The organism is Thioalkalivibrio sp. ALE14 (assembly GCF_000376845.1).
In the GTDB taxonomy this organism is placed as follows: domain Bacteria; phylum Pseudomonadota; class Gammaproteobacteria; order Ectothiorhodospirales; family Ectothiorhodospiraceae; genus Thioalkalivibrio.
On sequence record NZ_AQXY01000023.1, the window covers coordinates 55389 to 112921 of the forward strand.

A 57533-nucleotide genomic window follows, 5' to 3' on the forward strand; every position below is an offset into this window, starting at 1 on the left:
ATGCCGATGCTGACGGTGACGTAGACATCCTGGCCGGCGATGGAGAAGGGTTCGTGCAGCACGGCCTGCAGGCGTTCGGCGACGCGCAGGGCATCCACCGGTTCGTTCAGGCCCTCCAGCAGGATGGTGAATTCGTCGCCTCCCAGGCGCGCCAGGGTGTCGTCCGGACGGTTAGCCTCGTCGCCCTTGGGGCGCGAGACGGTGTCGTTCTGGCGCAGCGCGCTCAGCAGGCGCTGCCCGACGCGCACCAGCAGTTCGTCACCGGCGGGGTGCCCCAGGCTGTCGTTGACGACCTTGAAGCGGTCGATATCCACGAACAGCACCGCGAACAGGTTGAAGGGTTCGCGCGTGGCGCGGGCGATCGCATGTGCCAGTCTGTCGTGGAACAGGCGCCGGTTGGGGAGCCCGGTCAGCTGGTCGTGCGAGGCGTTGTGGAGCAGGCGCTCCTCGTGCCGGTTGCGCTCGATCACGCGGCCCAGCTGGACCCCGATCTGCCACATCAGCCATAGCAGATCGGGATCGGTGGTGGTGGGCTCGGTGGCGAAAAACTCGAGGACGCAGGCGACTTCCTGGCCGACCATGACCGGGAAGGCGAACCCGGAGCGCAGACCACTGGCGGCGGCCTGCGGGGCGCGAGGGAAGTTGCCGTCCGCGGCCAGGTCCTCGATCCAGGCCGGTTCGCCATTATCCAGGACGCGGCCGGGCAGGCCATGGCCATTGGCGAAGATGGTGTTTTCGGTGCAGTCACGGAACGTGGTGACCGGCTCCGCGCAGGCCAGGTGCCAGATGCCGGTGGGGGTCAGTTCGCTGTGGCCCGTCTTCTCGTCATGCCGGGCCAGGTAGGCATGCCCCACGGGCCAGTCGAGATAGCGCCCGATCGCGGCGAGGGCTGCGCGCAGCACGTGGGCGATGGAGTCCGACTGGTTTGCGGTCGACGCAATGGTGTTGAGCAGCTCGATCTGCTGCTGCTTGGCGTAGAGGTCCTGCAGGCGCGTCTCGGCGAGGGTTTCGGCGTGACGCCGAGCCGTGCGTTCCTGTTCGACCAGGGTCTGCAGGCGGTCCCGTTCGCTGTCTGCCGAGAAATCGCGCGCGCGTCGGTTCACGCGCACCCCCGGCCATTACTGCGAGATTCGCGCTTGTGGGTGTCCTGCATGGGCCACTCCCGGCCGTGACGTTTTCGATGCGTTCCCTGCCAGCCGGCATGCGCGGTGGCGTCCTGTGCGAAAGACGCGGGCGCGGGCCCGGCCATTCCGTGGCCATTGTAGGGCCATGCTGGAGGGTATGCATCAGTCCTCGGGGTGGGTCACCCAGGGTTCGCCCATCGCCTCTTCCCAGTCCGCCTGGGTGGGGTGGTTGCGGTCGTAGCGTTTCCAGGCCTCGAAAATCTCGTCCGGCCAGTGCGACTGTAGCCAGGCGATGATCGCCTCGACGTCGTCCTCCGACAAGGTGTCCTCGAAGCTGGGCATGGCACCGCCGCGCGCCTCGGCGCCAAAACGGATCATGTCCTTCAGCTGCCAGTACGGGTGGTGCCAGGTATGGGCGCTGCCATCCAGCGGGGGCGGTGGCAGGGTGCCGTCCGGGTTGCGCTGGCGCCAGTTCTCGGCACCCTCGCGCTGGGCCCCGTGGCAGGCGATGCAGTGCTCCTGGTAGAGCCGCTCCCCGCGCTGCAGGATCTCCGGGTCGGTGGTGCGTTCGAGGTGGTCGGGGCCCCCGCCGAACCCGTCGCAGCCGGCCAGTGCGACGGTGGACAGAACCAGCATCGCGCCGGCGAACCCGGCGCGCATCGGATGCTGGTCCGGCATCAGTCCTGAACGTCCCGCTCGCCGGTAGCGTTGGTCGGCTCGTCGTCCCCGCGGAAGGCATCGCGTACCGAGCCCCAGGCCTTGCGCGAACCGTCGCGGATGCCACCCCAGGCATCCTTTGCCCCGTCGCGGATGCCACCCCAGGCACCAGAGGAGCGTTCGCGCATTTCGGCGGACCATTCGGCCAGGCGGTCACGCTCCTCGACCAGGCCGTCATAGGCCCGTTCGCGGCGCTCGCGGGTCGCCTCGCTCAGGTCGTCCCAGCCCTCGCGGATGTTGTCGCCCAACCGGCTCAGTTCGCGGTCCATCGCGTCCAGGGTCTCGCGGGTGCGCGAGCGAGTGGCTTCACCGGCTTCCTCACCTTCCTCCTGGAGCTCCTCGCGGGTCTCGGCCCATGACTCGCGCAGTTCCTCCATCTCGCTGGCGGTGGCATCGTCCTCCATCGCCGCGTCATGTTTTTCCCCGGCAGCCGGGTCGTCCTCCGTGTGGGCCTCGTGGTCGGCGGCGTACAGGGGGCTTGCGGCCAGCATCACACCGCACAGCCCGGTGAGCAGGATGGGGCGCAGTTTGAGCACGTTCATGACGGGGTCCTCCAGGGTCGCCGCGGGGCGGCCGACCGATGATGTATATCTGTCATGGTAGGACGTTTTGTCCTCCGGTATGTTTCCCGGGAGACGATATTTTGCGAGGAAGACCACGCGATGTGCTGGAAAAGGCCGATTGCAGGGAGCGTACTGGCGTTGCTTCTGGCGGGCTGCGCCTCGTCTGGCCCGGTGCCGGAGACCGAAGGCACGTCCGCGGGGCTGCCCGAAGGATGGGAACCCGCGCCGACGGCCTTCGAGGCTCAGGCGGTGCCATCCCTCGAGGCCATGGTGCTGCCGGGTGCCGCGGTGATGGAGTGGCTGGCGGCGAGTGGGTGGCACTCCGGGCTGGCGGTCGACTACGCGGGGCTGGAGATTGACCAGCCACGCCCGGAACGTGCGGAGATCCGCCTGACCGGCCTGCGCGACGATGCCGTCGAGGCCTACGAATTCCGCCTGCAACTGGAGGAAGTGGAGGCGGGCTGGGTGGTCCGCGCGGTTGAGCGTCGCGCCATCTGCCGCCGTGGCCTAGGCGACGGAGGCCTCTGTCTGTAACGCATCCCGGTGCCCGTGGCGCTCTTCGTGCCCAAAAAGCGATTCACAGGAAGATGGGAAGGCGGGAAGAAATTCTGAATGAGCAATGCGTTGGTGGTCCCTGGGCTACCCATTCCACCTTCTAGTCTTCGCGTCTTCCTGTAGATCGTCCTTGACCTTGACCGGTCCCTTCTCCGGGCTCTCTGTGTCCTCCGTGGTGAACCCGGACTTGCGGCGGGTTCAGCGGCGGCGGGCGAGGGTCAGGCCGTCGCCGATGGGGACCAGCGAGAGGTCGATGCGCGCGTCGTGGTGCAGGGCTTCGTTGAAGGCGCGGATGGCGCGGGTGTCGTCGCGCTCGTCGTGCGGGTCGGCGACGGTGCCGTGCCACAGGGTGTTGTCGACCAGGATCAGCCCGCCCGGGCGCACCAGGCGCAGGCAGTGCTCGAAGTAGTCGGGGTAGCCGGTCTTGTCGGCGTCGATGAAGGCCAGGTCGAAGCGGCCGGTCTCGCCGTCGGCCTCCAGTGCCTGCAGCTTGTTGCGGGCCTCGCCCAGCTCGAGCCGGATGCGTCCGGCAACGCCCGCGCGTTCCCAGTAGCGCCGGGCGGTGGCCGTCCACTCCGCGCTGTTGTCCAGGGTGACAACCTCGCCGTCCTCCGGCAGGGCGAGGGCAATGGCCAGCGCGCTGTAGCCGGTGAAGGTGCCGATCTCCAGGTAGCGCTTTGCGCCCATCAGGCGTGCCAGTAGCCCCATGAACTGCCCCTGTTCCGGGGCGATCTGCATATTCGCCTCGGGCAGGCTGGCCGTTTCGGCGCGCAGCTGCGCCAGTACGTCGGGTTCGCGCAGCGAGTGCTCCAGCAGGTAGTGGTACAGCGGTTCGTCGAGTCCGATGGAACGGTTGGACATTCAGGCGCTCCGGGCGTGTGGGTTGGGGATCAGGCGCTCCAGCCGCCGGCGCGTGACCGGCGTGGCCAGCACGACCAGAGCGATCAGGGCGGTCCATTCGAGCCAGGCGGGCAGGAGTTCGCCGGCACTGCCCATCTGGGTGGCGACGTCGACCCCGGTGCGGGCCAGTCCGGCGTCCAGGGCGAGGCCCAGTGCGATCGTGGTGACGCCGATGCCGGCCAGATACAGCACCAGCGCCGGGGTACCGAGTTCGCGGCGGAAAACGCCCAGCGTCGCCAGGCTGGTGATCGGTGCGGCCAGCAGGAAGACCAGTACGGTGCCGGGCGAGACCCCGGCCGCGATGAGGCCCACGGCGATGGGGGTTGCGGCGGTCGCGCAGAGGTACATCGGGATGCCGATGACGGCCATCACGAGCATGGCCGGCAGGCCCGAACCCCAGGCGGCCAGCGTGGCCGGCGGGACCAGGGCGAGCAGTACGCCGGCAACCAGCAGCCCGAGTACCAGCCACAGGCGGATGTCGTCGAGGACGTCGTGAAAGGCGTAGTGCAGTCCGGCGCGCAGGCGCACGGGGAGGCGCTCCGGTGCGATGGGCTTGGTGTCTTCATCGTCGGTCCCGCAACACCCGCCGCAGTTGTCCGGTTCGGCTTCCGACGGCACCTCGGTGGCCATGGCCTGCGTGCGCCCTACCAGCAGGCCGGTGGTGATGGCCGTGACGATGGCGCCGAGGGCGCGGGCCACGGCCATCAGGGGGCCCAGCAGGGCATAGCTGATGGCGAGCGAGTCCACGCCCACGCCGGGTGTGCCGATCAGGAAGGCGGTGGTGGGTCCACGGCCTGCGCCGCCGCGATGCAGGGCCAGTGCGGTGGGGATGGCCCCGCAGGAACAAAGCGGCAACGGAGCTCCGACCACGGCGGCGCGCGCAGTGGCGGCCAGTCCGGCACCGCCGAGCCAGCGTTGCAGGGCGGCTTCGGGGATCAGGGCCTTGACCGCGCCGGCCGCCAGCAGGCCCAGCAGCAGCCAGGGCGCCGCGGTGAGCGCGACGCCCAGGGTTTCGCGGAGGATATCGACGATCATCCAGCGATCTTCCGCCGCGTCCTGCCGGGCTGCAAGAAGGCCGTTCGCCGTGTGGCGGAACGACCGGGTTCAGCCGCGCTGACGCGCGATGCGCAGGACGTCGGGCAGGCGGCGCAGGCCGCGCATGATCTGCGCCAGATGCTGGCGGTCGCGCACGGTCAGCAGGAAGGTCATCGCGGTGGAATGGCCGTCCTGCTCGTTGAAGGAGATGTGTTCGATGTTGGAGCCGTGATCCGCGATGACCGCGGCCATGTCGGCCAGCGCGCCGCGGCGGTTGGCGGTGCGGGTGCGCACGGCGGCGGTGAACTGGAGCTGGGGCTCGTGCGACCACTCCAGGGCGATGGTGCGGTCGCCGCGGTCGCGGCTTTCGTGCAGCACGTTGCGGCAGTTCTCGCGGTGGACCACCAGGCCGCGCCCGGCGCTTAGCTGGCCGATGATCGGGTCGCCCGGGATTGGATGGCAGCAGCGGGCGTAGTTCAGCACCAGCCCTTCGGTGCCCTTGACCGCCAGGGTGGTGGGTTCCTCGTTCGCGTCGGGGGCCTCCTTGCCCACCATCTGCCGGGCAACCAGCGAGGCCATGCGGTTGCCCAGGCCGATGTCGATCAGCAGCGCGTCCAGGTCCGCGAGTTGCATCGCGTCCAGCATCTGGTCCAGACGCGCCGGCGAGATCCGGGGCAGGCTGGTGTCCAGTGACTCCAGGGCCTTCTCCAGCAGGCGCTCGCCGAGGGTGCGCGCCTCTTCGGACTGCATGGACTTGAGGCAGTGACGGATCCCGGTGCGGGCCTTGCCGGTGACCACGAAGGACAGCCAGGCCGGGTTGGGGCGGGCGCCGGGCGAGGTGACGATCTCCACCGTCTGGCCGCTTTGCAGGCGAACCGACAGCGGCGCCAGCTGGCGGTCGATCTTGGCCGCCACGCAGCGATTGCCGACGTCGGAGTGCACCGCGTAGGCAAAGTCGATCGGGGTGGCGTCGCGCGGCAGGACCAGGATGTCGCCCTCGGGGGTGAAGGTGTAGACCTCGTCGGGGAACAGGTCGACCTTCACGTTCTCCAGAAACTCGATGGAATTGCCCACACTGTTCTGGATTTCGAGCACGTCCTTCAGCCACTCGCGGGCGCGGCTCTGGGCCGTGCGGCTGGATTCGCTGCCGGCCTTGTACTGCCAGTGCGCGGCGATGCCGCTCTCGGCCACGCGGTCCATCTCGGTGGAGCGGATCTGGATCTCGATGGGGATGCCCTGCGGGCCGAACAGGATGGTGTGCAACGACTGGTAGCCGTTGGACTTGGGGATCGCGATGTAGTCCTTGAAACGCCCCGGCACCGGCTTGTAGAGGTTGTGCACCACGCCCAGGGAGCGGTAGCAGGTGTCGACGTCGTCGACGATGATGCGGATGGCGAAGACGTCGAACACATCCTCGAAGGAGTGGTGCTTGTCGCGCATCTTGCGGTAGATGCTGTACAGGCTCTTTTCGCGCCCGGAGATGCGCCCGACGATGCCGGCGGCCTCCATGCGCGAGCAGATCGCCTGCTCGATGTTGCGCATCGGCTCGCGGCGATTGCCGCCGGCGCGGTGGACCGCGCGTTCCAGCACCGCGGCGCGCCAGGGATGCTTGGCGGAAAACCCGAGTGCTTCCAGCTCGCGGCGCATGGCGTTCATGCCCAGGCGCTGCGCGATCGGGGCGTAGATCTCCAGGGTTTCCTTGGCGATGCGACGGCGCTTGTCCGGGCGCATCACGCCGAGGGTGCGCATGTTGTGCAGGCGGTCGGCCAGCTTGATCAGGATCACCCGGATATCGCGGGTGATCGCCAGCATCATTTTGCGGAAGTTCTCCGCCTGGGCCTCGGCCTTGGACTGGAACTGCAGGTGGGTCAGCTTGGACACGCCGTCCACCAGCTCCGCGACTTCCTCGCCGAACTCGGCGTGGATGCGGTCCTTGCTGGTCGCGGTGTCCTCCATCACGTCATGCAGGATGGCGGCGCTGATCGCCTGGTGGTCCATCCGCATCTCGGCCATGGTGCGGGCCACGGCGAGCGGGTGATAGATGTAGGGTTCGCCGGTCTTGCGGGTCTGGCCTTCGTGGGATTCCGCGCCCAGGAGATAGGCGCGATAAACCTCCTCGACCTCTTCCGGCTCGAGATAGGCCTCGAGCTCGGAACACAAATCGCTGATCAGGAATCGGGTCGAATCACCCGTTGCCGCCGAAACGGCCCCGGGCGCGGCTGGCTGCCCAGCGGCCATTGAACGAGATCTCCTAGCGTTCGTCGGCTTCCAGCTGTTCCAGATGGCGGATGGTGCTGAAGTCCAGCATCTGGTTCTGGGGCCGTTCGTCGTGTTCGTCGAATACCTCGGTACCGACCACGCCGGCGGCAATCTCGCGCAGGGCGATCACCGTGGGCTTGTCGTTGTCCTCGGGGACGCGTGCTTCCTTGCCGTGGGCGATGTGGCGGGCCCGGCGGGCGGCCATCAGCACCAGCTGAAAGCGGTTTTCGACATTTTCGAGGCAGTCCTCGACGGTGACGCGTGCCATCGGATACTCCGGTCAGTAAATTCTTGAAAAAAGTGTAGCGGACTACACTACCGCATGTTACGCCGACCCCGGCGCCTCCGCCAACAGATTCCCGATGGTGGGTGCGGATCGGGTCTCCTGTTCCACGGTGCGCAGGCGATTGGCGCGGAAGATACAGGCCAGATCGCGCACGGCCTCGTCGAAATCGGCGTTGACCACGGTGTAGTCATATTCGCGGAAATGCGTGCAGTCGGATTCGGCGTCGCGCAGGCGGCGCTGGATCACGTCTTCCTCGTCCTGGCCGCGCCCACGCAGGCGGCGCTCCAGCTCGTCGCGCGAGGGCGGCAGGATAAAGATGGAATGCGCATCCGGCACAGCGGCACGCACCTGGCGCGCGCCCTGCCAGTCGATCTCCAGGATCACGTCCATGCCGGCGTCCAGGCGTTCGTCGACGCTGGCGCGCGCGGTGCCGTAGAAGTTGTCGAAGACCTTGGCGTGTTCCAGCAGCTGACCGTCCTCGATCATCCCGAGAAAGGTCTCGGCCGTGACGAAGTGGTAGTGCTGCCCGTCAACCTCGCTGGCGCGCGGCTTGCGCGTGGTGTGCGAGACCGAGACCTCCACGGCTTCCACTGATTCCAGCAGGGCCGCGACCAGGCTGGTCTTGCCGGCGCCGGACGGGGCGGAAACGATGTAGAGGGTGCCGCGAGCGGCCGGGGCATTGGCGGTCATGGACGTGTCCGCGGGACCTGAATGTGATCGGGACCTGGGCGTGTCCGGGGCGGGCCGTTTGCAGCGGGCCACAGGCCGGATATCCAGGGTCAAGAAGAAGGTTGGTCGGAGTGAAAGGATTCGAACCTTCGACCCCTGCCTCCCGAAGGCAGTGCTCTACCAAGCTGAGCTACACTCCGAACCGAGCCCGCTATTATGCCGAGCCTCTCCGGACGTGTCCATGCCCCCGGAGGATGAAAATTGGGTCGGGCGCGGTCGTCAGTGGTTGCGCCCGACGGCGAAGCGGGCCAGGTCGATCAGGGCCTGACGGTGCGGGGAGTCGGGCAGGGTGGAGATCGCCTCGATCGCGGCGTCGGTTTCGGCCTCGGCGCGCGAACGGGTGTAGGCCAGGCCGTCCGTCGCGTGCACGACCTGCAGTACCGCGTCGACCTGGTCGCGGCCGCCATCCTCGATCGCGCGGCGCACAATGGCCTCCTGGTCGGGTGTGCCGACGCGCAGCGCATGAATCAGCGGAAGCGTGGGTTTGCCCTCGGCGAGGTCGTCACCCATGCGCTTGCCGGTCACCGCGTCATCGGAGGAATAGTCGAGTACGTCGTCGACGAGCTGGAAGGCCGTGCCCAGATGCATGCCGTAATGCGCCAGGGCCTGCTCCTCGGTCTCCGGGCGCTCGCCCAGGATGGCGCCCAGCTGGCAGGCGGCCTCGAACAGCTTGGCGGTCTTCGACTGGATCACGTGCATGTAGCGCTGCTCGTCGACCCCGGCGTCGTGGCAGTTCATCAGCTGCATGACCTCGCCCTCCGCGATCACGTTGGTCGCGTGGGAGAGGATCTCCATGACGCGCATCGAGCCGACCTCGACCATCATCTCGAACGCCCGCGAGTAGAGGAAGTCGCCGACCAGGACCGCGGCCTCGTTGCCGAAGATGTGGTTGGCGGTCTCGTTGCCGCGGCGCAGCTCGGAGGCGTCCACCACGTCGTCGTGCAGCAGGGTTGCGGTGTGGATGAATTCCACGACTGCTGCCAGCGTGACCGGGTCCCGGCCCTGCACCTGGCAGGCGCGTGCCGACAGCGTGGCCAGCAGGGGACGCAGGCGCTTGCCGCCCGAATGGATAATGTAGTGTCCGAGCTGGTTGATGAGCACGACCGGCGAGCTCAGACGCTCGCGGATGCACTGGTCGACGGCCTGCATGTCGTCGGCCGCCAGTTCTCGGATCGCATCAATGGACATGGGGGTCGGCAAGCACGCTTGTGAGGTGGTCGGGAGGGGCGAAGGAATGCTAGGGAAACGCCGGGGAATGTACAAGTTCGCGCGCGGGATCGCGAAAACGCCGAGCGGGCGCGGTGCGGTCCTTTCGCGTCCACGCCGGCATTGACCCGGACGGGAAGCGCTGCTAGCATTTCCGCCCTTTCGCGAGACCAGTCCCCGTCGGCTGGTCCACACAAGGTATCGCAACGGAGTCCCAGGGAAATGTACGCGATCATCGCAACAGGTGGTAAACAGTACCGCGTCGCCGAAGGCGACGTGATTCGCATCGAAAAGCTCGAGGCCGAGGCCGGTTCCGAGGTCGAATTCGACCAGGTGCTGATGGTCGGTGCGGGTGACGATGTCCGCGTCGGGGCCCCGCTGGTGGACGGTGGCAAGGTCACCGCCAAGGTCGAGGACCATGGCCGCGCCAAGAAGGTCCACATCATGAAATTCCGGCGGCGCAAGCATTCCCAGAAGCAGATGGGGCACCGCCAGCACTACACCACCGTGCGCATCACCGGCATCGCCGGCTGATCGGCGCAGGCATTCAGGAGAGCTGAACCATGGCACATAAGAAGGCAGGCGGGAGTACCCGCAACGGGCGCGATTCCGAGAGCAAACGCCTGGGCGTGAAGCGCTTCGGCGGTCAGGTCGTGCGCGCCGGCAATATCCTCGTTCGTCAGCGCGGGACGCAGTATCATCCCGGCGAGGGCGTGGGTTGCGGCAAGGATCATACGCTGTTCGCCAAGGTCGACGGCCAGGTCGTCTTCAAGGTGGGCGGTCCGCACAATCGTCGTTTCGTGAGCATCCAGCCGCAGCAGTAAGCCGGCCGGACAGCGAAGCGTTCGCGAAAAGCCCCGTTCGACGGGGCTTTTTTTGTTCTGTACTGCGGGAAGCAAGCAATGAAGTTCATCGACGAGGCCACTATTACCGTGAAGGCCGGCGACGGCGGCAACGGCTGTGTCAGCTTCCGCCGCGAGAAATACATCCCCTTTGGCGGCCCGGACGGGGGCGATGGCGGGGATGGTGGCTCCGTGTGGCTGGTGGGCGACGAGGGCCTGAATACCCTGGCCGACTTCCGTTACCAGCGCCGCTTCGATGCCCAGCGTGGCGAGAACGGCATGGGGCGCCAGCGCACCGGGGCCTCGGGCGAGGACCTGGAGATCCCGGTCCCGGTCGGCACCCAGGTGCGCGATGCCGAGACCGACGAGATCCTCGGGGACGTGACCCACGAGGGCCAGCGGCTGCTGGTCGCGCAAGGGGGCTTCCACGGGCTCGGCAACACGCGCTACAAGTCCTCCACCAACCAGGCGCCGCGCCAGAGCAAGCCGGGCACGCCGGGCGAGCTGCGCAAGCTGTCGCTGGAGCTGATGGTGCTGGCCGATGTCGGGCTGCTGGGCCTGCCGAACGCGGGCAAGTCCACGCTGCTGGCGCGGGCCTCGGCGGCGCGCCCCAAGATTGCGGACTACCCGTTCACCACCCTGATCCCGCAGCTGGGGGTGGTGCGCATTGGCGTGAACCAGAGCTTCGTGATCGCCGATATCCCGGGCCTGATCGAGGGCGCGGCCGAGGGCGCGGGTCTGGGCACACGCTTCCTCAAGCACCTGGCCCGCACCCGGTTGCTGCTCCACGTGGTGGACGTGGCGCCGCCGGACCCGGAGGCCGACCCGCTGGTGGACCTGCGCACCGCGATCACCGAACTGGAGCACCACAGCGACCAGCTGGCCGCGCTGCCGCGCTGGATCGTGTTGAACAAGAAGGAGCTTCTGGACCCCGAGGAGCTCGCGGCCCTGGTCGAGCGCGTGCGCGCGGATCAGGGCGAGGCGCATCCGGTGTTCACGATCTCCGCGGCGACTGGCGAGGGGGTGGATGCCCTGCTGCAGGCGGTGATGCGGCACATCGAGGAGACCGCGCAGGCGGCGGCCGAGGCCGGCCGGCGTGACGCGATCGCCAACCCGGAGGACCCCGCGTGACCGCGGGGGACATGCGTGCGCTCCCGGCGATCCGCCGGGTGGTGGTCAAGATCGGGAGTGCCCTGATCACCGCGGATGGGGCCGGGCTCGACCGCCCGGCGTTGGAGTCCTGGGCGCACCAGATCGCGGCGCTGCGCCGCCGTGGACTGGAGGTGATCCTGGTCTCCAGTGGCGCGGTGGCCGAGGGCATGCGGCGGCTGGGCATGACCGAACGGCCGCACCAGTTGCATCACGTGCAGGCGGCCGCGGCGGTCGGCCAGATGGGGCTGGTGCAGGCCTATGAGCGCGAGTTCGCCAGCCACGACCTGCACGCGGCGCAGGTCCTGCTGACCCATGATGATCTGGCCGATCGCTCGCGCTACCTGAACGCCCGCAGCACCATCCAGGCATTGCTGGAGATGGGCACGATCCCCGTGGTCAACGAAAACGACACGGTGGCCTACGAGGAGATCCGGCTGGGTGACAACGACACCCTGGCGGCTCTGGTCGCGAACCTCGTGGTGGCTGATTTGCTGCTGATCCTGACCGACCAGGACGGCCTGTTCGACCGCGATCCGCGCAAGCATGCGGATGCGAAACTGATCCACGAGGGCCGGGCCTCGGATGCCGAGCTGCACCGTTACGTGGCGGCCGATTTCGGGCGCCTGGGGCGCGGCGGCATGGCCACCAAGCTGCTGGCGGCCGAGCGCGCGGCCCGCTCCGGCACGCATACCGTGATCGCCTCCGGCCGCGAAGCGCAGGTGATGGGCCGGGTGCTGAAGGGCGAGCCGCTGGGGACCTGGCTGAAGCCGGACCGCGAACCCCTGGCGGCGCGCAAGCGCTGGCTGGCGGACCAGCTGCATTCGCGTGGGCGGCTGGAACTGGATGCCGGCGCCGCCCGCGTGCTGCGCGAGTCCGGCAGCAGCCTGCTGCCGGTGGGCGTGGTCGGTGTCGAGGGGGATTTCCGCCGTGGCGAGGTCGTCACCTGCGTGGATCCGGATGGGGTTGCGGTGGCGCGCGGGCTCACCAATTACGGGGCCAGCGAGATCCAGCGTATCCGCGGCCAGCGCGCCGACCGCATCGAGGCCGAGCTGGGCTACCTGCTGGAGCCGGAACTGATCCACCGCGACAACCTCGTCCTGCTCTCCTGACCGCCACCGGGTGCCGCTGTCCTGCGTCGGCGTGTGGAGCCACAGTTGTAGGAGCGTGCTTGCACGCGAAGCCCCTGCCAGAGTCGGACGCGGGCAGGGGCTTCGCGTGCAAGCACGCTCCTACGGCGTTTGGGGGGTGAACAGGTATCCGGGTTCCCGGCGGTGGGGCAGGCATGTTGGTGGGGGTGTGCGTGACGCAGAAGGTCCCGGCTCTCCGCTTGGCTGTGGCCGGGATGGCCCTGTAGCGGCCGATCCCGCGCTTCAGTCGTCGGTGTGGGTGCCGGTGACGTCCAGGTCCAGGCGCCCGCGTGCCAGGCGGGCGCGCAGGGACTCGCCGGGTGCGGTCTGGTCCGCGCGACGCAGGACCTCGCCCGCCGGGGTCTGCAGGATCGCGTAGCCGCGTTCCAGGACTGCCTCCGGGTCCAGCGAGCGGAGCTGGCGGGCGGTGGCATCCAGGTGGCGCTGGCGGGTGGCGAGCGCCTGCCGGGTGGCGCCCTCAAGTTGCCGCTGGAGTCGCGCCAGGGTCTCGCGCCGCTGGGCGATGTCGTGGTCCGGGCGGACCCGCGCCAGGCGCTGGTGCAGGTGATCGAGGCGCATGCGGGCGGAAGCGAGGCGGTTGCCGGGCGAGGCCGCGGCCAGGCGTAGCTGGGCGCGCTGCAGTCGCGCCCGGGCGCGCTCCTCGATGCGTGACCAGGCGCGGTTCAGGCGCTCGCGCTGTTCGTCCAGGCGTTGGGCATTGCGTTCCAGTAGCTGGCTTGGGTGGCGGCGCTCAAGGCGGGTGTGCAGGGCGGTCAGGGTCTGCTGGTGGCGCGCGATGCGCTGGCCCAGCAGGCCGGTCAGGCGCTCGCGGGCCCGCGCCAGCTGGTGGCGCAGGGTGGCGGCATCCGGGCTGACGGCCTCCGCTGCCGCGGTGGGCGTGGAGGCGCGCAGGTCGGCGACGAAGTCGGCGATGGTGGTGTCGGTCTCGTGTCCCACACCGCTGACCACCGGGATCGGGCAGGCGGCGATGGCGCGTGCGACGCTTTCCTCGTTGAACGCCTGCAGGTCCTCCAGTGAGCCGCCGCCGCGGGCGAGGATGAGCACGTCGACTTGGCCCTCGGCCGCGGCCTGTTCGAGCGCGGCGATGATCTGGCCGGCGGCCTGGGCGCCCTGTACCGCGGTGGGATAGAGCGTGAGCGGAAGCAGCAACGGGAAGCGCCGGGCCAGAGTGCGTTCGATGTCGTGACGCACGTCGCCCTGGGTGGAGGTGATGACGCCGAGGCGATGGGTCCAGGAGGGCAGTGGCTGTTTGCGCTCGGTATCGAACAGGCCCTCGGCGGCGAGCTTTTCCTTGAGCCGCTGGAAGGCGGCCAGCAGTCGGCCTTCCCCCGCCGGTTGCAGGGCCTCGACGATGATCTGGAACTGGCCGCGGGCGCCGTAGATACCCGCGCGTCCGCGGATCTGCACGGCATCCCCGTCGGCGAAGCGCGCCGCCTGGCGGGCCTTGCCGCGAAACAGCACGCAGTTCACCGAGGCGTTCTCGTCCTTCAGCGAGAAGTACTGGTGGCCCGAGGCGTATTGGCGCAGGTTGGAGACCTCGCCTTCCACACGCACCAGGCCGAGCCCGTCGCGCAGCAGCCCGTCGGCACACTGGTTGAGTTCGGTAACGGAAAAGACCGGGGCGTCGCTCATACGGGCCTCGCTTAAAGGCGACTGAAGACGCGCTGGAAGACATCCGTGCCGCGCCCGACCGGGTCGATGCGGAGGCGCGCTTCTTCCTCGGCCATGGCGTGGAACAGGCCGTTCATGGTGTGCTCGAGGACATGCTCGGCAAGATCCAGCCGGACGTTGGCCAGGAACGGGATGTCACGCATGCGCGACTCCAGTTCGCGGTACGTGTTCAGGGCCCCGACGGCGTCCAGGCTCTCCTCGACCTCGGGGCGCATGGCCGTGGTCAGACGCGGACGCATGTGGGTCTCGAGGTGGCGGGTGGCGGCGTCCTCGTCGCCCAGCAGGATGCCGCGGGCATCGTCCAGATCGAGCGCGAAAATGGCCCGTATGAAGGGCTCCCGGGCCTGCCAGACAGCATCTTCGGCGGCGCGGTTCATGCGTTCCTCGAGCGCGTCCAGCGGCGCCGCCATGCCCAGGCGTCCCAGCGAGCGCCGGGTGGTCGCCAGGACCTCGGGCAGGGGGATGCGGACGTCCGGATTGCCGTAGAAGCCATTGCGCCGGCTGAGGGTCTCGGAGGCGGCGTGGGTCGCGATGACCAGTGCCTCATGGACCGCCTCGATCAGTTCCGCGGTCGAGAGCCCGGAGAATTCCGGCGGGCGCGTGATCAGGGAGCGGAACATCTCCTGGCCGAAGCGCCACCAGTCGGCCCGTGCGCTCGACGCCGTAGCCAGGCCGAGGCCGGGGACCAGCAACAGGGCGAGCGCGGTGCGTCGGGTGATGCGGGCCGGGGGCGCGCGGTCGGGCATGGGGTTTCGCCTGGCGAAGGGTTCCGGATGAACCGGCATCCTATCAGGGTGCTCCCGCAGCGTCTGCGCTGCGGCCATCGGAGGGGTGGGTGTGCTTGTCGCGGGAGGGTGCGAATTCTATACTGAAGGGCTATTTATCTACCCCCGGGATTTCCTCCCCCTGCGTCCCGGCGGGTCTGTCCTGGAGTGGTGCATGCGGATACTCGGTGAAGCCCTTACCTTTGATGACGTGCTGCTGATCCCGGGGCATTCGAATGTCGTTCCGCGTGATGTCGATCTGAGCACCCGGATCACCCGGGAGATTACGCTCTCCGCCCCTGTGGTATCGGCCGCGATGGATACGGTTACCGAGGCCAACCTGGCGATCGCCATGGCCCAGGAGGGCGGGCTCGGCATCGTGCACAAGAACATGTCGGCGGAGGCCCAGGCGGCCGAGGTCCGCCAGGTCAAGAAGTACGAGAGCGGCGTGATCAGCGAGCCGATCACCATCGGCCCGGATGCCAGCATCGGCGATGTGGTCGCGCTGACCGAGGCCCATCACATCTCCGGCGTGCCGATTGTCTCCGGCAATGACTTGATGGGCATCGTGACGTCCCGCGACCTGCGCTTCGAGACGCGCATGAATGCCCCGGTCTCGGAGATCATGACCCCGCGCGACCGGCTGGTGACCGTGCCCGAGGGGGCCGATCGCGAACTGGTGCTGGAGCTGCTGCACAAGCATCGCATCGAGAAGGTGCTGGTGGTCAACGACGACTTCCAGCTGCGCGGGATGATCACGGTCAAGGACATCCAGAAGTCCACCGAGCACCCGGATGCCTCCAAGGACGAGCGCGGCCGCCTGCGCGTGGGCGCGGCGGTCGGCGTGGGCGAGGGCACCGACGAGCGTGTGGCCGCGCTGGTCGAGGCCGGCGTGGACGTGCTGGTGGTGGATACCGCCCACGGCCATTCCCAGGGCGTGCTCGATCGTGTCGCCTGGGTGAAGAAGCACTACCCGGACGTGCAGGTGATCGGCGGCAATATCGCCACCGCCGACGCCGCGAAGGCGCTGGTGGATGCCGGGGCCGATGGCGTCAAGGTGGGCATCGGGCCGGGCTCGATCTGCACCACCCGCATCGTGGCCGGCGTGGGCGTGCCGCAGATCACGGCGATCTCCGATGTGTCCGAGGCGCTGAAGGGCACGGGTGTGCCGATGATCGCCGATGGCGGCGTGCGCTTCTCCGGGGACCTGGCCAAGGCGATCGCCGCCGGTGCCGACTGCGTGATGCTGGGCTCCATGTTCGCCGGGACCGAAGAGGCCCCGGGCGAGGTCGAGCTCTATCAGGGCCGTTCCTACAAGATCTACCGCGGCATGGGTTCTTTGGGTGCGATGCAGCAGGGCTCGTCGGACCGCTACTTCCAGGATCCGAACAGCTCGGCCGACAAGTTCGTGCCCGAGGGCATCGAGGGTCGAGTGCCGTACAAAGGCTCGATCGTCGCCATCATCTACCAGCTGATGGGCGGGCTGCGCTCGTCCATGGGCTATGTCGGCGCGCACTCCATCGAGGAGATGCGGACCAAGCCGCATTTCGTCCGCGTGACCGCGGCCGGCATGCGCGAGAGCCACGTGCACGACGTGGCGATCACCAAGGAAGCCCCGAACTACCGAATGGACTGACCGGCCCGACACGGCCCGGTCCCGATACCCCACCGGCCGTCCGGCCGGTATAGCGGATGACCTCATGACCCAGGATCTTCACGCCCACCGCATTCTGGTGCTGGACTTCGGCTCCCAGTACACCCAGCTGATCGCCCGCCGCGTGCGCGAGGCCGGGGTCTACTCCGAGGTGCATCCCTGGGACATGCCGGCGGCGGATATTCGCGCGTTCAACCCGACCGGGGTGATCCTCTCCGGCGGTCCGGAGTCAGTGAATATCGACCACCCGCCGCGGGCCGAGGATGCGGTCTTCGAACTGGGCGTGCCGGTGCTCGGTATCTGCTACGGCATGCAGACCATGGCCGCGCAGCTGGGCGGTCGGGTCGAGCCCTCCGAGCGCCGCGAGTTCGGCTATGCCCAGGTTCGCGCCCGCGGCCACACGCCGCTTCTGCGCGACATCGAGGACCACACGACGCCCGAGGGCTACGGCCTGCTGGACGTGTGGATGTCGCATGGCGACCACGTGACCGAACTGCCGGAGGGCTTTCGCCTGATGGCCTCCACCGACTCCGCGCCGATCGCCGGCATGGCCGACCCGGACCGTGGCTTCTACGGGGTGCAGTTCCACCCGGAGGTGACCCACACCACCCAGGGCCAGCGCATCGTCGAGCGCTTCCTGCACGATATCTGCGGCTGCGAAGCCCTGTGGACCGCCGACAACATCATCGAGGACATGGCCGCGCGGGTGCGCGAGCAGGTGGGCGACGATCACGTGGTGCTGGGTCTGTCCGGGGGCGTGGACTCGTCGGTGGTGGGTGCGTTGCTGCACAAGGCAATCGGCGAGCAGCTGACCTGCGTGTTCGTCGACACCGGCCTGCTGCGCGAAGGCGAGGGCGACCAGGTGATGGCGACCTTCGCTCGCCACATGGGCGTGAACGTGATCCGTGTGGATGCCGAGGACCGCTTCATGAGTGCGCTGGCGGGCATCAGCGACCCGGAGGCCAAGCGCAAGGTCATCGGCGGGCTGTTCATCGACGTGTTCGACGAGGAGGCCGCGAAGCTGAACAACGTGCAGTGGCTGGCCCAGGGCACGATCTACCCGGACGTGATCGAGTCGGCCGACTCCAAGACCGGCAAGGCGCATGTGATCAAGTCGCACCACAACGTGGGCGGGCTGCCGGAGAACATGAAGCTGGGTCTGGTGGAGCCGCTGCGCGAGCTGTTCAAGGATGAGGTGCGCAAGATCGGCGTCGAGCTGGGTCTGCCCACCGAGATGGTCTATCGCCACCCGTTCCCCGGGCCGGGCCTGGGCGTGCGCATCCTCGGCGAGGTGAAGAAGGAATACGCTGACCTGCTGCGTCGGGCCGATGCGATCTTCATCGAGGAACTGCGCAAGGCCGACCTGTACGACAAGACCTCGCAGGCGTTTGCGGTCTTCCTGCCGGTCAAGTCGGTGGGGGTCATGGGCGACGGCCGGCGCTACGATTACGTGGTTGCGCTGCGCGCGGTGGAGACCATCGACTTCATGACCGCCCGCTGGGCCCACCTGCCGTATGACTTCCTCGACCACGTCTCGCGCCGGATCATCAACGAGATCCCCGGTATCTCGCGCGTGACCTACGACATCTCCGGCAAGCCTCCCGCCACCATCGAGTGGGAGTAGCGCCCAGCACGACGCCCCAGTTGGGGTAGGGCGGTAGACGTGGCAGTATCGAGCTTTCCTGGAGTCTTGCGCGGATAACCCTGTTGAAAACGCCCCCCTGCCCTGGAGACGAACAGGATCGGTTGCGCGCCCTGCGGGCACGAGGGCTGCTGGATACCCCGGACGAGGAGCGGTTTGATCGACTCACGCGTCTGGCGAGGCGGATGTTCGGGGTGTCGATTGCACTGGTCTCGCTGGTCGACGAGGACCGGCAGTGGTTCAAGTCCCGGCAGGGGCTCGAGGCCCCGGAGACCGGGCGTGACATCTCCTTTTGCGGTCACGCGATTCTCGGGGGCGATATCTTCGAGATTCCCGATGCGCGCGCGGACCCCCGGTTTGCCGACAACCCACTGGTAACCGGGGAGCCGCAGATCCGGTTCTACGCCGGCGCGCCACTGGCCACCTCCGAGGGTTACCGGATCGGGACGCTGTGCCTGATCGACGGCCAGCCGCGGCAGTTGAGCGAGGACGAGCGACGTTCCCTGCGTGACCTCGCCGATGCGGTCCAGGCGGAAATCGATTCCACCGAGCAACGAGCGCTTGGCAATGCGCTGACCGATCTGCGGCAACTTGGCGAGGTGATTACCCGTGCGCAGTCGGCGTTTATTCGCGATGCCGATCAGGACCGTGGGCAGGTCTTCGACGGACTGCTTGCGGATACCCTCGAGCTGACCCTCAGCGAATACGGCTTTATCGGAGAGGTGTTGCACACGCCTGAAGGTTCGCCTTACCTCAAGACCAGTGCCATCACCAATATCGCCTGGGATGACGCGACCCGCGCCTTCTACGCGGCCAACGCACCCCAGGGGCTGGAGTTTCACAACCTGGAGACCCTGTTCGGCGCGGCCCTGACCGGCGCGGGGCCGGTGATTGCCAACGACCCCGCCGGAGACCCGCGCAGCGGGGGGTTGCCCGAAGGACATCCGCCGCTCAAGGCCTTTCTGGGGATACCCATCGAGCACGGGGGCGAGCGGATCGCCGTGCTGGGGATCGCCAACCGTCCGGGTGGCTACGACCCGGAACTGGTGGAGTTTCTCCAGCCGCTGCTCGCTACGCTGGGGCAATTGGTGGATGCGGCTCGCACCCGTCGTCGTTACCGGGCGGGCCAGTTGGAGCGGGCGCGGCTGTCCCGGGTGGCGAGCGAGACGACCAATGGCGTGATCATTACCGACGCCGACGGCCGGGTCGAGTGGGTCAACGACGGCTTTACCCGCTTGAGTGGCTATACCCTGGACGCAATGCTTGGCCGCCAGCCAGGTGAACTGTTGCAGGGTGCCGGGACCGATCCGGAGACGGTAGCCCGGATCGGTGGGGCGCTGGCGCGGGGCGAACCATTCGTTGAAGAGCTGTTGAACTACCGGATCGACGGCCACCCGTACTGGGTGCGTATTCAGTGCACTCCATTGCGCGACGAGCAGGGGATGTTGCAGGGGTTCATCGCGATCGAGTCCGATGTGACCCGGGAACGCGAGGATGCCGAACGGATCCGCGAGAGCGAGCAACAGTTCCGCTCGCTGGTCGACAATATCCCCGGAATCACCTATCGCTGCCTGCCGGATTCGGACTGGACCATGCTCTACATGAGCGACCAGGTGGATCCGCTGTCGGGCTATCCTGCCAGCGACTTCATCGACAATGCCGTGCGCAGTTACGCCAGCGTGATCCACGAGGATGACCAGGCACGAGTCCAGGATGCGGTGGAACAGGCCTTGAGCGCCGGCAACGACTGGTCCGTTGAATACCGCATTTGGCATCGTGACGGCAGTATCCGCTGGGCCCAGGAACGGGGCTCCGCCATTCGTGATCCGGATGGCCGAGTACGCTACCTCGACGGCTTCATCCTCGATGCGACCCGGGAACGGGAACATCGTGAACAGCATCAGCGCCAGCTGGACGCGTTCGCGGCGCTCAACGAGATTGCATCCCTGGTGGCGCTGGACCTCGATGACCAGCTCGAGCGCGCGCTACAAATGGGGGCCAACTTTCTGGGGCTGGAACTGGGCATCGTCAGCCGGATCCGCGGCGACGACTATACGGTGCGTGCGTTCGTCGCGCCGGCTGGCGCCCCCCTCGAGCGTGGTCAGCGCTTTGCGCTCGGGCGTACCTACTGTGCGCTGACCCTTGCGCACAACGACCTGCTGACGATCGAGCACATGTGCGCGTCCGAGCACCAGGGCCACCCGTGTTACGCGGACTTCGGCCTGGAAGCCTACATCGGTGTCGTGCTGGAGGTTGAGGGGCAGCGCTTTGGCACCCTGAATTTTTCGTCGGCGCACCCCAGACCGGCCGCGTTCAGCGAGGGTGAACGCATGTTCGTGCGTCTGTTGGGGCGCTGGGTGGCCGCGAGCCTGGAGCGGGAACAGTCGCACGAGCAGTTGAAGAAGCTGACAACGCAGGTCCCGGGTATGGTGTACCAGTATCGGCAGTGGCCGGACGGGCGCGCTGCCTTCCCGTACAGCAGCCCCGGCATCCGGGGCATCTACGGCATCAGCGCAGAGGCGGCACGCGAGGACGCCAGCGCGGTGTTCCGCAGTCTGCACCCGCAGGACCGGGATCGGGTGGCGCAGTCCATCGAACGGTCGCGGCGGGAACTGAGCAACTGGCATTGCGAGTATCGCACCCTGCGGGATGATGGTCGCGTGGGGTGGGTGCAGGGTCACGCCTCGCCCGAGCCCCTCGACGACGGCAGTACGCTGTGGCACGGATATATTCGGGATATCACGGATGAAAAGGAGGCCGAGCTGGCCGTCGCGGACAGCGAGGCCCGCCTGCGGGGGCTGTTCGAGCTCTCACCGGTGGGGATCGCTCTGAACGATTACGAGACCGGGGCGTTTGTGGATCTCAACGCGGCCCTGTTGCGCCCGACGGGTTATACCCGCGAGGAGTTCGTTGCACTCAGCTACTGGGATGTCACGCCCCGGGAGTACGCAGCGCAGGAAGCGCAGCAACTGGAGAGCATGGAACAGACGGGCCGTTACGGCCCCTACGAGAAGGAATACATCCGCAAGGACGGCACCCGGTATCCGGTACTGCTCAACGGAATGGTCGTGCACGACAAGGCCGGGCGCAAACTGATCTGGTCGATCATCGAGGATATCTCCGAGCGCAAGCGCATCGAGCGCATGAAAAACGAGTTCATCTCCACGGTCAGCCACGAGCTGCGCACGCCGCTCACGTCCATCTCCGGGGCCCTGGGGCTGTTGACGGGCGGGGCGGCAGGGGCGTTGCCGGAGCGGATGCAGGAGATGCTGGAGATTGCCCACAAGAACAGCCAGCGCCTGGGGCTGCTGATCAACGATCTGCTGGACATGGAAAAGCTGGTGGCCGGCAAGATGCGCTTCGAGATGCGAGAGCAGCCGCTGTTTCCGTTGCTGGAGCAGGCTGTGCGCAGCAACCAGAGCTATGCCGACCAGTACGAGGTGCACCTGATGCTGGATGCGGAGGACGACGGGGTCCGGGTCGAAGTGGATGCCGACCGCCTGCAACAGGTGCTGGCCAATTTGCTCTCCAACGCAGCCAAGTTCTCGCCGGAGGGTGAGGAGGTGCGGGTGGCGGTGGAGCATGGCGAGGCGCAGGTGCGCGTCTCGGTGATCGATCACGGCCCCGGGATCCCGGAGGCGTTCCGCGAACGCATCTTCCAGAAGTTTTCCCAGGCCGATGCCTCCGACACCCGCCAGAAGGGCGGTAGCGGCCTGGGACTGTCGATCACCCGGGAGTTGGTGGAACGCATGGGCGGCGAGGTCGGGTTCGACTCCGTGCCGGACACGGGGGCGACTTTCTGGTTCGACCTGGTATGCCACCGTGAGGGGGCCCGCGGATGAGGCAGCAGTGGCCAGACCCGGTGGAGCGCGGGCTTGCGACGTTGGCGCTGGCCCTGCTGGCGGTGGCCGGTAATTACTTCCATCTGCCGCTGCTGTTCGGTCTGGACTTCATCTTCGGATCGATCGCGGTGATGCTCGCGGTGCTGCTGCTGGGGACGCTGCCCGCGGTGATTGTCGCGATCGCCGGGGGGCTCTACACCCTGGTCCTGTGGGGCGTTCCGTATCCGATGGTGGTGTTCGTGATCGAGGCACTGGTAGTGGGCCTCGTTTACCGGCGCTGGCTGTACAACGTGGTGGTGGCCGACCTGCTGTACTGGGTGGTGATCGGGGTTCCGCTGGTATTGCTGTCCTATCGCGGACTGATCGGGATGGACTGGGAACCCACCACCATGATCGCCCTGAAGCAGGCGGTGAATGCGCTGTTCAACACACTGATCGCCAGCCTGCTGGTGATGCTGTGGCGGTTGTCGGGTCGCGGCGCGCAGGCCTCCCGACTGGGCAGGCCGTCGCTCGCGAGTCTGTTGTTCCACGCGATGCTGCCGGTCACCCTGCTGGCGGGCCTGGTCCCGATCCTGCACGAGGGCTATCAGCAGCGCGACGGGCACGAGGCCTTCATGGTCGAACGCCTGCAGGAACGCGCCGAGAATCTGTCCGAGCGGCTCGCAACCGATTACCGCGAGGGTCGGGTCCGCTATGACTACCATCTGGGGCGGGTGCAGACGCGCGAGGACCTGGGACTTGCGATTGTGTCCCCGGAGGGTCGGGTGCTGGCCAGTCGGGGCGAGGTCCGCAGCGTGCTGGAGGCGTCGGACGGCCAGGTGGAGCCCCGGGATCGAGAGCTTTCGATCTGGTTGCCGGGCGGTTCGATGTCGGCCGTGGGTCGCTGGGGACAGGGTTCCTATTTCGTTGACGCGCCGGTGGGTCCAGTGCCGGATGTCGGGCAGGTGTATGCGGAGATGCCGGCGGCGCCGGTGGTCCGGGCCCTGGAGCATCAGCGCGTCGAGTTGTTTGCTCTCCTGACGGTGATCGTGGCCCTGGCCATCGTGGTCTCGGCCGCCTTGAGTTATGCCATCAGCCGTCCATTGCGCAAGCTGGATGCGGTCAGCGCAGGACTGGGTTCGGACATCGCCGCGGGGCGTGCGCCGGTACTGCCGGAAAGCCGGATTTTCGAATACGACGGCCTGGCCGGGACCCTGCGGGAGATGTCGCGGCAACTGGTGGCCAGTTTCCGCCAGCAGGCGCAGGCGCGAAGCGAACTCGAGTCCGAGGTGCAAGCGCGTACCGCAGAGCTTGCGCAGACCGCCGATCAGTTACAGGCGGTTCTGGCGGCGGCGTCGGAATTCGCCATTGTGGTGACCGACCGCGATGGTCTGATCACCCTGTTCAATCCGGGCGCGGAAAAGATGACGGGCTATGCTGCCGACGAAATGGTGGGCCAGCAGTCACCCGCCCTGTTCCATGTGCCCGAGGAGATCGCCGCGCGCGCGGCGCAACTGAGCGCCGCCAGTGAACGGCCGATCGAAGGCTTCCAAGTCTTTACCGAGGTCGCGGATCGCGAGGGAGCAGAAACCCGGGAATGGACCTTTGTGCGCAAGGGCGGCATGCGCATTCCCGTTTCCCTGACGGTGACACCCCAGACCGACAAACAGGGAAATATCAACGGCTACCTGGGTATCGCCGAGGACATCACCGAGCGCAAGGCCGCCGAACAGGCCGTGCGCGAAAGTGAACAGCGCTTCCGCGACATGGCGGAGCAACTGAGTCTTGCTACCGAGGCGGCCGGGCTCGGGATCTGGGATCTCTACCCGGCCACGGGCTGGCTGGAGTGGGATGGAGGCATGTTCCGACTGTATGGCGCCGATCCAGAGGGTTTCGGACACAGTGCGGAGGATTGGCGGAAGGCTGTGCTGCCGGAGGATCTGGATCAGGCCGAGGCCAGCCTGGAACACACCCTTGCCCGCGCCGGAGCGCCGAATGAGTTCGTTTTCCGTATTCGCCGGGGCGACGGCGCCACCCGTCATATCCGCGCGATGGCTCGGGCTGTTACCGATGAGGAAGGGACTGTCGTCCGGGTTATCGGTGTGAACGAGGACATCACCGAGCGCAAACAGGCGGAGCGTGCCCTGGCGGAGGAGGCTCACCGCACCCAGACCATTCTCGATAACATGGTGGATGGCATCATCACCATTGATGCCAGCGGGATCATGCAGTCGTTCAACCCTGCCGCGACGCGCATCTTTGGTTATACGGCTGACGAGGTGCTGGGCCGCAATGTCAGCATGCTCATGCCCAGTCCGCACCGCGAGGCCCATGACCGTTATCTCCGGGTCTATCAGCAAACCGGGGTGGCACGCATCATCGGCATTGGCCGCGAGGTAGAGGGCCAGCGCAAGGACGGTAGTCTGTTCCCCATGGAGCTTGCGCTGTCGGAGGTCACCCAGCATGGCCAGCCCCTTTATGTGGGTATGGTGCGTGACATCACCGAACGCAAGCGGGTGGAGCGCATGAAGAACGAATTTGTCTCCACCGTCAGCCATGAACTGCGTACCCCCCTGACATCGATTTCGGGGTCGCTGGGTATGCTGGCCAGCGGCGCCCTCGGCGAACTGTCGGGAAAAGCAAACGAAATGGTGACGATTGCCCAGCGCAACAGCCAGCGTCTGACGCTGTTGATCAACGATCTTCTCGATATGGAGAAGATCGCGGCGGGCAAGCTGCACTTCGAGATGCGCGTACAGCCGCTCCAGCCGCTGCTCGAGCAGGCGCTCGAGAGTCATCGGGGCCATGGTGCGCAGCACGACGTTAAACTGGTGCTCGATGGTGACGCGTCCGGGGGCGCGGTTCGGGTGGATGACCAGCGCCTGCTGCAGGTGATCGCCAATCTGCTGTCGAACGCGGTGAAGTTCTCGCCCCCGGGCGGCACCGTGCGGGTGTCGGTGCAGTCAGTGAGCGATCCGACCGAAGGCGTCCGGGTCAGTGTGGCGGATGACGGGCCGGGTGTTCCGGACGACTTTCGCGAGCACATCTTCGGGAAATTCGCGCAGGCGGACGGCTCCGACAGCCGAGCGAAAGGCGGGACGGGGCTCGGCCTCGCGATTAGCCGGGAACTGGTAGAGCATATGGGTGGACGTATAGGGTTTGACTCGAGAGAGGGCGCCGGAGCGACGTTCTGGTTCGAGTTGCCCCTGGCCCGCGAAGCGAGTGCCGATCCATCCAGTACAGGACCAGGGTCCGCGGCCGGCAGGTCCGACCGCTGATCCGCAGCGGTCCAGCCCGAGGGAGTCGAAAGTGTCCGAGTTGCAACGCATTCTCTATGTCGAAGACGAGCCGGATATTCAGGCGGTTGCCGAACTGGCCCTGGAGACGGTGGGTGGTTACACCGTGAAGACCTGTGCTTCGGGCGAGGAGGCGGTACGCGATGCCGAGGCATTTGCACCGGACCTGATCCTGCTGGATGTGATGATGCCCGGGATGGATGGTCCCACGACCCTGGAGGCCCTGCGCGGGATTCCGGCGCTGGCCGGGGTGCCGGTGGCCTTCATGACCGCCAAGGTGCAGCCCTCCGAGATCGCACACTACAAGTCGCTGGGGGCGCGTGACGTGATCGCCAAACCGTTCGACCCCATGACGCTTTCCGACGAGGTACGGCGGATCTGGCAGGGGACGGCATGATGGATGCCACCGCCGAGCAGACCTTGAAAGACCGCCTGGCACAACTGCGTGCTCGGTATCTGGAACACCTGCCGGATGAGCTGGCTGCACTGAGTTCTCTGCAGGGCCGGTTGGCTGGGAAGGAGCAGGACCGCGAGGTGCTGGACGAACTGCAACAACGTCTGCACAAGCTGGCCGGCAGCGGGGGCAGTTTCGGCTGTGCGGAGTTGAGTGCCGCCGCGCGCGTGCTGGAACAGCGGATCGGCAGCTGGCTTGGGGCGAAGGCGCTGGCACTGGATCGTGCGAGTCGTCAGTGGCTGGCGGACGAGATCGCAGGACTCTCCCGCACGGTACCCGCCCAATCGCTCGAGCCCCTGGGGCAATCGGGGGTGGGTGTGCTCCCGGAGACTCCACGCACTGCTGGCAGTGTCCAGAAGGTATGGCTGGTCGAAGACGATGCGGAACTGGCCGGCCAGCTCGGGCAGCAGCTCCAGTCTTTCAATTATGCGGTTCGAGTGTTCGACGGCATTGATGCGCTCAAGCGTGCAGTGGAGGGTGAGCAGCCGGATTTGCTGCTGATCGACGTGATGCTGGACGAAGGCCGTGAAAATGCAACCACCAGGCTGGTGGACTGCCCCGAGTTGAAAGCGCTGGGGTGCCCGTTGATCTTTCTCTCCGACAAAGATGACTTTCCGTCGCGTGTGCGCGCGGTTCAGCTGGGCGCGCAGGGGTATTTCCTGAAACCGCTGGATGTACCCCGGCTCGTGAGCCGCATCTCGCAGATCTTCGAGGAGCGCCATGCGCCGGCGCAACGGGTGCTGATCGTGGACGACGACGCCGATCTTGCCGAGCATATGCGGCTGGTGCTGACCGCGGCCGGGATGGAGGCCCGGGTGCTGGATGCGCCGCGCGAGATCATGGATACGATCGCCGCCTTTCGGCCGGAACTGGTGCTGATGGATCTGTATATGCCCGAATACGCGGGCACCGACCTGGCGGGGGTGATCCGCCAGCACGAGGCCTATATCCATCTGCCGATTGTGTATCTGTCCGCGGAAACCGATATCGAGCGCCAGATCGAGGCCATGGGTCGGGGCGCGGACGACTTTCTGACCAAGCCGATTTCCGACCTGCAACTGGTGGCAGCTGCCCGCTCGCGGATCGCGCGCGCACGCCAGCTGGAGGAGCGGATCAGCAAGGACAGTCTGACCGGACTGCTCAAGCACGCCAGCATCAAGGAGGCCGCCAACCGGGAGGTGCTGCGCGCCCGCCGGATCGGGCGACCGCTCACGCTGGCGATGCTCGACATCGACCACTTCAAGAAGGTCAACGATACCTACGGGCATGCCGTGGGGGACGTGGTGATCATGTCGATCGCGACCCTGCTGCGGCAGCGCCTGCGCCAGTCCGACATCATCGGCCGCCATGGCGGGGAGGAATTCGTCGCGGTGCTGCCGGAATGCGACGCGGAGCACGCCTGGCGGGTGTTCGAGGATATCCGCCGGAACTTCGCTTCCCTGGATTTCAACCATCGGGACGAGCGCTTCGGCTGCACCATCTCCATCGGCATGGTGTGTTCGCCCCACTACCCCGACGAGGAGGGCCCTGAACTGCTGGTCGCCGCCGACGAGGCGCTCTACCGGGCCAAGCGGGGTGGCCGCGATCAGGTGCAGCAGGCGTTCCCGGCGCCCGCACCCGACGTCACGGATTGTTGAAGGCGGCGGGCCGGGCTGCCGGTATGTCCCGAGGTCTCTACGACGTGACGAGCAGGTAGGTCGCGGCTCCGATCACGCCGAGCACGATCGCCACCGTGACCAGGCCGACCCCGAGCAGGGCACGGCTTGCGCCAGGGGTGGCATCTCCCGGGTTGGAAGCGGTGGAGCTCGCAGCTACGCCGTGGGCGGTATCGCGGCCTTGGCGCAGCAGGTCCAGCATCGCGTCGATGCGGTCGTTGTCGAAGGCGAACGGGTCGAACTGGCGCTGGCCGAAACGTTGCAGCAGCTGCCGGACGTCCACGGCCGCTGGAACGTATTTCATCGACCATTCCCCGAAGCCGGGGTCGTCCAGTGACTGTGCGCGCAGCACACGGACCTCCTCGTGGCGTTCGTCGCGGCGGATGCGGTCGAGGGTTTCCCGTACCGCATCCGGCTCGCCCTCCAGGCACTGGAAGAAGTGGCCATCCCCGTAATACAGCGCGCCGACGATGCCTTTGCGCGGGTTGTTCTGGCGTGACTGCATCAGGATGCGGCTGACTTCGGGCTCGATGCCCTGGCTGGAGGTGTTCTCGCGGAAGGTGGCGCGCGAGGCGTAGACGAGCTGGAGAATGGCGGGCATGCGGGCGTCCGTTCCGGGGCGATAAGAAGAAGACCGCCCCCGCCCCGCGGGGTTCATTCGATCATCTGGTTGACGTGCTCCAGGCCGATCGCGTCGTCTTCCCAGTTCAGGCGGGTGGTGCCGGGCTTGGCTGCCAGACGGCGGATGGAGGCGACCGAGTTGCGGTCGATATGGGCCAGTCGATGCCGGGTGGCATTGTGGCTCTCGATGTTGGCGGCCTGCAGGATGTCGCTGTAATTGACCGGTTCGCCTTCCTCCGGCTCTCGCTTGAGGTTTTCGTGTTCGGCCACGGCGCGGATGATCTCCGGCTCGAAGTTCCAGTTCTTCAGCATCGCGCGGCCGATTGCCACGTGCGCGGCATCGGCCGCGGCCTGCAGGGCGCGCGGATCCTCGTAGATCTCCTGGGTCTTCTCGGCGCGGCGCAGGATCGGGATCATGCCGATATCGTGAACCAGCCCGGCGAGCAGGGCGGTGTCCGGGTCCAGATGGGGGTGGCGGCGGGCCAGCAGGTAGCTGATGATTGCCACCTCCAGGCTGTGGTTCCACAGCTCTTCCATCCGGATGCGGATGGCCTCGTTCCCGCTCTGGAAGACCTCCTTCATGGACAGCGCGATAATCGTCTGGCGGGCGCGTTCCATGCCCAGGCGGGTGACCGCGGAGCGGATGGTCGCGCAGCGGGTCAGCCCGCGGTAGGCCGGGCTGTTGGCATGGCGCACCAGGCGCGAAGCCAGGGCCGTGTCGCGCGAGATCAGGTTGACCAGATCGGCGATGGAGCTGGATTCGTCCTGGGTGATGAACAGCGCCTGCACCGAGACATCGGGCAGGGTCGGGATCTCGATCTGGTGACGTTCGAGGTCCTCGCGCAGGCGCTCCAGGAATTTTTCGACTTCCGCTCGGGTGGCCAAGGGCAATCCGTGTCCGGCTGGGTAACGACGCGCCGATTATGCCACAGGCGTTGGCGCGGGCGGGGCGCCGCGGGCCGGTTGACGGGCCGCCGGCCCCTGCCGATGATGAAGGGAGCCGACAGGAGGTCGTGATGCGCCGATTCGTGCTGGATACCAGCGTCTTTACCAACCCGCATGTGGCCGGGCAGTTCGGCGAGGACCCCGAGGACATCCTGCGGACCTTTCTCAACCTGGCGCGCCACTGCCCCGCCGAGTTCTACATGCCGCTGTCCGTGTACGAGGAGTTTCGCGGCATGCGCGACCTCGAGGCCCTGGCCGCGGATTTCGAGACCGTGGTGTGGGTGCGCTCGCCACGTCGCTTCGCCCTGACCCTGCCGAGCGATATCCTCTACGAGTTTATCGACGAGGTGCGCACGCGGATCGACCGCGGCCTGCGCATCGCCGAGGAGCACACGCGCCAGGCGGGGGCGGCCGAATCGCTCCGACCGGAGCTGATCACGCAGCTGCGCGAGCGTTTTCGCGAGGCGATGCGCAAGGGCCTGGTGGACTCGCGCGAGGATGTCGATGCCGTGCTGCTAGCGATGGAGCTGGATGCCGAGCTGGCCAGCGCCGATGAGGGCATGCGCAAGCTGGGCAACCGCATGGGGATCAAGCTGGTCACCGCCGACTACCTGCGCCAGGTGATGGAGAACCTCTCCGAATCGGGCATCCCCGGTCAGGGCGGCGCCTGAGGCCGCATGTCGGGGTCTTTCCCGTGTTCGCCTGCAAGCAGGCGAAGGGCTCAGTCGTATTGCCGGTCACCCGCCAGGGCCGAGGCCAGGGTGCCGGTGATGCGATCGAACAGGCGTTCGAACTTCAGCAGCCAGTAGCCGCTTTCTTCCTGGCGCGGTGTATCCGGCAGGAAGCGCACGTGGCGCCCGCCGGTGGCCTGCATGTGGTCGATGAAGCGCTGGGCCCCGGCCCGTTCGCGGAAGCGACAGCGGTAGGTGTGGCTGACGCGGCCCTCGCGCCGGTTCTTGTCCACGGCGGTGGCCAGCCCGGAGAGCAGGGCGTGGCCCAGTTCGTGCTCCACGCCGGCGCGGTCCTCGGGGGGGTGTTCGGCCAGGAAAACCGCTAGGCGCGTCAGGCGGTTGGTGAAGTACTCCGGCGGCAGGTCCAGAAGCTGCTCGGAACACACACGGATGTCGTTGATGCAGGAACCGCCGGTGACGTACTTGGCGCGGTGCTCCCCGTCCGCGGTCTTCAGCACCAGCCCTTCGGCGCCCTCGTGATCGAGCTGCCGGATCAGCTGGCCCAGGGCTTCGGTGTCTTCGGGGGTGAACTGCCCGTGCAGCGGCGCCGGCGGCAACGCGTGGCGTTCCATCAGGGTGAACTTCTCGTCCTGCGGCATGAAGCCGGGCTGGCCCAGCCGCATCAGGTCGAACACGAACAGGCCGACATCCCGTGCAACGCGCGGCGTAGAGCCCTCCAGGTAGGGGGTGTCGGGACCGGCGATCTCGGCGCACAGCACCAAGTCGGGCTCGGCGTCGAAAACCCCGAGGTCCACAAAATCGGGCACACGGTCGGTGCTGAAGGCGCAGACAAAGCCACCCCGACTAAAGGCGTAGACCCGGCCGTCCCGGCGCAGGATGCGCACGTTGAAGCCGTCGATCTTCTCCTCCGCCCAGAACGGCTGCTCGAACTGGCGCGGCAATCCGGCCTCCAGTGACTGGATCCGCCCAATGGCCGGGTAGCCGGGCACCACCGAGCCGTCCGGCAGCACCACGGAGCCGCGCGGGTAGTGGTTCACCGGTTCCAGCAGCCGGGCGTATTCCAGCCCGTCAAAGGTCAGGGCCTCAGCCCGGTGGCTCGCGATCGCGTCCTGCAGCGTGTCCCGGTCGATCATGCGTTCTCCCTTGCCAGGGTCTTCCGCAGCCCCCGGATCTGGTCCTTCAGCGCCTCGGTGTGGTGACGCGCCTTGGCCGCCTGGGTGACCAGGCGCCGCGCCATGCTGATGATCCGCAGCTGGCGTTCCATCTCGGCCATGCTCAGCGAGCCGAAGGTGCCCTCGCGCAGCAGGGCGGCCTTCAGTTCGGCGTAGGCGGTTTCCACCGTGTCCACGGCCTCGGCGGCGGCCAGATCATGGCCATTCTCGCCATCGTCCGCCTCCAGATTGCACAGGTCCAGGGCGCGTATCGCCTGTTCCTGCCAGGCGCGGCGTTGTTCGGTCACGATCGGGCGCTCCTCGCCGCTGGACTGGCGGCGCAGGTCGGCGATCTCGTCGGCCAGTATGGCGACCTCGCGGTGGTAGCGGGCGATGCGCACGGCCTCGGCGATGCCATGGCCGACCTGTTCCGGCATCGGGTGGTTGGCCGTGTGCGCCGCGAACTCCGCGATGGACTGGGTCAGCTGCTCCGCGGCCAGGCGCCGGCGGTCGAGGATGCCGGCTGCCGGCGGCGTAGTCTGCAGGGCCTCGCGCGCCATCGAGTGGCCGATGTCGGCCAGGCGTTCGGTCTCCTGGATCAGCGACTGCAGGGCGAGATCCGGGACCCCGGAGCTGCTGCGGTCCAGATACCGGGGCCGCGCGATGTCTTCCTCGATGGTGCGGAAGCGGCCCTGCAGCCAGCGGATCATCGGCGGGGCGACGGGGACCATCAGGGCCACGCCCAGCAGGTTGAATGCGGTATGGAACAGGGCCAACAGCACCGCCGGGGCCGGGGCCTCCCCGGTGCTGCCCCAGATCCAGGCGATCGCCGCCAGGAACCAGGGCAGGATCAGCAGCGCGACGATCGCGGTCAGGCCGTTGAAGATCACATGGGCCGCGGCGACGCGCTTGGCGTTCGGGGTCGCGCCGATCACGACCAGCAGCGCCTTGACCGTGGTGCCGAGGTTGGCACCAATCACGGCCGCGGCGGCCGCCTCCAGCGGGACCGCGCCGCTCATCGCGGCGGTCAGGGCCATGGCCATGGAGGCCGAGGAGCTCTGCATCAGCACGGTCAGCAGCGCACCGATCCCGACCATGATGACCAGCCCGAGGAAGCCGGGGCGCGCCAGCGCGCCGAGGTCGAAGGTCGCGCTGAGCCCCTCGAAGGCCTCGCGCAGCACGTCGATCCCGAAGAACAGCAACCCGAAGCCGGCCAGGGCCAGGCCCAGATAGCGCGGTCGCGCGGCCTTCATGAACAGGTAGAGCAGGGCGCCGATCCCGATTGCCGGCAGCGCGAAGGCCTCGATGCGGATATTGAAGCCAATCAGGGCGACCAGCCAGCCGGTCATGGTGGTGCCGACGTTGGAGCCGAAGATCACCCAGACCGACTGGCCGAGTGTCAGGAGGCCGGCATTGGCGAAGCCGATGGTGGCGACCGTGACCGCACTGGAGGACTGCACCAGGGCGGTCACGCCCATGCCCGAGGCGAGGGCGCGCGGCCGGGTGCGGGTCCATTGCCCGAGGATATGCTGCAACGCCTTGCCGCCGGCGGTCTTCAGGCCGTCGGTCAACAGGGTCATCCCGAGCAGGAACAGCCCGAGACCGCCGAGGAAGCCGGCGATCAGGGCGTAGGTGCTGACGGCTTCGGCCTCCGGCATCGCAGCTGTGGGGATGCGGCGTTACAGGGTGATGGTCTCGCCGAAGGCGGGCACATGCGCCTCGGCCCCCAGCTCGTCACGCAGGCCGGCGGCCAGGGCCTCGCGCGCCTCCGGCTCGCCGTGAACCAGATGGAACACCGGCTGGTCCTGAAAGCCGCGTGCCCAGTCGAGCAGCTGGCTGCGCCCGGCGTGAGCGGAAAAGCCGCCCAGGGTATGGATCTTGGCGTTCACCGCGACCTCGTCGCCCAGCAGCTTGACCTTCTCGGCGCCGTCCACCAGACGCCGCCCGAGCGTGCCGGCGGCCTGGAAGCCGACGATCACCAGATGCGCCTCGCGCCGCCACAGGTTGTATTTCATGTGGTGACGAATGCGCCCGCCATTGCACATGCCGGAGCCGGCGATGATGATCGCGCCGCCGGTGATGCGGTTGATCGCCATGGATTCTTCCACCGTGCGACAGACCTGCAGCCCGGGCAGGTAGGCCGCCGGATCCCCATTCGCGGCCTGGTGCAGCCGGTCCATGTCCTCCGGGTCCAGCGTGCGGCGCAGGCGGGCGTACAGCTCGGTGACCTTGATCGCCATCGGGCTGTCGAGGAAGACCTTTTGCTGCGGCAGGCGCCCGGCGTGGTGCAGCATGCTCAGGTGGTATAGGACCTCCTGGGTGCGGCCGACCGCGAAGGCCGGGATCAGCACGTTGCCGCCGCTCTTGTCGGCCTCGGCCAGCACCTGCGCGAACTCCTCGACCGTCTCCTCCATCGGGCGGTGGTCGCGGTCGCCGTAGGTGCTCTCCAGCAGCACGTGGTCGGCGTGTTCCGGGCGTGCGGGCTCGTGCATCAGCACGGCGTCGGCATTACCGAGATCGCCCGAGAACACCAGGTGCCGGTCGCGACCGCCGGACGGCACGATCAGGTCCACGATCGCGGAGCCGAGGATATGCCCGGCATCGCGGAAGGTCAGGCCGATGCCGCCCGCGATCTTGCGTGCCTTCCCGTAGGGCACGGCCTCGCACAGCCCGAGGGTGGTGGCGACATCATCGATGTCGTACACCGGCTCCAGCAGCGGCTTGTCCGCACGCCGGCGCCACTTGTTCTCCCACTCGATGTCCTTGCTCATTACGAACGCGGCATCCTCGAGCATGATCTCGAGCAGCTCCTCGGTGCCCGGCGTGCAGTAGATCGGGCCGCGGTAGCCATCGCGCACCAGCTTGGGCAGGAGCCCCGAGTGGTCGAGGTGCCCGTGCGACAGCACGACCGCATCGAGGCTTTCCGCCAGTTCCACAAGCGGGGCGCGGTTCGCCTCGTCCGCATCGCTGTTGCCCTGATACATGCCGCATTCCAGCAGGATGCGGGCGTCGTCGGTCTCGAGGAGATAACGCGATCCGGTGACCTCGCCGGTCGCCCCCTGAAAGGTCAGTTGTGTCATGGGGAGAAGTGTACGCGGGACGCGGGTGCGATGGGCAGTCAAAGTGTCCGGGCTTGATCCCGATCAATCCGGCCCCGGATTGTCCGACGCACGGCTTGACCCGCCCTCGGCCGCGGGCGAGCCTGTAACCGGGTTATGGAGGAGGATGCGGGCCATGCGATTGAGCAGTCCGGCGTTTGCTGACGGAGAACGGATGCCGGTCGAGGTCTCGGCGCGGGATGCCAACGAGCTGCCGCAACTGGAGATCCGCGAGGTGCCGGCGGGCGCGCGCAGCCTCGCGCTGATCCTGGAGGACCTGGATTCGCCGCTGGGGGAGGTCACTCACTGGCTGGTCTGGAACCTGCCGCCGGATACGCATTGCGTGGATGCCCTGCACCTGCCCCGCGAGGGGCGCGTGGGGATGGATGCCTTCGGCAAGGTCGGCTATCTCGGCCCGGTGCCGCCGGAGGGCTGTCATCACTACCGCTTCCGCCTGCTGGCGCTGGATGCCGAGCTGGAGCTGGAGGCGGGGGCGACCCGCACCCAGTTCGATGCCGTGGCCGAGGGGCATGTGCTGGACGAGGCGGATCTCACCGGGGCGCTGTGCTCCGCGGACGAGGGCGCGGATCCCGATGATCCGGCCTGATTCCGCCCGCAGGGAGGCCGCGGCATGAGTGACTACCGCCCGGAGGCCTTCTTTGCCACGGTGAACCCGACGGTGTTCACCGCCTCCGCGATCATGGTCGTGGTGTTCGTCGCCTTCGGGGTGATCTTCCCCGCAACCGCCAGCGAGGTGTTCGCCAGCATCCACGGCTTCATCACCGAGTATCTCGGCTGGGGCTACCTGCTGGTGGTGACCTTCTTCCTCGGCTTTCTGATCTGGCTGGGCTTCAGCCGCTACGGCGTGATCCGGCTGGGGCAGCCGGATGACCGGCCGGAGTTCGGCTTTGCCGCCTGGTTCGCGATGCTGTTCTCCGCCGGCATGGGGATCGGCCTCGTGTTCTGGAGCGTGGCCGAGCCGATCCTGCACTACCAGCACCCGCCGACCGGCGATGGCGAGACCGACGCGGCCGCGCGCCAGGCGATGGTCTACACCTTCTTCCACTGGGGCCTGCACGCCTGGGCGGTGTACGTGGTGCTGGGGCTGTCGGTCGCCTATTTCAGCTTTCGCCACCGTCTGCCGCTGACCATCCGTTCGATCTTCTATCCGCTGCTGGGGGACCGCATCTACGGCCCGATCGGGCATGTGATCGACATCCTCGCGGTGTTCGGCACCCTGTTCGGGCTGGCGACCTCGCTGGGGTTCGGGGCGATGCAGCTCAATACCGGGCTGAATGTGCTGGTCGACATGCCGGTCTCGCACTGGTGGCAGGTGGGCATTATCACCGCGATCACCGCGGTGGCGGTGCTGTCGGTGATCTCCGGGCTGGACCGCGGGCTGAAGTGGGTCAGCGTGTTCAACCTGGTGCTGGCGATCAGCTTCATGCTGTTCGTGCTGATCGCCGGGCCGACGCTGTTCATCCTGCGCTTCTTCCTCGACTCCACCGGCGGCTATCTGCAGCAGATCATCCAGCTCAGCCTGCACACCGACGCCATCGGCGGTTCGCAGTGGCAGAAGGACTGGACCATGTTCTACTGGGCGTGGTGGATCGCCTGGTCGCCGTTCGTCGGCATCTTCATCGCGCGCATCTCGCGCGGGCGCACCATCCGCGAGTTCATCGTCGGCGTGCTCGCCCTGCCCACGCTGTTCGTGTTCGCCTGGATGGCGATCTTCGGCGGGACCGCGCTGCACATGGAGCTGTTCGATGAAGGCGCGGGCATCGCCGCTGCGGTCGCCGAGGACACCACCGTAGCCCTCTATGCAACCCTGGCGCAGCTGCCGTGGACGACCCTCGCTTCCGGGATCGCCACGCTGCTGATCGCGACCTATTTCATCACCTCCTCGGCTTCGGGCACCTACGTGGTGGATGCGCTGATCTCGCGCGGGTCGAAGCACTCGCCCAAGCGCCAGCGTGTGATCTGGGGCATTACCGAGGGTGCGGTCGCCGCGACCCTGCTGATCGTCGGCGGCGAACGCGCGCTGGACAGCCTGCAGACCGGCTCGCTGACCGCCGGGCTGCCGGTCGCGATCATCCTGGTCTTCTGCTGCTTCAGCCTGCTGCGCGCCCTGCGCCGCGAATACCGCGTCGAGGGCGTGGAGCCGCCCTGGCGCTAGGCGGTCCATGGGTTCGTGACGGCTGCGGTGCAAGCCGCTTGAAAGGGGTTCGATGGACTGGATATTTCCGCTCATCCTGATCGGGGCCGGCCTGATCGTGGTCTCGGTACTCACGTCGGTGCTGTCGTTCCGGCTGGGTGCGCCACTACTGCTCGTGTTTCTGGGGATCGGCCTGCTCGCGGGCGAGGACGGTCTCGGGCTCGAGTTCGACGACCCTAACGTTGCGTTCCTGATCGGCAGCCTGGCGCTGGCCGTGATCCTGTTCGACTCGGGTTTTGGTACCCGGCTGCGCACGTTGCGCCGGGCGGCAGGCCCGGCCATCGTGCTGGCGACGGTTGGGGTTGCCCTGACCACATTGCTGCTGGCGGTGGCCGCCCACTGGTTGCTGGACCTGCCCTGGCCCTATGCGCTGCTGCTGGGGGCGCTGATCAGTTCTACCGATGCCGCGGCGGTGTTCTTCCTGCTGCGCGTGGGTGGCGTGAAGATCAACCGACGCGTGCGTTCGATCCTGGAAGTCGAGTCGGGTTCCAACGATCCGATGGCGATCTTCCTCACCGTGGTTTTCATCGAGTGGATCCTGTCCGGCACCACGGTGGGCGGTTTGGCCACGCTGTTCGCGACGGAATTTCTGCTGCAGATGGGATTGGGTCTGCTGATCGGAGTCGTGGGCGGTTATCTGCTGGTGGAACTGGTCAATCGCTTGCCGCTGGACGAAGGGCTCTATCCGATCGCCGTCGTGGCCGGGGCCGTCACCCTGTTCGCGGCTACTGGCTGGCTCGGGGGCAGTGGCTTTCTGGCGGCCTACGTGGCAGGGATCGTGGCGGGCAACCGGACGCTTCGCGGGGCCGCCAGGCTGCACCGGCAGCAGGAGGGACTGACCTGGCTGGCGCAGATCAGCATGTTCCTGATCCTGGGCCTGCTGGCCACGCCCTCGGAGTTTCCGTCGCTGGCACTCCCGGCACTGGGGCTGGGGCTGGTGCTGATTCTGGTCGCGCGCCCCGTGGCGGTCTGGCTGTGTCTGCTCCCGTTTCGCCAGGACTGGCGCAGCACGGCATTTGTGTCCTGGGTGGGGTTGCGTGGGGCGGTGTCGATCCTCCTGGCGATCCTGCCGATGGTGGCCGGTGTCGAGGGCGGCGAGATGTTCTTCAATATCGTCTTCATGATGGTGCTGGTGTCGCTGCTGGTGCAGGGCTGGACCATTCGCCCGGTAGCCGAGCGGCTCGGGCTGGTGGTGCCACCGGAGGTGGGTCCGGTGGAGCGGGTGCAGCTGGAGTTGCCCGGCAGTCCACGGCACGAGTTGGCGGTATACCGCGTGATCGAGGGTAGTCCGGTGCTGCGCGGGGCGCGCCTGCCACGCTGGGCTCGCCCGTCGCTGGTCGTGCGTGAGGGCCGTTCGGTCCGTTATCAGCAGGCGGGCCATCTGACGCCGGGAGACTATGTCTACATCTTTGTGGTGCCCGAGTACGTGCCCTTGCTGGACCGATTGTTTGCCAGCCCGCGCATCCCGGGCCACGACGACTCGGAGTTCTTTGGCGAGCTTCCGTTACACCCAGAAAAGCGCCTGGCGGATCTGTGCGAGATGTATGGAGTGTCATGCGAGGTGGCGGATGCGCAGCTAACGATTGGCGAATATCTGGCGCGGGAGATGCCGGGTGAGCCGATTGTGGGTGACCGGGTGAGCTTCGGCACCGCGGACCTGATCGTGCGCGAGGTGGATGACGTCGGGCGGGTGACGCAGGCCGGTCTGGCGTTCATGCGTCACGGGGCTGGAGGCGATGGGCTGACCCTGCCTTGGTACGGCTGGTGGCGGGCCCTGCGCGGGCGTCGCGCCCAAAAACGAAACCGTTAGCCCGGTTGCTTCGGATCGCCCTGGTCCAGGGTCTTGCGCAGGTGTTCGATCTGCTCGGGTTTGATCCCGGCGATGTCCTTGATTGGCAGGGTAAAGGCAAAGCCGTTTCCCACCTCGCCCAACTTGAGTTCTTTGTCCAGCCGTTGCAGCAGCCGCGCGGCCAGGCTGGTTTCCAGGACCATCAGCAGTACGTTGCGCGCCGCGGAGTCCTTCAGGTCCATGATGGGTGATCGGCGCAGCTGGGCAATGCCCTGGCCTTCCAGCAGGGTCAGCCCGGCCGCGCCCTCGCGGCGGGCGGTTTCTATGGCGCGGTCGGCCTGGTTGCGTGGCACCACTGCGGCAAGCAGTACGAATTGCATGGGCTTCCTCGCGTTCAGGGTTGTGCGGCGCGGCCGGCAAACTGCATGCCGGTCAGGGCCTGCGCGTTCAGGGTGAAGGCCAGGCCGTTGTATGGCTGCAGCAGGTCCAGTTCCAGATTCAGGCGGTGGGCGATGCGCTCGGCGCGTTCCTCGTCCAGTTCCCAGATGCAGACGGATTCCCGGCCCTGGTAGGTCACGCCGAGAAAGGTCATGTGATCGGGGAAGCCGAGGCCCGAGCCGTGCATCACCGTCCCGTCCGCGCCACCTTCCTCGGCGGCGATGGCCAGGGCCTGCTCCTCGCGATCCTGGTCGATGATGGCCACCAGAAACGTTTCCGCCATGCCGTTCTCCCGATCGGATGTCTTGCAGCGGGGAATTCCGCGCCCCGCCGGGTTTCGATGCCTGCAGTATGGCAATCTTCCTCGGGAAGCGCACGGGCGGTGCCGGATGCAGAAACTCGAGCCCCGATCCCCGTGTCCGGGGGATTCCGGCGTGCCACGTCGCCTGGATCGCGCGAAAGGAGGCTATGTGTACAACCCGTTTGCCGGACCGGCGTCGATCGATGCGCCCGCCGGGGAATCGTCGGAGGCCCTGGATGTCGGGTTTACGCTCGACTGGGTGAGTGCCGAGGGCCGTCACCGGGAGTGCCTGTTCCTGCCGTGGCTGGAGCCGGAACGGGACCGCTGGCCGGGCGATCTCGGTGCCGCCCTGCGCGGGCTGGGTGTGGGGCAGGGGCATGAGGCCTCCCGCGAGACCGCCGAGGCCCTGGTCCCGCATGAGGAGGCGGCCGGCGTGCTCGAGCTCCCGGCGTCAGCGTTTAATCGCGGCCTGCGCCGGCACCGCCGGGTGGAGCCCCTTGCGGGACGTTTCTACCCACGTGCGTTCATTGCCGGCCAAGCGGGGATCGAGGCCGGGGCTCGCGAACTGTTCCGGGTCGGGTCGCTGGAGGATGACCGCCTGGTGGCCGACCTGAACCATCCACTGGCCGGGCACGAGCTGCGGCTGCAGGCGCGGGTCATGGCGTGCCACGACCACGGGCGGGATGACGACCGCTCGGTGGATGTCGCCCGGCTGCTGACGGCCCGCGGGCCAGGGATGCAGGCGCGCTGGCGCGGCCGGCCGACCGACTTCTGGACCGACGGGGCGCTGGAGCGCGAGGACCCGGAGCGCGATGCGGCGTTCTATGCCGAACCGCGCCGGGTGCACCACCTGGACGCGACCGCGCGCGCCGAGATCGCCGCGCTGTATGCCGCCTGCATCCCGGCGGGCGCACGGGTGCTGGATCTGATGAGTAGCTGGGCGTCGCACCTGGACGGGTTGGAGACGCCGGAAGCGGTGCTCGGGCTGGGCATGAACGCGCAGGAGCTGGCGGACAATCCGCGCCTGGCATCCGCGCTGGTGCAGGACCTGAACGATCGCCCCGGGTTGCCGTATGCGCCCGCAAGCTTCGACGCGGTGGTCTGTACCGCTTCGGTCGAGTATCTGACGCAGCCCGAGGCGGTGTTCCGCGCGGTACGCGAGGTGCTGCGCCCGGGTGGGGTGTTAGTGGTGACGTTCTCCGATCGCTGCTTCCCGACCAAGGCGATTGCGGTCTGGGAGCGCCTGTACGACTTCGAGCGCATGGGGCTGGTGCTCGACCTGTTCCTGCGTGCCGGTTTTGCGGATCTCGCGACCTTTTCCCTGCGCGGTCTGCCGCGGCCGGCGGATGATCCCTATGCCGGGCGGCTGGATCATGCGGACCCGGTGTTCGCCGTATGGGGGTATCGGCGGGACTGAGGGGGCTGTTTCTCTGGCGGCTCGGGCGGGGGCTTCGCGGGCAAGCCCGCTCCCACGATGTCCGGGCTTGCCGGGCGGAAGCAGCCTGGCGGGAGATGGCCGCACCGGACCTGGTTCTCGGGCTGGGCCGGCCTGGCCCCACGAAGAATGCGTTAACCGGTAAACTGCGGCGTGATTCGAGATGCCCGCGCCGCGGGCCGGACCAGTGGGGAGCGCATGGCCGCAAGCAAGGCCAAATCCGGAGGCAAGGGCACCAAGGGCGGCAAGGCCGCCGAGCCGGTGGGTCCGCCGAGCCTGAGTGGGCAGCTACTGCGTGGCCTGCGCGAGGGTGCGCTGCTGATCTTCGGCATGCTGGCGCTTTACTTGCTGGTGGCGCTGGCGAGCTATCACCCGGGGGATGCGGCCTGGTCGACCACCGGGGATGGCGAGAGCCTGCGTAACCTGGGCGGCACCACCGGGGCCTGGTTTGCGGATATCGCCTTCCATCTGCTCGGCTACCTGGCCTACCTGATCCCGCTGGCGGTCGCCGGCATTGGCTGGTGGCTGTTCCGGCATCGCCGCGAGGCGCAGATTGCCAGCCCCATGGAGCTCACCGTGCGCGGTCTGGCGCTGATCGTGGCGCTGATCGCCGGCTCGGCGCTGGCTGCGCTCCACCTGATGCCCGGCGGGATGCCGGTGCATGCCGGCGGCATCCTCGGCGATCTGTTTGGCGGCTGGGCGGTCGCCGGACTCAGCCTGGTGGGCGGTACGCTGGTCCTGCTGGCCCTGTTCCTCGCGGGGGTGACGCTGTTCACCGGGCTGTCCTGGTTCCTGCTGATGGACCGGCTCGGCCAGCTGGCCGTGCGCGCCTGGGAACGCGCCCGTGCGGCGATCGATTCGGCGCGCGACCGGCGCATTGGTGCCCGTGAGCGGGCCGAGCGCGAGACCCGCGTGGAAAAGGAACGCAAGCGCACCGAGAAGCGGCCGCCCTCGCGGGTAGAGCCGCGCATCGAGACGCCGCCGCCCAGCCCGCGCGTGCAGAAGGAGAAGCAGGTCCCGCTGTTCACCGAGGGCAGCGGGGCCGATCCGCACCCGCCGCTGTCGTTGCTCGACGAGCCGCCGCCGCCGCCCGAAGGTTTCTCGGAGGAGTCCCTGCAGGCGCTGTCGCGGCTGGTGGAACTCAAGCTCAAGGATTTCGGCGTGGAGGTCGAAGTGGTCGCGGTGCAGCCGGGCCCGGTGATCACCCGCTTCGAGTTGCAGCCCGCCGCCGGGGTGAAGGCCTCGCGCATCTCCGGGCTCTCCACGGACCTGGCGCGTTCGCTGTCGGTGATGGCGGTGCGCATCGTCGAGGTGATCCCGGGCAAGTCCACGGTGGGCCTGGAGATCCCGAACGAGAATCGCGAGATCGTGGCGCTCTCCGAGATCCTGCGCTCCGACCTGTTCGATTCGAACAAGTCGCCGCTGACCATGGCGCTGGGCAAGGATATCGGCGGTGCCCCGGTGATGGCGGATCTGGCGAAGATGCCGCACCTGCTGGTGGCCGGGACGACTGGTTCCGGCAAATCGGTGGGCGTGAACGCCATGCTGCTGTCGCTGCTGTACAAGGCGACTCCGGACGAGGTACGGCTGATCCTGATCGACCCGAAGATGCTGGAGCTGTCCGTGTACGAGGGCATCCCGCATCTGCTGTGCGAGGTCGTGACCGACATGAAGGACGCCTCCAACGCCCTGCGTTGGGCGGTGGCGGAGATGGAACGCCGCTACAAGCTGATGTCGGCAATGGGCGTGCGCAACATCGGCGGCTACAACAAGAAGGTGCGTGATGCCCAGGCCGCCGGCGAGCCCCTGAAGGATCCGCTGTTCAAGCCCGAGGAAGCGATTACCGAGACCGAGGCGCCGGAGCTGGAGCCGCTGCCGTTTATCGTGATCGTGGTCGACGAGTTTGCCGACATGATCATGGTGGTCGGCAAGAAGGTCGAGGAGCTGATCGCGCGCCTGGCACAGAAGGCCCGTGCCGCCGGCATCCACCTGATCCTGGCCACCCAGCGCCCGTCGGTGGACGTGATCACCGGCCTGATCAAGGCGAACATCCCGACCCGCATCGCCTTCCAGGTTTCCTCGCGCGTGGACTCGCGCACCATCCTCGACCAGATGGGCGCGGAACACCTGCTGGGCCACGGCGACATGCTCTACCTCCCGCCCGGCAAGGCCATGCCCGAGCGCGTGCACGGGGCCTTCGTTGGCGACAACGAGGTGCACCAGGTGGTCGAGTACCTGAAATCCACCGGCGAGCCGGACTACAACGAGGCCATCCTCGACGAGCCGGAGGCGGGTGCGGCCAGCATCCCCGGGCTGGAATCGCCGGACGGGGGCGAGAGCGAGTCGGACCCACTGTACGACCAGGCGGTCCAGGTGGTCATCGAGTCGCGCAAGGCCTCGATCTCGTTCGTCCAGCGGCGGCTGAAGATCGGCTACAACCGCGCCGCGCGCATGGTCGAGGACATGGAAGCCGCCGGTCTGGTCAGCCCGGTGCAGTCGAACGGGAATCGCGAGGTCCTGGTCCCCGGCCCGAACGACTGAGCGCCCCGAACCCGGGCGATCCGAACCCTGGGGCATGGGCGAGGTCCATGTCCCTGATCGCGTGACGCGGTTCGTCCTCCCCGTACACCACATTCACGCCCGGTTAAGCGACCGGGCGCAGGATGATTGCAACAACCCAACTGGAGTTCGCATGAAGCCTCGCTCTCCTTCGCGCCTGTTCCTGGCCCTCGTGGCCGCGGCTTTCCTGGTCGCCGGCCCGCCAACGGCCGCTGAACCCGCCGCGGATGCCCGCGTCGCGCTGGATCGCTTTGTGGACGGCCTGGAGACCTTCTCCGCCGTGTTCACCCAGACCGTGCGCGACGACACCGGCTACGTGTTGCAGGAGTCCGACGGGCGCATGCAACTGGGCATGCCCAACCGCCTGCACTGGGAGGTGACCGAGCCGTTCCCGCAGACCATCGTTTCCGATGGGCAGGACCTCTGGATGTACGACCCGGATCTGTCGCAGGCCACGGTGCGTCCGTTGGGGGACGCCTTCGATGCGACCCCGATCGCCGCGATCACCCAGCCGGAGCGCCTGGACGAGCACTTCCGCATGTCGCTGCGCCCGGTACCGGAGGGCGACGCCCTGCGCCTGGTGCTGGTGCCACGCAACGAGCAGGCCGACTTCACCAGCCTGGACCTCGACCTGACCGCGGACGGCGACCTGACCCGCATGGCCTTCCGCGACATCTTCGGCCAGGAGACCGTGATCCGCTTCCACGAGACCGAGCGCAACGCCGACCTCGACCCGGGCGTGTTCACCTTCGACCCACCGTCCGGCACCGACATCTACCGCCCCTGAACGTGTCCCGGCCGCGCTGCGCTTCTTGCACAGGTATGAACGAGGTCAAGGGCGATTCACAGGAAGATGGGAAGGTTCGAAGATTGATGAGGCCGTGGCGCGGTGCCGTGGCCCATGAACGGGGAACCACGTAAATGCTCTGCTACCGCGTTTCACCCCAGGAACCCTTCTCACCTTCCTGTCTTCCTGTGAATCGCCCTTGCCCTTATTCGGGGGCTTCGTGGTGACTAAGGGGTCTTTCCCCCGAGGCGTTACAATCGCGCCATGAGCGATTCCCCCGAAGGTGATCTGTTCGGCCCGGATCCGGACATGGCATCGCCCGAATCCGATCCCGAACCGGCCCCGGCAGCCCCGGATCCGACCGCGCCACTGGCCGAGCGCATGCGTCCGGCGCGGCTGGACGAGATGGTCGGCCAGGACCACCTGGTCGGCCCGGATGCCGCCCTGCGCCAGGCGATCGAGCAGGGCCAGACGCCGTCGATGATCCTGTGGGGCCCGCCCGGCTGCGGCAAGACCACGCTGGCGCGACTGGTGGCCGCGGCCGGCGCCCAGCGACTCGTCACGCTGTCCGCCGTGCTGGCCGGGGTGAAGGACGTGCGCGCCGTTGTGGAGTCCGCGAAGGCGCGCCGGCGTAACGGCGTCGGCACGCTGCTGTTCATCGACGAGATCCACCGCTTCAACAAGGGCCAGCAGGATGCGCTGCTGCCGCATATCGAGGACGGCACGCTGACCTTCGTCGGCGCGACCACCGAGAACCCTTCGTTTGCCCTGAACAGCGCACTGCTGTCGCGGGCGCGGGTCTATCGCATGGAGGCGGTGGGGGCGGATGCGGTCGAGTCCCTGATCGAGCGCGCCCTGGAGGATCCGGAGCGAGGCCTGGGCGGGCGCGGCCTGACCCTGGAACCGGAGGAGCGCCAGCGCCTGGCGCGGGCCGCGGACGGGGATGCCCGGCGCGCACTGAACTGGCTGGAGACCGCCTCCGATCTCGCCCGCGACGGGGCCATTACCGGTGATGCCCTGCGCGCGGTCATGGGCGCGCAGTCCCTGGCCTTCGACCGCCAGGGCGATGCCTTCTACGACCAGATCTCCGCCCTGCACAAATCGGTTCGCGGCTCGGATCCGAATGCCGCCGTGTACTGGTTGACCCGCATGCTGGATGCCGGATGCGACCCGGACTACCTGGGCCGGCGCCTGCTGCGTATGGCTTACGAGGACATCGGCCTTGCCGCGGTCGGGCTGGGCGCGCGGGTACTGGCCGCCTGGCAGACCATGGAGCGTTTGGGGCGGCCGGAGGGCGACCTGGCGCTGGTGCAGGCGGTGATCGAACTGGCCGCCGCACCCAAGAGCAACAGCGCCTATGCGGCCCTGAACGAGGCACGTTCGGCGATCGGTGATAGCGGCAGCGCGGGTGTGCCGCTGCACCTGCGAAACGCGCCGACCGAGTTGATGCGCGAGGAGGGCTTCGGTGCCGGGTATCGCTACGATCACGACGAACCGGATGGTTTCGCGCGCGGTCAGGTGTACCTGCCGGAAGGCCTCGAGGACGCGCGCTTCTACCGCCCGCGCCGGGATGGCACCGAGCGGGCGCTGGCGGAGCGCCTGGACCGTCTTCGCGGCGATGGCGAAGGGTCCGGAGAGGAGGGCTGACGGGGCATGATGATCCGGCATCACAAGCGCTCGCTCGTGCTCGCGGCGGTCCTGTTCGGGATCTCGCTGGCGTGGATCCTGCTGACCACCGAGTGGCCCAGCCTCGGGTTCCCGCTGGGCGAGCTGGAGGCCTGGCTGCGTGGCTGGGGTGCGGGTGCCTACCTGGTGTTTGTGCTGGCCTTCATGGTGCTGGCCCTGTTCCCGCTGCCCAGTACCTTCTGGATCCTGCTGGGCGGGGCGTTGTTCGGGCCTTTCACCGGCGGCGCCCTCAGCCTGCTGGCGGCCACTTTGGCGGCGGTCATCGCCTTCATGCTGGCCCGCACCTGGTTGCAGCCCTGGCTGGTCCCGCGCATGGGGCCGCGCAGTGCCCGACTGCGCGAGGATGTCGAGGCCGAGGGCTGGCGGGTCGTGGCTCTTACCCGGCTGGTGCCGGTGTTCCCGTTTGCGCCTACGAACTATGCCCTGGGGCTGGTGCGCCTGCCGCTTCCCGTGTTTGCACTGACGACCGTGTTGGCCCTGATCCCGGGCCTGTTCGCCTATGCCTGGCTGGGCCATGCCACCCGCGCGATGGCCAGCGGGGCCGACAGCGGCGTGCAGCTGGGTCTGGCGCTGCTCGCGGTATTGGCGTTGCTGCTGTTGCTGCCGCGCCTGGTGCGGCGCATCTGGTTGGGGCAGAAGACGCTGCGCGCCGAGACCTCGCCGGTTTCAGACCCAGGCGAGCAGGACTCCGAGGCCCAGAGCGAAGAACAGCAGCGCGGCGAGCGCGCGTAGCAGCCGCAGCGGCAGGTGGCAGGCGAAGCGCTGGCCCAGCCACACCACCGGCGCATTGGCCAGGACCATGCCGATGGTCGAGCCGATCACGACCAGGATCAGGTTGTCGAAGGTCGCGGCCAGCGCGCCGGTGGCCACCTGCGTCTTGTCGCCCATCTCGACCAGGAAGAACAGCACCGTGGTGGTCCAGAACACGCCGTGCTTCGATGCGGCCGGCAGTTCGTCCTCGCTATCCGGCACCAGCACCCACGCGGCCATCACGATGAACCCGAGCCCCAGCCCCCAGCGCAGCCAGTCATCCGGGATGCTGGCGCCAATCCAGACGCCGGCCAGCGCGGCGAGGAAATGATTGGCGAGCGTGGCCACCACGATGCCCCAGATGATGGGCCAGGTCTGCTGATAGCGGCAGATCAGGAGCAGGGCGAGGAGCTGGGTCTTGTCGCCCATCTCGGCGATGGCGACGATGACGGTGGAGACGAACAGGGCTTCCATGATGGTCTTCCGGGCCGGGCGGCTACTGCGGGACCGCGGTGATGAGGCCAGGGGGGTCCCGGGCCCGCCGCGTCGCGCCCCCTGAAGCAGGCGAAAGTGTAGAAGGCGGCCCCGTTACCGGCAAGAACGGGCTGCGCCCTGGCCGGGCCTTGGGTAGGATGCGCGCGATGAAAACCTTCGTACGCTGGGTCGATCGCACACCGCTGTGGCTGTTTGCGCTGCTGGTGGCCACGCTGGGTCTGGCCCCCTGGATTCCCGAGCCACATATCGCGGAGAAGCTGCGCTGGTTGCTCGGCGGTGAGCTCACCCGGCCGTGGGACATCCTCGACCTGGTTCTGCACGCCATTCCCTGGCTGTTGATGGCCTTCAAGCTCTACCGCAACAGCGTCACGGCTCGCGGCACCCCCTGACTCGAGTGTTTCCCCGTGGCTTGTGGGAAATCGACGCGGCGGTTGCCGGCCGCTACGGTTTTCCCACTTTTCCAAACCCGGGAGATTCCCATGCGCTTTATTGTTGCCGTCACTGCCGGTACCGACGACCCCACCCGCGCCACGCTTGGCATGATCGCCGCCAACGTGGCCAAGCAGCAGGGCCACGACGTGACCGTCTGGCTGCAGGGCGAGGCCGTGAACATCGCCAACCGCAATGTCTACGACAAGATCGTCGGCCACAACATGCCGGCGATGAAGGACATCGTCGATTCGCTGGTGAGTGAAGGCGTTCCGTTCTGGGCCTGCGAGGCCTGCGCCAAGGGTCGCGACGTCGGTGAGCACAACTTCCTGCCGAACGCCGAGATGGCCGGCATGGGCCACTACGTCCAGGCCGTCGCCGAGTTCGACCGCTCCATGAGCTTCTGATCGGCCGGGCCGTTCCGCGGGCGGGGCGTGATGCGCCGCCCGTTTTTGTTTGTGCCCACGCTGCCAGTCGATCGAACTGGCACATCGCATGCTTGTTTGTTCCGGGAGTGATTCACGGACGACGAGCATGACCCAGAACACATCCCCGAATTTTTCCCTCGAAGAGTCCATTGGCGATTTCCTGGTCGCCTCGCGCAAGTGCGAGGTGGTGAGCCTGGAGCGCCTGCTGGAGGCGGTGCAGCTGGTCGGGCGCATCCGCGCGCTGGTGCATGCCCTGCAGCGCGAGCGCGGGGCCTCCAGCCTCTGGATCGGGTCCGGCGGCCGGCGCTATACCCGCGAACTGGAGCAGTACCGGGCCGAATCGGACGCCGCCGCGGCCGCGTTCCGCGAGCACCTGGATGGCTGGCTGGCCCCGGACGCCTGCGCCCATGGCCGCAGCCGGCTGCTGGGGCGCATGGCGCTGGCGCTGCATGGCATGTCCGGCCTGGGCAGCCTGCGCGAGGAGGTCCTGGAGCTGACCCTGAGCCCGATGGACTCGACCCGCGGCTTCAGCGAGCTGATTCGCGCCCTGATGGCCCTGGTGTTCGAGGCTGCGGATTCTGCGACCGATCCCGAGGTCTCGCGGGCCCTGGTGGCCCTGCTGAACTTCATGCAGGGCAAGGAACTGGCGGGACAGGAACGCGCGATCGGGGCTGCCGGGTTCGGGACAGCGAGCTTCGAGCCCGAACTGCGCCAGGCGCTGGTCCATCGGATCGATGCCCAGGAACGGGCGTTCCGCATCTTCTCCGAGTTCGCTGGGCCGGCCGCCAGTGCTGCCTGGCGCGAGCTGCAGACGGCGGCCTTCGCGGCGGACATCGAGCGTCTGCGCCGCCGGGCCTGTACCGAGGCCTCCGGGCACCACGACCCCGCCCGGGCCGAGGAATGGTTTGCCTGTACCACCGCGCGTATCGACGCGATGAAGGAGGTCGAGGACCTGCTGGAGATGCACCTGAACGAGTGTTGCTCGGCGCGTATCACGGCGGATCGCGCGGACCTCGGCGCGGTGCGTGACCGGGTCGCGCAGCTCGCCGAGTCGGAGCTGCGCGACAGCGTGCCGTATGCGGTGTTCTTTGGGGCGCCGGAGGGCCTGGAGCCCGCGCAGGAGGAGGGCGATGCCGCACTCAACGTACCCATTGTCGGGCACTCGGTGATGGACCTGGTGCAGCGCCAGGCGGCCCGGCTGCAGTCGGTGGAGGACGAGCTGCATGCGGCACGCCAGGCCCTGGCCGAGCGCAAGACCATCGAGCGTGCCAAGGCGCTGCTGATCCAGCACCGCGGCCTCAGCGAGGATCAGGCCTACAAGCTCCTGCGCCAGACGGCGATGAACCAGAACCGGCGCCTCGCCGAGGTCGCCGAGGCGACCGTCGCGATGTCCGACCTGCTGGGCAAGGGCGGCCTGTAGCCCATTCCCCGGGAAACGGATGCCGGTGGGCGGCGCCTCTGTGGGAGCGGGCTTCGCCGCCAGGGCGGATCCTACAGGTTGTGCACCAGCGCGGTTCATCTGCACCGCAAGCGCGCCCCAGTATGGTGCCTTGCGGATCGTCTCCCGGACGCCGGGTTTTCCGAAAGCGTTCGACTCCATACGGCGAACCATCCGATTTTCCCGCGCCATGGCGCGATTGTTTCCGGCGGGGTCGATTAGCAACGGCTAATTGGCACACCTCCTGCAGGAGTATCGGCAAGACGAGCCAACGGCGGTTCGTCGCCTGACAACAGGGAGACCCGACGACCGGGCCTCCCAAGGGACTGGACAAAGGCGTCCATCACCCGGCTGCAAACGCGGCCGGGCTGATGTGACGCCTTTTTTCGTTTTTGGGATGTGTTTGCTGACAAGGGGAGTGAACCCGCAATGACCGATCACACGAATGACACGAAGAAGACCCCCGGCCTGTCGCGCCGGCGTTTCCTGGGCGGAATGGCCGCCGGGATCGGCGCGACCGCGCTGGGTGTTTCCGGGGCCGCGCCGTGGGGCTATGCGAAGGCCGGCAACGGCAAGCCGGAGACTACCGAGGCGAAGCTGGGCTTTATCGCCCTGACCGATGCCGCACCGCTGTTTGTCGCGCTGGAGAAGGGCTTCTTCGCCGCCCACGGCATGCCGGACGTGCAGGTGCTGAAGCAGTCGTCCTGGGGCACGGTGCGCGACAACCTGGAACTGGGCTCGCGCCGCGGCGGCATCGACGGCTCGCACATCCTGACGCCGATGCCCTACCTGATCCATCGTCGCGGTACGCCGATGAGCATCCTTGCGCGGCTGAATCTGGCCGGGCAGTGCATCTCGGTGGGCGACGAGTACGCGGACCTGAAGGTCGGGACCGACACCACCGAGTTCAAGGGCGCGCTGGCCGAGAAGGCCGCCGGCGGTGACGACATCCGCGCGGCGATGACCTTCCCGGGCGGGACCCATGACCTGTGGATCCGCTACTGGATGGCCGCCGGCGGCATCGACCCGGATCGCGACATCGCCACCATCGTCGTCCCGCCGGCGCAGATGGTCGCCAACATGCGCGTCGGCTCCATGGATACCTTCTGTGTCTGCGAGCCCTGGAACATGCAGCTGATCAACCAGGGCATCGGCTACACCGCCAACACCACCGGCGAGCTCTGGCACAACCACCCGGAGAAGGCGCTGGGGATGCGCGCCGACTGGGTGGAGGCGAACCCGAACGCGACGCGCGCCCTGACCATGGCGGTGATGGAGGCGCAGATGTACTGCGAAGATCCGGCGAACAAGGAGGAGGTCGCCGAGATCTGCTCGCGCCGGCGCTACATCCATGCCCCCTACGGCGACATCATCGACCGCATGCAGGGGCACTTCGACTACGGCACCGGCCGCGTGGTCGAGGATCACCCCGACCAGATGCGCTACTGGAAGGACCAGGCCTCCTACCCGTTCCAGAGCCACGACCTGTGGTTCCTCACCGAGAACATCCGCTGGGGCTATCTGCCGCCGGACCTGGACATGCAGGTGCTGGTCGACGAGGTCAACCGCGAGGACATCTGGCGCGAGGCGGCCGCCACGCTCGGCATCGACTCGGCCGACATCCCCGAGTCCACCTCGCGCGGCAAGGAAACGTTCTTCGACGGCAAGGTCTTCGACCCGGAAGACCCGCAGGCCTACCTCGACAGCCTGGAAATCAAGGCGATCGCGTCCTGACGCGCCGGCCGGCTGATACCCGAACAAACGATTCAGGAGGATTTCGCGATGAGTGCCATTCTCGACCGCACCCTGACCTTCGGCGCCGGGCGCGAACGCCCGGCGGCCGAGGCGTCGCCCACCCAACCCGTGGCCAGGAAGGCCACAACGACGGCGGCCAGGGCCCAGCCGCGCCCCGGGGCGGACCCCGCGGCCTGGAGCCGGCGCCTGCGCAACACGGCGGCGGTGGTCCTGCCACCGCTGATCGTGACCGCGGTTTTTTTGTTTCTGTGGGAAATGATGACGTCCTCCCAGGGAGCCGTACTGCCCGGCCCGAGTCAGGTGATCTCCGACACCTGGGAACTGATCGTCAATCCGTTCTATGACTACGGTGGCAACGACGTGGGCATGGCCTGGCAGTTGCTCGCGAGTCTCGAGCGGGTGGCCTACGGCTATGCCCTGGCGGTGGTCGCCGGGATCGGTCTCGGCGTGCTGGTCGGCCAGTCCACCTGGGCGATGCGCGGGCTGGACCCGCTGTTCCAGGTGCTGCGCACCGTGCCGCCGCTGGCCTGGCTGCCGATATCCCTGGCCGCGTTCCAGGCGAGCAACCCGTCGGCCATCTTCGTGATCTTCATCACCGCGATCTGGCCGATCATCATCAACACCTCGGTCGGCATCCGGAACATCTCGCAGGACTACGTGAACGTGGCCCGCGTGCTGCGCCTGAACGGCTTCGAGTACTTCACCAAGATCATGCTCCCGGCCGCCGCGCCGTATGTCTTCTCCGGTCTGCGCATCGGCATCGGCCTCGCCTGGCTGGCGATCGTCGCCGCCGAGATGCTGATCGGCGGGGTCGGCATCGGCTTCTTCATCTGGGATGCCTGGAACGCCTCCATGCTCAGCGACATCGTGCTGGCGCTCGTCTACGTCGGCCTGGTCGGGTTCTTTCTCGACCGCCTGGTCGCCATCGTCGGCAATTGGGTCACACGCGGCACGCAGGCCGGCTGAGCCGGCCCCTTCACAGGAGAAACATCATGACCAGCTATCTCTCCATCGAACACGTCCACAAGACCTTTGGCGAGGGGCCTTCGGCCACCGAGGTTCTGCGCGACGTCGACCTGCACGTGGACCGCGGCGAGTTCATCTCCATCATCGGCCACTCCGGCTGCGGCAAGTCGACGGTGCTCAATATCGTCGCCGGGCTGCTGGAGACCAGCACCGGCGCGGTGATCCTGGACGGCAAGGAAGTCAGCAAGCCGGGCCCGGACCGCAGCGTCGTGTTCCAGAACCACTCCCTGCTGCCCTGGCTGACCGTGCGCGACAACGTGGCGCTGGCGGTGGACAAGACCTTCAAGGGCACCAAGTCCGCCGCCGAGCGCCGCGAATGGGTGCTGCAGACGCTGGACATGGTCGGCATGAGCCACGCGCTGGACAAGCGCCCGGACGAGATCTCCGGCGGCATGAAGCAGCGCGTGGGCATCGCCCGGGCGCTGGCGATGGAGCCGAAGGTGCTGCTGATGGACGAACCCTTCGGCGCGCTGGATGCGCTGACCCGGGCCCATCTGCAGGACGAGGTGATGCGCATCCAGTCCGAGCTGGGCAACACCGTGCTGATGGTCACCCACGACGTGGACGAGGCGGTGCTGCTGTCCGATCGCATCGTGATGATGACCAACGGCCCGGCCGCGACCATCGGCGAGATCCTGGAGATCGACCTGCCGAAGCCGCGCGAGCGCCTGGCGATGGCCGACAACGCCGAATACAACCACTACCGGGCCGAGGTGCTGCGCTTTCTCCACGAGCGCCACAAGAACCCCGAGTCGGAGGCCGCGTGATGGATACCGCGAACGAGAAACCGCGGCTGGTCCTGGTCGGCAACGGCATGGCCGGGATGCGCACGGTCGAGGAGCTCCTGAAGCTCAAGCCCGACATGTACCACATCACCGTGTTCGGTGCCGAGCCCTGGGGCAACTACAACCGCATCATGCTCTCGCCGGTGCTGGCCTCGGAAAAGACGGTCGACGAGATCATGCTGAACGACGATGCCTGGTATGCCGAACGCGGCATCACCCTGCACAAGGGCCGGCGCATCGAGCGGATCGACCGCGTGAACCGGCGAGTGATCGCCGAGGACGGCACCGAGGCGCCCTATGATCGCCTGCTGCTGGCGACCGGCTCCGATCCGGTGATGATCCCGGTGCCGGGGCACGAGCTGGAGGGTGTGGTCGCCTTCCGCGACATCCACGACGTGGACGCGATGCTCGCGGCCAGCCGCGCACACCGGCATGCGGTGGTGATTGGCGGCGGCCTGCTGGGCCTGGAGGCCGCCAACGGCCTGATGCGCCAGGGCATGGAGGTCACCGTGGTGCACCTGATGGATCACCTGATGGAGCGTCAGCTGGATGCCGAGGCCGCCGGGATGCTGCGCGGCTCGCTGGAGGAGCGCGGCATGCGTTTTCGCATGGCGCATCAGACCGAGACGATCCTGGGCGAGGACCGCGTCACCGGCGTGCGCTTCACCGACGGCAGCGAGGTCGCGGCGGATCTGGTGGTGATGGCGGTCGGCATCCGCCCGAACACCGCGCTGGCCGAGTCTGCGGGGCTGCACTGCGATCGCGGCGTGGTGGTGAACGACACGATGCAGACCTATGACCCGTCGATCTACGCGGTCGGCGAGTGTGTGCAGCACCGCGGCGCCACCTACGGCCTGGTCGCGCCCTTGTGGGAACAGGCAAAGGTCTGCGCCAACCACCTGGCCGAGTACGGCATCGGGCGCTACGAGGGCTCGATGACCTCCACCAAGCTGAAGGTGACCGGGATCGACCTGTTCTCCGCCGGCGACTTCACCGGTGACGAGACCACCGAGGACCTGGTGTTCAAGGATGCCGCGCGCGGCGTCTACAAGCGTCTGGTGCTGAAGGACAACCGCATCCAGGGGGCCGTGCTGTACGGCGATACCCTGGACGGCTCCTGGTACTTCCAGCTGATGCGGGACGCCACGCCAGTGGCCGACATCCGCGAGAACCTGCTGTTCGGCCAGGCGCATATCGGCGACTCCGGCCACGGCGACGAGGCCTCGCGGGTCGCGGCGATGCCCGACGAGGCCGAGATCTGCGGCTGCAACGGCGTGTGCAAGGGCGAGATCGTCCAGGCAATCAGCGAGCACAAGCTGTTCACGCTGGAGGACGTGCGTGCCCACACCAAGGCGTCGAACTCCTGTGGCTCCTGCACCGGGCTGGTGGAGTCCGTGCTCGCCACCACGCTGGGCGGCGACTACTCCGACGCCCCGGCGAAAAAGCCGGTCTGCGCCTGCACCGACCACAGCCACGACGAGGTGCGCGCGGCGATCAGCCGCGACGGGCTGAAGACCATGGATGCGGTGTTCGAGGCCCTCGACTGGAAGACCCCGAACGGCTGCCATGTCTGCCGTCCGGCGCTCAACTACTACCTGCTGGCGGCCTGGCCGAAGGACTACCAGGACGACGCCCAGTCGCGCTTCATCAACGAGCGCGCGCACGGCAACATCCAGAAGGACGGGACCTATTCCGTCGTGCCGCGCATCTGGGGCGGGGTGACCACGCCGGCCGAACTGCGCGCGATCGCCGAGGTGGCCGAGCGCTACCAGGTGCCCACGGTCAAGTTTACCGGCGGCCAGCGCATCGACCTGCTGGGAGTCCAAAAGACCGACCTGCCGGCGATGTGGCGCGATCTCGGCGACGCCGGGTTTGTCTCCGGCCATGCCTACGGCAAGGCCCTGCGCACGGTGAAGACCTGTGTCGGTTCCGAATGGTGCCGCTTTGGCACCCAGGACTCGACCGGGCTCGGCATCCAGCTGGAGCGGATGACCTGGGGCTCGTGGACCCCCCACAAGTTCAAGATGGCCGTCTCCGGCTGCCCGCGTAACTGCGCCGAGGCGACGATCAAGGACCTCGGCGTGGTTTGCGTGGACTCCGGCTACGAGTTGCACGTGGGCGGCAACGGCGGGGTGAAGGTCCGCGCCACCGACTTCCTCTGCAAGGTGGAGACCGAGGCCGAGGTGCTCGAATACGCCGGGGCCTTCATGCAGTTCTACCGCGAAGATGCGCGCTACCTGGAGCGCACCGCCCCGTGGATCGAGCGCGTCGGCCTGACCCGGGTGAAGGAACGCCTGGTGGACGACGCCGACAACCGCGCGGCGCTGTACGCCCGCTTCCTGGAGTCGCAGGAGGTGGCGCAGGTGGACCCCTGGGCCGAGCGGGCCGCCGGCCATGCGGCGCACGAGTTCATTCCCATCCGGCCGGTAGATGGCCCGCCGAAGGGCCCGCGTCCGGAGGTGTCGGCATGAGCTGGATCGCGATCTGCCATCTCGCCGACATCCCGCCGCTGGGCGCGCGGGTCGTCGCCGGCCCGCAGGGCGACATCGCCGTGTTCCGCACCGCGGACGACCGCGTCTTCGCCCTGCGCGACCAGTGCCCGCACAAGGGCGGGCCACTGTCGCAGGGCATCGTCCACGGCGAGCGCGTGACCTGCCCGCTGCACAACTGGGTGATCGACCTGCAATCCGGCGCGGCCACCGGCGCGGACTCCGGTTGCACCCATGCCTTCCCGATCCGCGTGACCGAAGGGCAGGTCTGGCTGGACCTGTCCGCCGCGGCCGCCGATTCGGACGCGGCGCCGGTGGTTGACTGCCGCGAGGCGGGCTGAGATGGCCACATCCGACGCCGTGACCCGCACCACCTGCCCTTATTGCGGGGTGGGCTGCGGCGTGGAGGTGACCGCGACATCGGAAGGCGAGTTTCCGGTCGCGGTGCGCGGCGACACCTCCCATCCGGCGAATGCCGGGCGCCTGTGTTCCAAGGGGGCGGCGCTGGCCGAGACCCTGGGGGACGAGGGGCGGCTGTTGCACCCGGAAATCGAGGGGGTGCGCGTCGACTGGGACGCAGCACTGGATCATGTCGCGGAAGGCTTTCGCGACGTGATCGACCGGTATGGGCCCGACGCGGTGGCGCTGTACGTCTCCGGGCAGATCCTGACCGAGGACTACTATGTCGCCAACAAGCTGATGAAGGGCTTCATCGGCTCGGGCAACATCGACACCAACTCGCGGCTTTGCATGTCCACGGCCGTGGCCGCACACACCCGCGCCTTCGGCATGGATGGCGTACCGGGTAGCTACACCGACTTCGAACAGGCGGACCTGGTCGTGGTGGTCGGTTCGAACATGGCCTGGGCCCACCCGGTCCTGTTCCAGCGCCTGCAGGCCGCCCGCGCGGCGCGCCCGGAGATGAAGCTGGTGGTGATCGATCCGCGGCGCACGGCCACCGCCCAGGCGGCCGATCTGCACCTGCCACTGGCGCCGGGCACGGATGCCTGGCTGTTCAACGGCCTGCTGGATCACCTGCGCCGCGAGGATGCGTTGGACCCGGCATTCCTCGAACGCCATGTCGACGGCTTTGCCGACGCCCTGGCGGCAGCCCGTGCCTCCAGCCCGTCGATTGCTGTGACCGCCGAGGCCTGCGAACTGGACCCCGAGGCGGTGGCCACCTTCTTCCGCTGGTTTGCCCGAACGGAGCAGACGGTTACCGCGTTCTGCCAGGGCATCAACCAGTCCGACAGCGGCGTGGACAAGGCCGGGACGATCCTCAACGTGCACCTGGCTACCGGCCGCATCGGCCGCCCGGGCATGGGCCCGTTCTCGCTGACCGGGCAGCCGAACGCGATGGGCGGGCGCGAGGTCGGCGGGCTGGCCAGCCAGCTGGCCGCGCACATGGGCTTCGACGAAGTGTCCCTGGATCGCGTAAGCCGCTTCTGGAATACCCCGAATCTCGCCCGCAAGCCGGGGCTCAAGGCGCTGGATCTGTTCCGCGCGGTCGAGTCGGGGCAGGTGAAGGCGATCTGGATTATCGGCACCAACCCCTTGTTCAGTCTGCCCGAGGCCGAGCGCTTCGAGCGGGCCCTGCGCGACTGCCCGCTGGTCGTGGTCTCCGACTGCGTGCGCGAGACCGAGACGACCCGCGTGGCCGACGTGCTGTTGCCGGCGACCACCTGGGGCGAGAAGGCCGGCACGGTGACCAATTCCGAGCGCCGCATCTCGCGCCAGCGCCCGTTCCGGGAACCCCCGGGCGAGGCGCGTCACGACTGGTGGGCGCTGGCCGAGGTCGCCCGCCGCCTGGGCTTTGCCGAGGCCTTCCCCTATACGCAGCCGGTGGAGATTTTCCGCGAGCATGCGGCCCTGTCCGCGTTCGAAAACGACGGCACGCGCGACTTCGATATCGGCGCGCTGGCCGCGATCGACGCGGCCGCCTTTGAGGGCCTAGAACCGGTGCAGTGGCCGCTGTCCGCCGGAGCGGAGGCGGGTACGGCGCAGCTCTACGCCGATGGCCGGTTCTTTACGGCCAACGGTCGTGCGCGGCTCGCGGCGGTCAGCCCGCAATCGCCAACCGATCCAATCGATGCCGAGTACCCGCTGCGCCTGAACACCGGCCGCATCCGTGACCAGTGGCACAGCATGACCCGCACCGCCCGCACCCCGCGCCTGTGCGCCCACCAGCCGGAGCCGTTCGTCGAGATCCATCCGGTGGATGCCGGCCTGTTCCGTGTGCAGGCGGGCGATCTGGCCGAGGTGACCAGCCGCCACGGGCGTCTGCTAGCGCGGGTGCAGATGAGCCGCGAGCAACGCCCCGGCAGCGTATTCGTGCCGATGCACTGGAGCCGCCCGATCGCCCGCCTGGCGCGGGTGGATGCCCTGGTGCCCGCGCATGTCGATCCGGTCTCCGGGCAGCCGGCGTTCAAGCACACGGCCGTCTCGGTGCGCTCGGCGGCGATGGACTGGCACGGCTTCGTGCTGAGCCGCGAGCCAGTGAGCCTACCGGAGGCCGACTACGCGGTGACTGCGCGTGGGCTGCGGCACCTGCGCTTCGAACTGGCCGGACGCGGCGCGCCACCCGAGATCGCCGACTGGCGGGCACGGCTGGATGGCCCCGGCGAGTGGCTGGAGTTCGCCGATCCCGCGGGCGGGCGCTACCGCGCCGCGCGTATTCACGAGGGCCGGCTTGCCTGCGTGCTGTTCGCGGGTCCCGATCGGGGCCTGCCCGAGCGCGAATGGCTGGGC

48 protein-coding genes and 1 tRNA gene (2 of these 49 cut by a window edge) are annotated in these 57533 nt (G+C 67.8%); 29 read left to right on the top strand and 20 right to left on the bottom strand.

Annotation, left to right across the window (positions count from 1 at the left end; translation table 11 throughout):
• From F572_RS0104075 to F572_RS0104085, 3 genes are all read right to left on the bottom strand, one after another.
• Positions 1-1109, bottom strand: partial view of a bifunctional diguanylate cyclase/phosphodiesterase gene (locus tag F572_RS0104075; RefSeq protein ID WP_017941895.1) — the 5' portion only. 964 nt of this gene lie to the left of the window's left edge; the window shows 1109 of its 2073 coding nt (coding positions 1-1109); it begins with the start codon at positions 1107-1109; its stop codon lies off the left edge, out of view.
• 177 nt (positions 1110-1286) lie between these two features.
• A complete protein-coding gene (locus tag F572_RS0104080; RefSeq protein ID WP_369772119.1) occupies positions 1287-1784 on the bottom strand; it encodes a cytochrome c in 498 nt (165 codons plus the stop codon).
• 17 nt (positions 1785-1801) lie between these two features.
• Positions 1802-2383, bottom strand: a complete 582-nt coding sequence (locus F572_RS0104085; RefSeq protein ID WP_017941893.1) for a hypothetical protein — start codon at positions 2381-2383, stop codon at positions 1802-1804.
• Between the two features lie 120 nt (positions 2384-2503).
• Here F572_RS0104085 and F572_RS16060 point away from each other — a divergent pair, with 120 nt between their 5' ends.
• Positions 2504-2938 carry a hypothetical protein gene (locus F572_RS16060; RefSeq protein ID WP_369772118.1) on the top strand — a complete coding sequence of 145 codons (435 nt, stop codon included), beginning with the start codon at positions 2504-2506 and terminating at the stop codon, positions 2936-2938.
• A 219-nt stretch (positions 2939-3157) separates the two neighbouring features.
• Here the strand turns inward: F572_RS16060 and F572_RS15885 are convergent, their stop codons facing one another.
• From F572_RS15885 to ispB, 7 genes are all read right to left on the bottom strand, one after another.
• The gene (locus F572_RS15885; protein ID WP_017941891.1) at positions 3158-3820 is read right to left on the bottom strand and encodes an O-methyltransferase; all 663 of its coding nucleotides are present in this window, start codon (positions 3818-3820) and stop codon (positions 3158-3160) included.
• Positions 3821-4894, bottom strand: coding sequence for an SO_0444 family Cu/Zn efflux transporter (locus F572_RS15890; protein ID WP_017941890.1), 1074 nt, complete (start codon positions 4892-4894; stop codon positions 3821-3823).
• A gap of 69 nt (positions 4895-4963) precedes the next feature.
• Positions 4964-7132, bottom strand: a complete 2169-nt coding sequence (gene spoT / locus F572_RS0104105; protein WP_026143010.1) for a bifunctional GTP diphosphokinase/guanosine-3',5'-bis pyrophosphate 3'-pyrophosphohydrolase — start codon at positions 7130-7132, stop codon at positions 4964-4966.
• Between the two features lie 13 nt (positions 7133-7145).
• Positions 7146-7421, bottom strand: a complete 276-nt coding sequence (gene rpoZ / locus F572_RS0104110) for a DNA-directed RNA polymerase subunit omega (protein ID WP_017941888.1) — start codon at positions 7419-7421, stop codon at positions 7146-7148.
• A 57-nt stretch (positions 7422-7478) separates the two neighbouring features.
• The gene (gene gmk, locus F572_RS0104115; RefSeq protein ID WP_017941887.1) at positions 7479-8129 is read right to left on the bottom strand and encodes a guanylate kinase; all 651 of its coding nucleotides are present in this window, start codon (positions 8127-8129) and stop codon (positions 7479-7481) included.
• A 102-nt stretch (positions 8130-8231) separates the two neighbouring features.
• Positions 8232-8308: transfer RNA gene (locus tag F572_RS0104120), tRNA-Pro, on the bottom strand.
• A 79-nt stretch (positions 8309-8387) separates the two neighbouring features.
• Positions 8388-9356, bottom strand: a complete 969-nt coding sequence (gene ispB / locus F572_RS0104125) for an octaprenyl diphosphate synthase (protein WP_017941886.1) — start codon at positions 9354-9356, stop codon at positions 8388-8390.
• 240 nt (positions 9357-9596) lie between these two features.
• Here ispB and rplU point away from each other — a divergent pair, with 240 nt between their 5' ends.
• The 4 genes from rplU to proB all read left to right on the top strand — a co-directional run bounded on the left by rplU (position 9597) and on the right by proB (position 12477).
• Entirely contained in the window at positions 9597-9908 is a 312-nt protein-coding gene (gene rplU / locus F572_RS0104130; protein ID WP_017941885.1) for a 50S ribosomal protein L21, read from the top strand.
• A 29-nt stretch (positions 9909-9937) separates the two neighbouring features.
• Positions 9938-10198 (top strand): 50S ribosomal protein L27, encoded by a 261-nt coding sequence (rpmA, locus tag F572_RS0104135; protein ID WP_017941884.1) that lies wholly within the window; start codon positions 9938-9940, stop codon positions 10196-10198.
• A gap of 78 nt (positions 10199-10276) precedes the next feature.
• Positions 10277-11347, top strand: a complete 1071-nt coding sequence (gene cgtA, locus F572_RS0104140) for an Obg family GTPase CgtA (protein WP_017941883.1) — start codon at positions 10277-10279, stop codon at positions 11345-11347.
• Positions 11348-11358: 11 nt separating this feature from the next.
• Positions 11359-12477 (top strand): glutamate 5-kinase, encoded by a 1119-nt coding sequence (proB, locus tag F572_RS0104145; protein WP_038034055.1) that lies wholly within the window; start codon positions 11359-11361, stop codon positions 12475-12477.
• A gap of 261 nt (positions 12478-12738) precedes the next feature.
• On the opposite strand, the gene xseA is transcribed toward proB, so the two are convergent.
• Together xseA and F572_RS0104155 are read right to left on the bottom strand one after the other, a co-directional pair.
• Complete coding sequence (gene xseA, locus F572_RS0104150) at positions 12739-14148, bottom strand: exodeoxyribonuclease VII large subunit (protein WP_017941881.1); 1410 nt, start codon at positions 14146-14148, stop codon at positions 12739-12741.
• A gap of 11 nt (positions 14149-14159) precedes the next feature.
• Complete coding sequence (locus F572_RS0104155) at positions 14160-14933, bottom strand: DUF4197 domain-containing protein (RefSeq protein ID WP_017941880.1); 774 nt, start codon at positions 14931-14933, stop codon at positions 14160-14162.
• Between the two features lie 193 nt (positions 14934-15126).
• On the opposite strand from F572_RS0104155, the gene guaB reads away from it, so the two are divergent.
• The 6 genes from guaB (at position 15127) to F572_RS0104185 (ending at position 27455) form a co-directional block, all read left to right on the top strand.
• On the top strand, positions 15127-16587 hold the full coding sequence (gene guaB, locus F572_RS0104160; protein WP_017941879.1) for an IMP dehydrogenase: 1461 nt from the start codon (positions 15127-15129) through the stop codon (positions 16585-16587).
• 64 nt (positions 16588-16651) lie between these two features.
• Positions 16652-18229, top strand: coding sequence for a glutamine-hydrolyzing GMP synthase (gene guaA, locus F572_RS0104165; RefSeq protein ID WP_017941878.1), 1578 nt, complete (start codon positions 16652-16654; stop codon positions 18227-18229).
• A gap of 149 nt (positions 18230-18378) precedes the next feature.
• Entirely contained in the window at positions 18379-22089 is a 3711-nt protein-coding gene (locus F572_RS0104170) for a PAS domain S-box protein (RefSeq protein WP_081602016.1), read from the top strand.
• Between the two features lie 20 nt (positions 22090-22109).
• The gene (locus F572_RS0104175; RefSeq protein WP_017941876.1) at positions 22110-25346 is read left to right on the top strand and encodes a PAS domain S-box protein; all 3237 of its coding nucleotides are present in this window, start codon (positions 22110-22112) and stop codon (positions 25344-25346) included.
• A 31-nt stretch (positions 25347-25377) separates the two neighbouring features.
• Positions 25378-25761, top strand: a complete 384-nt coding sequence (locus F572_RS0104180) for a response regulator (RefSeq protein WP_017941875.1) — start codon at positions 25378-25380, stop codon at positions 25759-25761.
• Complete coding sequence (locus F572_RS0104185) at positions 25758-27455, top strand: diguanylate cyclase (RefSeq protein ID WP_026143009.1); 1698 nt, start codon at positions 25758-25760, stop codon at positions 27453-27455. The genes F572_RS0104180 and F572_RS0104185 overlap by 4 nt, the downstream gene beginning before the upstream one ends.
• Positions 27456-27492: 37 nt before the next feature.
• On the opposite strand, the gene F572_RS0104190 is transcribed toward F572_RS0104185, so the two are convergent.
• Together F572_RS0104190 and F572_RS0104195 are read right to left on the bottom strand one after the other, a co-directional pair.
• Positions 27493-28074, bottom strand: coding sequence for a BLUF domain-containing protein (locus tag F572_RS0104190; RefSeq protein ID WP_017941873.1), 582 nt, complete (start codon positions 28072-28074; stop codon positions 27493-27495).
• A gap of 53 nt (positions 28075-28127) precedes the next feature.
• Positions 28128-28979, bottom strand: a complete 852-nt coding sequence (locus tag F572_RS0104195; protein WP_017941872.1) for an HDOD domain-containing protein — start codon at positions 28977-28979, stop codon at positions 28128-28130.
• A 131-nt stretch (positions 28980-29110) separates the two neighbouring features.
• On the opposite strand from F572_RS0104195, the gene F572_RS0104200 reads away from it, so the two are divergent.
• The gene (locus F572_RS0104200; protein WP_017941871.1) at positions 29111-29710 is read left to right on the top strand and encodes an RNA ligase partner protein; all 600 of its coding nucleotides are present in this window, start codon (positions 29111-29113) and stop codon (positions 29708-29710) included.
• A gap of 50 nt (positions 29711-29760) precedes the next feature.
• Here F572_RS0104200 and F572_RS0104205 read toward each other — a convergent pair whose 3' ends face one another.
• The 3 genes from F572_RS0104205 to F572_RS0104215 are packed head-to-tail and all read right to left on the bottom strand — an operon-like array spanning position 29761 to position 33962.
• Positions 29761-30864: an RNA ligase gene (locus F572_RS0104205; protein WP_017941870.1), complete on the bottom strand. Its 1104-nt coding sequence runs from the start codon at positions 30862-30864 to the stop codon at positions 29761-29763.
• Positions 30861-32540, bottom strand: a complete 1680-nt coding sequence (locus tag F572_RS0104210; RefSeq protein ID WP_017941869.1) for a Na/Pi cotransporter family protein — start codon at positions 32538-32540, stop codon at positions 30861-30863. Before F572_RS0104210 ends, F572_RS0104205 begins: the two co-directional genes overlap by 4 nt.
• A gap of 21 nt (positions 32541-32561) precedes the next feature.
• Positions 32562-33962 carry an MBL fold metallo-hydrolase RNA specificity domain-containing protein gene (locus tag F572_RS0104215; protein ID WP_017941868.1) on the bottom strand — a complete coding sequence of 467 codons (1401 nt, stop codon included), beginning with the start codon at positions 33960-33962 and terminating at the stop codon, positions 32562-32564.
• A 193-nt stretch (positions 33963-34155) separates the two neighbouring features.
• Here F572_RS0104215 and F572_RS0104220 point away from each other — a divergent pair, with 193 nt between their 5' ends.
• From F572_RS0104220 to F572_RS0104230, 3 genes are read left to right on the top strand one after another with little or no spacing between them, the layout of a single operon-like run.
• A complete protein-coding gene (locus F572_RS0104220; protein ID WP_017941867.1) occupies positions 34156-34587 on the top strand; it encodes a YbhB/YbcL family Raf kinase inhibitor-like protein in 432 nt (143 codons plus the stop codon).
• Positions 34588-34611: 24 nt separating this feature from the next.
• Positions 34612-36156, top strand: a complete 1545-nt coding sequence (locus F572_RS0104225) for a BCCT family transporter (RefSeq protein WP_017941866.1) — start codon at positions 34612-34614, stop codon at positions 36154-36156.
• 52 nt (positions 36157-36208) lie between these two features.
• Positions 36209-38005, top strand: a complete 1797-nt coding sequence (locus tag F572_RS0104230; RefSeq protein WP_017941865.1) for a potassium/proton antiporter — start codon at positions 36209-36211, stop codon at positions 38003-38005.
• Here F572_RS0104230 and F572_RS0104235 read toward each other — a convergent pair.
• Both F572_RS0104235 and F572_RS0104240 read right to left on the bottom strand, forming a co-directional pair.
• Complete coding sequence (locus F572_RS0104235) at positions 38002-38364, bottom strand: hypothetical protein (protein WP_017941864.1); 363 nt, start codon at positions 38362-38364, stop codon at positions 38002-38004. The genes F572_RS0104230 and F572_RS0104235 overlap by 4 nt on opposite strands.
• Before the next feature lie 14 nt (positions 38365-38378).
• Positions 38379-38705, bottom strand: a complete 327-nt coding sequence (locus tag F572_RS0104240; protein ID WP_017941863.1) for a hypothetical protein — start codon at positions 38703-38705, stop codon at positions 38379-38381.
• Positions 38706-38892: 187 nt separating this feature from the next.
• On the opposite strand from F572_RS0104240, the gene F572_RS0104245 reads away from it, so the two are divergent.
• The 5 genes from F572_RS0104245 (at position 38893) to F572_RS0104265 (ending at position 45922) form a co-directional block, all read left to right on the top strand.
• Complete coding sequence (locus F572_RS0104245) at positions 38893-40140, top strand: methyltransferase domain-containing protein (protein ID WP_017941862.1); 1248 nt, start codon at positions 38893-38895, stop codon at positions 40138-40140.
• A gap of 216 nt (positions 40141-40356) precedes the next feature.
• Positions 40357-42699 (top strand): DNA translocase FtsK, encoded by a 2343-nt coding sequence (locus F572_RS0104250; protein WP_017941861.1) that lies wholly within the window; start codon positions 40357-40359, stop codon positions 42697-42699.
• Positions 42700-42850: 151 nt separating this feature from the next.
• Entirely contained in the window at positions 42851-43504 is a 654-nt protein-coding gene (gene lolA, locus F572_RS0104255; RefSeq protein WP_017941860.1) for an outer membrane lipoprotein chaperone LolA, read from the top strand.
• A gap of 264 nt (positions 43505-43768) precedes the next feature.
• Entirely contained in the window at positions 43769-45151 is a 1383-nt protein-coding gene (locus F572_RS0104260) for a replication-associated recombination protein A (protein ID WP_017941859.1), read from the top strand.
• Between the two features lie 6 nt (positions 45152-45157).
• Positions 45158-45922: a TVP38/TMEM64 family protein gene (locus tag F572_RS0104265; protein ID WP_017941858.1), complete on the top strand. Its 765-nt coding sequence runs from the start codon at positions 45158-45160 to the stop codon at positions 45920-45922.
• Here the strand turns inward: F572_RS0104265 and F572_RS0104270 are convergent.
• Positions 45857-46414 carry a TMEM165/GDT1 family protein gene (locus tag F572_RS0104270; protein ID WP_017941857.1) on the bottom strand — a complete coding sequence of 186 codons (558 nt, stop codon included), beginning with the start codon at positions 46412-46414 and terminating at the stop codon, positions 45857-45859. The two genes, F572_RS0104265 and F572_RS0104270, sit on opposite strands and share 66 nt — an antisense overlap.
• Positions 46415-46581: 167 nt before the next feature.
• Between F572_RS0104270 and F572_RS0104275 the strand changes: the two genes are divergently transcribed.
• The 9 genes from F572_RS0104275 to F572_RS0104315 all read left to right on the top strand — a co-directional run.
• On the top strand, positions 46582-46824 hold the full coding sequence (locus F572_RS0104275) for a hypothetical protein (RefSeq protein ID WP_017941856.1): 243 nt from the start codon (positions 46582-46584) through the stop codon (positions 46822-46824).
• A 90-nt stretch (positions 46825-46914) separates the two neighbouring features.
• On the top strand, positions 46915-47271 hold the full coding sequence (locus F572_RS0104280; RefSeq protein WP_017941855.1) for a DsrE family protein: 357 nt from the start codon (positions 46915-46917) through the stop codon (positions 47269-47271).
• A gap of 127 nt (positions 47272-47398) precedes the next feature.
• Positions 47399-48712, top strand: a complete 1314-nt coding sequence (locus tag F572_RS0104285) for a nitrate regulatory protein (RefSeq protein WP_017941854.1) — start codon at positions 47399-47401, stop codon at positions 48710-48712.
• Between the two features lie 447 nt (positions 48713-49159).
• Entirely contained in the window at positions 49160-50464 is a 1305-nt protein-coding gene (locus F572_RS0104290) for a CmpA/NrtA family ABC transporter substrate-binding protein (protein WP_017941853.1), read from the top strand.
• 48 nt (positions 50465-50512) lie between these two features.
• Complete coding sequence (ntrB, locus tag F572_RS0104295; RefSeq protein WP_017941852.1) at positions 50513-51451, top strand: nitrate ABC transporter permease; 939 nt, start codon at positions 50513-50515, stop codon at positions 51449-51451.
• Between the two features lie 26 nt (positions 51452-51477).
• A complete protein-coding gene (locus F572_RS0104300; protein WP_017941851.1) occupies positions 51478-52278 on the top strand; it encodes an ABC transporter ATP-binding protein in 801 nt (266 codons plus the stop codon).
• Positions 52278-54767 carry a nitrite reductase large subunit NirB gene (nirB, locus tag F572_RS0104305; RefSeq protein ID WP_017941850.1) on the top strand — a complete coding sequence of 830 codons (2490 nt, stop codon included), beginning with the start codon at positions 52278-52280 and terminating at the stop codon, positions 54765-54767. The genes F572_RS0104300 and nirB overlap by 1 nt, the downstream gene beginning before the upstream one ends.
• The gene (nirD, locus tag F572_RS0104310; RefSeq protein ID WP_017941849.1) at positions 54764-55126 is read left to right on the top strand and encodes a nitrite reductase small subunit NirD; all 363 of its coding nucleotides are present in this window, start codon (positions 54764-54766) and stop codon (positions 55124-55126) included. Before nirB ends, nirD begins: the two co-directional genes overlap by 4 nt.
• A 1-nt stretch (position 55127) precedes the next feature.
• A protein-coding gene (locus F572_RS0104315) for a nitrate reductase (RefSeq protein ID WP_017941848.1) crosses the window boundary here: on the top strand, positions 55128-57533 show its 5' portion. It continues 285 nt past the right edge of the window; only the first 2406 of its 2691 coding nucleotides appear in the window; the start codon lies at positions 55128-55130; its stop codon lies off the right edge, out of view.

Coding starts and splice junctions, on each gene's coding strand:
- F572_RS0104080 (WP_369772119.1), bottom strand. CDS start 1,784: ATGCGCGCCGGGTTCGCCGGCGCGATGCTGGTTCTGTCCACCGTCGCA.
- F572_RS0104085 (WP_017941893.1), bottom strand. CDS start 2,383: ATGAACGTGCTCAAACTGCGCCCCATCCTGCTCACCGGGCTGTGCGGT.
- F572_RS16060 (WP_369772118.1), top strand. CDS start 2,504: ATGTGCTGGAAAAGGCCGATTGCAGGGAGCGTACTGGCGTTGCTTCTG.
- F572_RS15885 (WP_017941891.1), bottom strand. CDS start 3,820: ATGTCCAACCGTTCCATCGGACTCGACGAACCGCTGTACCACTACCTG.
- F572_RS15890 (WP_017941890.1), bottom strand. CDS start 4,894: ATGATCGTCGATATCCTCCGCGAAACCCTGGGCGTCGCGCTCACCGCG.
- spoT (WP_026143010.1), bottom strand. CDS start 7,132: ATGGCCGCTGGGCAGCCAGCCGCGCCCGGGGCCGTTTCGGCGGCAACG.
- rpoZ (WP_017941888.1), bottom strand. CDS start 7,421: ATGGCACGCGTCACCGTCGAGGACTGCCTCGAAAATGTCGAAAACCGC.
- gmk (WP_017941887.1), bottom strand. CDS start 8,129: ATGACCGCCAATGCCCCGGCCGCTCGCGGCACCCTCTACATCGTTTCC.
- ispB (WP_017941886.1), bottom strand. CDS start 9,356: ATGTCCATTGATGCGATCCGAGAACTGGCGGCCGACGACATGCAGGCC.
- rplU (WP_017941885.1), top strand. CDS start 9,597: ATGTACGCGATCATCGCAACAGGTGGTAAACAGTACCGCGTCGCCGAA.
- rpmA (WP_017941884.1), top strand. CDS start 9,938: ATGGCACATAAGAAGGCAGGCGGGAGTACCCGCAACGGGCGCGATTCC.
- cgtA (WP_017941883.1), top strand. CDS start 10,277: ATGAAGTTCATCGACGAGGCCACTATTACCGTGAAGGCCGGCGACGGC.
- proB (WP_038034055.1), top strand. CDS start 11,359: ATGCGTGCGCTCCCGGCGATCCGCCGGGTGGTGGTCAAGATCGGGAGT.
- xseA (WP_017941881.1), bottom strand. CDS start 14,148: ATGAGCGACGCCCCGGTCTTTTCCGTTACCGAACTCAACCAGTGTGCC.
- F572_RS0104155 (WP_017941880.1), bottom strand. CDS start 14,933: ATGCCCGACCGCGCGCCCCCGGCCCGCATCACCCGACGCACCGCGCTC.
- guaB (WP_017941879.1), top strand. CDS start 15,127: ATGCGGATACTCGGTGAAGCCCTTACCTTTGATGACGTGCTGCTGATC.
- guaA (WP_017941878.1), top strand. CDS start 16,652: ATGACCCAGGATCTTCACGCCCACCGCATTCTGGTGCTGGACTTCGGC.
- F572_RS0104185 (WP_026143009.1), top strand. CDS start 25,758: ATGATGGATGCCACCGCCGAGCAGACCTTGAAAGACCGCCTGGCACAA.
- F572_RS0104190 (WP_017941873.1), bottom strand. CDS start 28,074: ATGCCCGCCATTCTCCAGCTCGTCTACGCCTCGCGCGCCACCTTCCGC.
- F572_RS0104200 (WP_017941871.1), top strand. CDS start 29,111: ATGCGCCGATTCGTGCTGGATACCAGCGTCTTTACCAACCCGCATGTG.
- F572_RS0104205 (WP_017941870.1), bottom strand. CDS start 30,864: ATGATCGACCGGGACACGCTGCAGGACGCGATCGCGAGCCACCGGGCT.
- F572_RS0104210 (WP_017941869.1), bottom strand. CDS start 32,540: ATGCCGGAGGCCGAAGCCGTCAGCACCTACGCCCTGATCGCCGGCTTC.
- F572_RS0104215 (WP_017941868.1), bottom strand. CDS start 33,962: ATGACACAACTGACCTTTCAGGGGGCGACCGGCGAGGTCACCGGATCG.
- F572_RS0104220 (WP_017941867.1), top strand. CDS start 34,156: ATGCCGGTCGAGGTCTCGGCGCGGGATGCCAACGAGCTGCCGCAACTG.
- F572_RS0104225 (WP_017941866.1), top strand. CDS start 34,612: ATGAGTGACTACCGCCCGGAGGCCTTCTTTGCCACGGTGAACCCGACG.
- F572_RS0104230 (WP_017941865.1), top strand. CDS start 36,209: ATGGACTGGATATTTCCGCTCATCCTGATCGGGGCCGGCCTGATCGTG.
- F572_RS0104235 (WP_017941864.1), bottom strand. CDS start 38,364: ATGCAATTCGTACTGCTTGCCGCAGTGGTGCCACGCAACCAGGCCGAC.
- F572_RS0104240 (WP_017941863.1), bottom strand. CDS start 38,705: ATGGCGGAAACGTTTCTGGTGGCCATCATCGACCAGGATCGCGAGGAG.
- F572_RS0104250 (WP_017941861.1), top strand. CDS start 40,357: ATGGCCGCAAGCAAGGCCAAATCCGGAGGCAAGGGCACCAAGGGCGGC.
- lolA (WP_017941860.1), top strand. CDS start 42,851: ATGAAGCCTCGCTCTCCTTCGCGCCTGTTCCTGGCCCTCGTGGCCGCG.
- F572_RS0104260 (WP_017941859.1), top strand. CDS start 43,769: ATGAGCGATTCCCCCGAAGGTGATCTGTTCGGCCCGGATCCGGACATG.
- F572_RS0104265 (WP_017941858.1), top strand. CDS start 45,158: ATGATGATCCGGCATCACAAGCGCTCGCTCGTGCTCGCGGCGGTCCTG.
- F572_RS0104270 (WP_017941857.1), bottom strand. CDS start 46,414: ATGGAAGCCCTGTTCGTCTCCACCGTCATCGTCGCCATCGCCGAGATG.
- F572_RS0104275 (WP_017941856.1), top strand. CDS start 46,582: ATGAAAACCTTCGTACGCTGGGTCGATCGCACACCGCTGTGGCTGTTT.
- F572_RS0104280 (WP_017941855.1), top strand. CDS start 46,915: ATGCGCTTTATTGTTGCCGTCACTGCCGGTACCGACGACCCCACCCGC.
- F572_RS0104285 (WP_017941854.1), top strand. CDS start 47,399: ATGACCCAGAACACATCCCCGAATTTTTCCCTCGAAGAGTCCATTGGC.
- F572_RS0104290 (WP_017941853.1), top strand. CDS start 49,160: ATGACCGATCACACGAATGACACGAAGAAGACCCCCGGCCTGTCGCGC.
- ntrB (WP_017941852.1), top strand. CDS start 50,513: ATGAGTGCCATTCTCGACCGCACCCTGACCTTCGGCGCCGGGCGCGAA.
- F572_RS0104300 (WP_017941851.1), top strand. CDS start 51,478: ATGACCAGCTATCTCTCCATCGAACACGTCCACAAGACCTTTGGCGAG.
- nirB (WP_017941850.1), top strand. CDS start 52,278: ATGGATACCGCGAACGAGAAACCGCGGCTGGTCCTGGTCGGCAACGGC.
- nirD (WP_017941849.1), top strand. CDS start 54,764: ATGAGCTGGATCGCGATCTGCCATCTCGCCGACATCCCGCCGCTGGGC.